This window comes from Acetonema longum DSM 6540, from assembly GCF_000219125.1.
Lineage (GTDB): Bacteria > Bacillota > Negativicutes > Sporomusales > Acetonemataceae > Acetonema > Acetonema longum.
This window is the reverse complement of record NZ_AFGF01000157.1, coordinates 1-57671: the sequence shown is the minus strand read 5'-3', so window position 1 is coordinate 57671 and position 57671 is coordinate 1. Positions and strand designations below refer to the sequence as shown.

General features: G+C 50.9%; 50 protein-coding genes and 4 pseudogenes (1 of these 54 running past the window's edge). 53 read left to right on the top strand and 1 reads right to left on the bottom strand.

All coding sequences use genetic code 11. The features are described from left to right. The 53 genes and pseudogenes from ALO_RS14960 to glf form a co-directional block, all read left to right on the top strand. A protein-coding gene (locus ALO_RS14960; protein ID WP_004097370.1) for a TolC family protein crosses the window boundary here: on the top strand, positions 1-1016 show its 3' portion. The gene continues 283 nt to the left of window position 1, outside the view; 1016 of the gene's 1299 nt are visible here — the last part of the coding sequence; the start codon falls outside the window, past its left edge; the stop codon is at positions 1014-1016. A 122-nt stretch (positions 1017-1138) separates the two neighbouring features. Then, positions 1139-5488: a translocation/assembly module TamB domain-containing protein gene (locus ALO_RS14955; RefSeq protein ID WP_004097368.1), complete on the top strand. Its 4350-nt coding sequence runs from the start codon at positions 1139-1141 to the stop codon at positions 5486-5488. A 99-nt stretch (positions 5489-5587) separates the two neighbouring features. After that, the gene (locus ALO_RS14950; RefSeq protein ID WP_004097366.1) at positions 5588-6235 is read left to right on the top strand and encodes a sigma-70 family RNA polymerase sigma factor; all 648 of its coding nucleotides are present in this window, start codon (positions 5588-5590) and stop codon (positions 6233-6235) included. Between the two features lie 189 nt (positions 6236-6424). Beyond that, positions 6425-6985: a hypothetical protein gene (locus tag ALO_RS14945; protein ID WP_004097364.1), complete on the top strand. Its 561-nt coding sequence runs from the start codon at positions 6425-6427 to the stop codon at positions 6983-6985. Positions 6986-7006: 21 nt separating this feature from the next. Continuing rightward, entirely contained in the window at positions 7007-8806 is a 1800-nt protein-coding gene (locus tag ALO_RS14940; protein ID WP_004097362.1) for a BamA/OMP85 family outer membrane protein, read from the top strand. Between the two features lie 66 nt (positions 8807-8872). Next, on the top strand, positions 8873-10153 hold the full coding sequence (locus tag ALO_RS14935) for a hypothetical protein (protein WP_004097360.1): 1281 nt from the start codon (positions 8873-8875) through the stop codon (positions 10151-10153). Positions 10154-10284: 131 nt separating this feature from the next. Continuing rightward, positions 10285-10758 carry an OmpH/Skp family outer membrane protein gene (locus tag ALO_RS14930; protein ID WP_004097358.1) on the top strand — a complete coding sequence of 158 codons (474 nt, stop codon included), beginning with the start codon at positions 10285-10287 and terminating at the stop codon, positions 10756-10758. A 248-nt stretch (positions 10759-11006) separates the two neighbouring features. Continuing rightward, positions 11007-11966 (top strand): coiled-coil domain-containing protein, encoded by a 960-nt coding sequence (locus tag ALO_RS14925; protein WP_004097356.1) that lies wholly within the window; start codon positions 11007-11009, stop codon positions 11964-11966. 131 nt (positions 11967-12097) lie between these two features. Further along, positions 12098-12520, top strand: a complete 423-nt coding sequence (locus ALO_RS14920) for an OmpH/Skp family outer membrane protein (protein ID WP_004097354.1) — start codon at positions 12098-12100, stop codon at positions 12518-12520. Between the two features lie 18 nt (positions 12521-12538). Beyond that, a complete protein-coding gene (gene lpxD / locus ALO_RS14915) occupies positions 12539-13558 on the top strand; it encodes a UDP-3-O-(3-hydroxymyristoyl)glucosamine N-acyltransferase (RefSeq protein WP_004097353.1) in 1020 nt (339 codons plus the stop codon). 205 nt (positions 13559-13763) lie between these two features. Next, positions 13764-14405 (top strand): YjbH domain-containing protein, encoded by a 642-nt coding sequence (locus ALO_RS14910; RefSeq protein ID WP_004097351.1) that lies wholly within the window; start codon positions 13764-13766, stop codon positions 14403-14405. A 16-nt stretch (positions 14406-14421) separates the two neighbouring features. After that, positions 14422-15297: a lysophospholipid acyltransferase family protein gene (locus tag ALO_RS14905; protein WP_238528282.1), complete on the top strand. Its 876-nt coding sequence runs from the start codon at positions 14422-14424 to the stop codon at positions 15295-15297. Between the two features lie 187 nt (positions 15298-15484). Beyond that, positions 15485-17824 (top strand): ABC transporter permease family protein, encoded by a 2340-nt coding sequence (locus tag ALO_RS14900; protein ID WP_004097346.1) that lies wholly within the window; start codon positions 15485-15487, stop codon positions 17822-17824. A 34-nt stretch (positions 17825-17858) separates the two neighbouring features. Further along, positions 17859-18623 (top strand): amino acid ABC transporter ATP-binding protein, encoded by a 765-nt coding sequence (locus ALO_RS14895; RefSeq protein WP_004097344.1) that lies wholly within the window; start codon positions 17859-17861, stop codon positions 18621-18623. A gap of 99 nt (positions 18624-18722) precedes the next feature. Beyond that, positions 18723-19559, top strand: a complete 837-nt coding sequence (lpxC, locus tag ALO_RS14890) for a UDP-3-O-acyl-N-acetylglucosamine deacetylase (RefSeq protein WP_004097343.1) — start codon at positions 18723-18725, stop codon at positions 19557-19559. Further along, entirely contained in the window at positions 19559-19996 is a 438-nt protein-coding gene (gene fabZ, locus ALO_RS14885; protein WP_004097342.1) for a 3-hydroxyacyl-ACP dehydratase FabZ, read from the top strand. Before lpxC ends, fabZ begins: the two co-directional genes overlap by 1 nt. 165 nt (positions 19997-20161) lie before the next feature. Beyond that, the gene (lpxA, locus tag ALO_RS14880) at positions 20162-20992 is read left to right on the top strand and encodes an acyl-ACP--UDP-N-acetylglucosamine O-acyltransferase (protein ID WP_004097341.1); all 831 of its coding nucleotides are present in this window, start codon (positions 20162-20164) and stop codon (positions 20990-20992) included. Positions 20993-21030: 38 nt separating this feature from the next. After that, complete coding sequence (locus tag ALO_RS14875) at positions 21031-21834, top strand: LpxI family protein (RefSeq protein ID WP_004097340.1); 804 nt, start codon at positions 21031-21033, stop codon at positions 21832-21834. A 171-nt stretch (positions 21835-22005) separates the two neighbouring features. Then, on the top strand, positions 22006-23160 hold the full coding sequence (gene lpxB, locus ALO_RS14870) for a lipid-A-disaccharide synthase (RefSeq protein ID WP_004097339.1): 1155 nt from the start codon (positions 22006-22008) through the stop codon (positions 23158-23160). After that, complete coding sequence (msbA, locus tag ALO_RS14865; RefSeq protein ID WP_004097337.1) at positions 23157-24878, top strand: lipid A export permease/ATP-binding protein MsbA; 1722 nt, start codon at positions 23157-23159, stop codon at positions 24876-24878. Before lpxB ends, msbA begins: the two co-directional genes overlap by 4 nt. Before the next feature lie 25 nt (positions 24879-24903). Beyond that, positions 24904-26220, top strand: coding sequence for a 3-deoxy-D-manno-octulosonic acid transferase (locus ALO_RS23245; protein ID WP_004097336.1), 1317 nt, complete (start codon positions 24904-24906; stop codon positions 26218-26220). Positions 26221-26277: 57 nt separating this feature from the next. Beyond that, on the top strand, positions 26278-27435 hold the full coding sequence (gene lpxK / locus ALO_RS23240) for a tetraacyldisaccharide 4'-kinase (protein WP_004097335.1): 1158 nt from the start codon (positions 26278-26280) through the stop codon (positions 27433-27435). 80 nt (positions 27436-27515) lie between these two features. Further along, positions 27516-28244 (top strand): 3-deoxy-manno-octulosonate cytidylyltransferase, encoded by a 729-nt coding sequence (gene kdsB, locus ALO_RS14850; protein ID WP_004097334.1) that lies wholly within the window; start codon positions 27516-27518, stop codon positions 28242-28244. Positions 28245-28522: 278 nt separating this feature from the next. Further along, on the top strand, positions 28523-29347 hold the full coding sequence (gene kdsA / locus ALO_RS14845; RefSeq protein WP_004097333.1) for a 3-deoxy-8-phosphooctulonate synthase: 825 nt from the start codon (positions 28523-28525) through the stop codon (positions 29345-29347). A 24-nt stretch (positions 29348-29371) separates the two neighbouring features. Beyond that, positions 29372-30343 (top strand): KpsF/GutQ family sugar-phosphate isomerase, encoded by a 972-nt coding sequence (locus ALO_RS14840; RefSeq protein ID WP_004097332.1) that lies wholly within the window; start codon positions 29372-29374, stop codon positions 30341-30343. Next, positions 30343-30888 (top strand): KdsC family phosphatase, encoded by a 546-nt coding sequence (locus ALO_RS14835; RefSeq protein ID WP_004097331.1) that lies wholly within the window; start codon positions 30343-30345, stop codon positions 30886-30888. The genes ALO_RS14840 and ALO_RS14835 overlap by 1 nt, the downstream gene beginning before the upstream one ends. A 24-nt stretch (positions 30889-30912) precedes the next feature. Then, entirely contained in the window at positions 30913-31803 is an 891-nt protein-coding gene (locus tag ALO_RS14830; protein ID WP_004097329.1) for a lysophospholipid acyltransferase family protein, read from the top strand. Beyond that, on the top strand, positions 31800-32348 hold the full coding sequence (lptC, locus tag ALO_RS14825) for an LPS export ABC transporter periplasmic protein LptC (RefSeq protein ID WP_004097327.1): 549 nt from the start codon (positions 31800-31802) through the stop codon (positions 32346-32348). The genes ALO_RS14830 and lptC (ALO_RS14825) overlap by 4 nt, the downstream gene beginning before the upstream one ends. 2 nt (positions 32349-32350) lie before the next feature. Further along, positions 32351-33085: an LptA/OstA family protein gene (locus ALO_RS14820; RefSeq protein WP_004097320.1), complete on the top strand. Its 735-nt coding sequence runs from the start codon at positions 32351-32353 to the stop codon at positions 33083-33085. Between the two features lie 27 nt (positions 33086-33112). After that, positions 33113-33832, top strand: coding sequence for an LPS export ABC transporter ATP-binding protein (gene lptB / locus ALO_RS14815; RefSeq protein ID WP_040293568.1), 720 nt, complete (start codon positions 33113-33115; stop codon positions 33830-33832). A gap of 294 nt (positions 33833-34126) precedes the next feature. After that, positions 34127-35215 (top strand): LPS export ABC transporter permease LptG, encoded by a 1089-nt coding sequence (gene lptG / locus ALO_RS14810; protein ID WP_004097315.1) that lies wholly within the window; start codon positions 34127-34129, stop codon positions 35213-35215. A gap of 164 nt (positions 35216-35379) precedes the next feature. Continuing rightward, the gene (locus ALO_RS14805; RefSeq protein WP_004097313.1) at positions 35380-36648 is read left to right on the top strand and encodes a DUF3084 domain-containing protein; all 1269 of its coding nucleotides are present in this window, start codon (positions 35380-35382) and stop codon (positions 36646-36648) included. A 388-nt stretch (positions 36649-37036) separates the two neighbouring features. Further along, positions 37037-38197 carry an S-layer homology domain-containing protein gene (locus ALO_RS14800; RefSeq protein WP_004097311.1) on the top strand — a complete coding sequence of 387 codons (1161 nt, stop codon included), beginning with the start codon at positions 37037-37039 and terminating at the stop codon, positions 38195-38197. Between the two features lie 219 nt (positions 38198-38416). Beyond that, complete coding sequence (locus ALO_RS14795; protein ID WP_004097309.1) at positions 38417-38836, top strand: RuvC family protein; 420 nt, start codon at positions 38417-38419, stop codon at positions 38834-38836. A gap of 355 nt (positions 38837-39191) precedes the next feature. Further along, positions 39192-39602, top strand: a complete 411-nt coding sequence (locus tag ALO_RS14790; protein WP_004097307.1) for a hypothetical protein — start codon at positions 39192-39194, stop codon at positions 39600-39602. After that, positions 39580-40116, top strand: a complete 537-nt coding sequence (locus tag ALO_RS14785; protein WP_004097305.1) for a hypothetical protein — start codon at positions 39580-39582, stop codon at positions 40114-40116. Before ALO_RS14790 ends, ALO_RS14785 begins: the two co-directional genes overlap by 23 nt. 166 nt (positions 40117-40282) lie before the next feature. After that, a complete protein-coding gene (locus tag ALO_RS21010) occupies positions 40283-41593 on the top strand; it encodes an S-layer homology domain-containing protein (protein ID WP_004097300.1) in 1311 nt (436 codons plus the stop codon). 30 nt (positions 41594-41623) lie between these two features. Further along, positions 41624-42544 carry a hypothetical protein gene (locus tag ALO_RS14775; protein ID WP_004097298.1) on the top strand — a complete coding sequence of 307 codons (921 nt, stop codon included), beginning with the start codon at positions 41624-41626 and terminating at the stop codon, positions 42542-42544. Positions 42545-42741: 197 nt separating this feature from the next. Then, positions 42742-44184 (top strand): LPS export ABC transporter periplasmic protein LptC, encoded by a 1443-nt coding sequence (lptC, locus tag ALO_RS14770; protein WP_004097296.1) that lies wholly within the window; start codon positions 42742-42744, stop codon positions 44182-44184. Between the two features lie 31 nt (positions 44185-44215). Beyond that, the gene (locus ALO_RS14765; RefSeq protein ID WP_004097294.1) at positions 44216-45220 is read left to right on the top strand and encodes a bifunctional heptose 7-phosphate kinase/heptose 1-phosphate adenyltransferase; all 1005 of its coding nucleotides are present in this window, start codon (positions 44216-44218) and stop codon (positions 45218-45220) included. A 54-nt stretch (positions 45221-45274) separates the two neighbouring features. Continuing rightward, entirely contained in the window at positions 45275-46237 is a 963-nt protein-coding gene (locus ALO_RS14760; protein ID WP_004097292.1) for a glycosyltransferase family 2 protein, read from the top strand. A gap of 64 nt (positions 46238-46301) precedes the next feature. Continuing rightward, on the top strand, positions 46302-47288 hold the full coding sequence (gene rfaQ / locus ALO_RS14755) for a putative lipopolysaccharide heptosyltransferase III (RefSeq protein ID WP_004097290.1): 987 nt from the start codon (positions 46302-46304) through the stop codon (positions 47286-47288). Between the two features lie 9 nt (positions 47289-47297). Further along, on the top strand, positions 47298-47789 hold the full coding sequence (rfaE2, locus tag ALO_RS14750; protein WP_004097288.1) for a D-glycero-beta-D-manno-heptose 1-phosphate adenylyltransferase: 492 nt from the start codon (positions 47298-47300) through the stop codon (positions 47787-47789). Between the two features lie 430 nt (positions 47790-48219). After that, positions 48220-48975, top strand: coding sequence for a glycosyltransferase family 2 protein (locus ALO_RS14745; protein ID WP_004097286.1), 756 nt, complete (start codon positions 48220-48222; stop codon positions 48973-48975). 19 nt (positions 48976-48994) lie between these two features. Beyond that, positions 48995-49324: pseudogene (locus tag ALO_RS23830) on the top strand (glycosyltransferase); the annotation flags it as partial. Positions 49325-49821: 497 nt separating this feature from the next. Then, positions 49822-50997, top strand: a complete 1176-nt coding sequence (locus ALO_RS14735; protein ID WP_004097283.1) for an O-antigen ligase family protein — start codon at positions 49822-49824, stop codon at positions 50995-50997. Between the two features lie 253 nt (positions 50998-51250). Next, positions 51251-52732 (top strand): undecaprenyl-phosphate galactose phosphotransferase WbaP, encoded by a 1482-nt coding sequence (gene wbaP / locus ALO_RS14730; protein ID WP_050807028.1) that lies wholly within the window; start codon positions 51251-51253, stop codon positions 52730-52732. A gap of 30 nt (positions 52733-52762) precedes the next feature. Then, positions 52763-52936 (top strand): glycosyltransferase, encoded by a 174-nt coding sequence (locus ALO_RS22150; RefSeq protein ID WP_004097279.1) that lies wholly within the window; start codon positions 52763-52765, stop codon positions 52934-52936. Positions 52937-53124: 188 nt separating this feature from the next. Next, positions 53125-53385, top strand: a pseudogene (locus ALO_RS21005) (glycosyltransferase); the annotation flags it as partial. A gap of 70 nt (positions 53386-53455) precedes the next feature. Continuing rightward, positions 53456-53902, top strand: a complete 447-nt coding sequence (locus ALO_RS21000; RefSeq protein ID WP_139025414.1) for a hypothetical protein — start codon at positions 53456-53458, stop codon at positions 53900-53902. 265 nt (positions 53903-54167) lie between these two features. After that, on the top strand, positions 54168-54386 hold the full coding sequence (locus ALO_RS22145) for a glycosyltransferase family 4 protein (RefSeq protein WP_139025413.1): 219 nt from the start codon (positions 54168-54170) through the stop codon (positions 54384-54386). 470 nt (positions 54387-54856) lie between these two features. Continuing rightward, the gene (locus ALO_RS14720; RefSeq protein WP_004097272.1) at positions 54857-56161 is read left to right on the top strand and encodes a UDP-glucose dehydrogenase family protein; all 1305 of its coding nucleotides are present in this window, start codon (positions 54857-54859) and stop codon (positions 56159-56161) included. Between the two features lie 88 nt (positions 56162-56249). Beyond that, positions 56250-57197: pseudogene (glf, locus tag ALO_RS23955) on the top strand (UDP-galactopyranose mutase); the annotation flags it as partial. Positions 57198-57411: 214 nt separating this feature from the next. On the opposite strand, the pseudogene ALO_RS21500 reads toward glf, so the two are convergent. After that, positions 57412-57671, bottom strand: a pseudogene (locus ALO_RS21500) (transposase); the annotation flags it as partial.

The following is a 57671-nucleotide window of genomic DNA, read 5'->3' as shown; positions in this document are numbered from 1 at the left end:
AGATCGGGGAGAGATTCGAAAATGTAGCCGATCTGACCTGGCCGATTTATACCAGCGGCAAGGTGGAAGGAACCATCGCCCAAGCCAAACTGGGACTGAAAGTTGCGGAGTTGGGCACGGCTGAGGCCCGCCAGCAAATTAAGCTGGAGGCTACTACTGCCTACTTTAACCTGCTGCAGGCCGGACATCTGGTTACTTTGAACCAGGAATCCGTCGACCGGCTGGCGGCCCATCTTAAGAATGTCCAAGCCCAATATGCCGCCGGTACGGTAGCCAAAACCGATGTGCTGCGCTCCGAGGTAGAACTGGCCAATGCCCAGCAGGACCTGATCCAGGTTCAAAACAGCGCTGACCTGGCTGCGGCTGCCTTAAACAATGTGCTGGGCCTGCCCCTGGATACCCAGATTACTATTAAGGACCAGCTGAAACAAGAGGCCGTGGAATGGACCATGGAAGAAAGTATCGGCAAAGCTATGGCCGACAGGCCGGACGCCGCCCAGGCCAAGACCAATGTGCAAATTGCCAAATATGGTGTGACAGTAGCACGGAGCGACCGGTATCCCACCATCGCCCTGTTCGCTTCCCAAGGCTATAATGATGACGAATTTCCCGGCGATGATAACTCCAACTGGGCGGTGGGGGTGTCGGCCACCTGGAACGTATTTGATTCCGGCCTCAGCCGGAGCAAGGTCAGACAATCCCAGGCCGACTTGGAGTATGCCAAATTGCAGCAAAAACAAGCCCTGGATGGAGTGGAACTGGAAGTGCGGCAGGCTTATCTCAATGTGAGGGAAGCCGAAAAACGCATTGCTACCAATCAGGTAGCGGTGAACAAGGCCGAAGAGGATTATAAGATTGCTCAGGTCCGTTATACCAGCGGCGTGGGAACCAATCTGGACGTGATCGATTCGGAAGTTGCCCTGACCCGAGCCAAAACCAACTATATTCAGGCTCTCTATGACTATAATACCAGCAGGGCTCAGCTGGAAAAAGCTGTTGGCGCCCGAACAGAGTAACACACGCTGCCTATAACGCCCGGTTCACCGGCTGTTATATTTCCCAGGAACTCTGACAAAGGAACTCTTCCTGTCTCTGTCGAAAATAAAGCAAAATGAGTCACTTAGGCAGGAGGATGGTCATGGGTCGTCGTAACGCCGTGATCGGGCTGATGCTGTTTTTGGCGATCCTCAGCATTACAGTCGCTATCTGGCCGGAAAAAGACAAACAAATAATGGCGCAGACCGGCACCATGCTCCAGGCTGAAATCAGTAAAGCTCTGGGCTGTCAGGTGACGGTAGGTGATATTGCCGTGAGTTCTTTCCGGGAACTGACGGCGTTAGATATTAAAGTATATGACAAGGAAAATCAACTGGCAGCCTCTATTCCCAAACTGGAGGCGGCCTTTGACCTCCTGGCTCTGATGCGCGGTCGCGAACCGGTGGCGGCCATCTCGCAGGTGACTGTCTATGATCCCCAGGCGTTTTTACGGCAGAGAGAAGACGGAACCTGGAATGTGATGGATTTTTTCCCGGAGAAAAAGGCCGGGGCGTCTGTCAGACCCCAATTTGGCGGATTGATCCGGATTATAGAAGGATCAACCCGGCTCTTTGCTGACAAAGGGCAATATGATTTTAACAAAATTAACGGTACGTTGGATTTTACCTATCAACCCAGCATGCATATATTTTTAAGTCTGATTCATAATGACTCTCCTGTTCGGCTGGAAGGGACAGTGAATGGACGGGAACAGGACGCCCTTGATATCCGGGCGGACCGTCTGACGCTGAGTGCCTATCAGAGGTTGCTGCCGGCGGATTTAGCCGGTTCAGTTTCCAGCCTGGAAGGTGAGATAAAGAATGTCAAACTCAGTCTGAAGCAGGAACAAGGCGGCCTCACTTATGCCGGTGAAGCGGAATTGGACGGTGTATCCTTGGATATTGCCCGGTTCGAGATTCGGGAAGCCAGCGGTTTGATTACCGTCACCGACCGGGAAGTCCGCCTGCTGAACACCCGGGCCAGTCTCTGGGATCAGGCAGTGACAGCCGGCGGCTACGTGACGCTTGATGCCCGGGAGCCGGTCTTCCATCTGACCCTGGTCTCTCACGAATTCGACCCTCAGGCAATCGCGCCGTTTTTGTCAAATAGCCGGATGCCGGTCTATGGTCCGGTGGAAGTTGAACTGCAGCTGACTGGGACTGCCTCTGCGCCTTCAGCCACAGGAACTCTCCGGCTGCCCTACGGGCAGGTGGACCGATACCCGGTCCAAAATGCCCGGGCTTTCTTTTCCTATCAGGATGGCGTAGGGCAAGTCACGGGACTGGAGGCAACGCTCTTCGACGGACAGGTCCGTGGCAGCGGTACGCTGGATTTGAACCAGAAGAAATTCGCCGCCCAACTAAGCGGAAAACAGCTTAACAGCGAGGCTTTGGCTAATGCTCAAGGACTGCAAAAACTTCGGGGAAGCCTGAATTTCGACTTAGTGGCCAGCGGCCCGATGGATGGTCTAAACCAGACAAGCGCTTTCGGCACTCTGTCGATAGACCAGGGCGAACTGGCCGGCATCCCGGTAGAGAATGCTTACGGCGGCTTTTTGCTGAGAGAAGGCCGGCTTACGGTGGAGTATTTAAATCTGAGCCTGGATGGCGGGGTTGTATCGGCCCGGGGAACCATTACCAAAGATGCTATACGTTTATGGATTCTCGGACGGCATGTGCCCTTGGCGCTTCTTTCCCGGAATTTACCGGGACGTGGCATGGACGGCCTGGCTGATTTCAACGGGCGCATCGAAGGGACTCTGGACCAGCCTCAGCTAGAGATGAAATTTAACGCCAAGCATGGGCAGTTCTATGCTCAGCCCTATGAAACACTGTCAGGGCGGATTCTTCTGAATCAAGAGTTTCTGACAGTAGAAACTGCTGAACTGCGGCATGGCCAGACCTGGCATAACCTGGCGGGTACTGTCGGCTTAACCGGACGGCGGGAGACAGTTCTAACCCTTACGACCCGGCAAGCCCGGGCCGAGGAAATGATTCAAGCCGTTCCCACCGATGAAATCGTAACCGGCAGCTTAGACCAGGAAGCCATCATCAGCGGCCCCCTGGACGATTTAACCGTGGAAGGCTGGGTCGCTCTCAGTGGTGGCAGCTATCGGGGGTATTTGCTCAGCAGTGTCAACGGTTCTTATCGCTATCATCGCGGAGAATTGAATCTGGACCAGGTAGTCCTGAATTCTCTGCAAAATCAGGTGATCATTTCCGGCCGGCTGACGGCCGATAAAGAATTGGATTTTGATATTTCAGCCCAGGACGTGGACCTGCTCAAACTGCCGTTTCACTACCCTTATCCGGTGGGCGGCCAACTGGCCTTCCGGGGTAAGCTGTCAGGACCCCTTGAGTCACCTAACATGGAAGGTCAGCTGGAGAGCAGTTCGCTGCAATTAAACGGCCAGAAACTGCAGGCAGTAGAAGCAACCGTTCTTGTGAACAAGCGTCGGATCGACTTTCCGACAGCACATTTTATGCAAGAACAATCAGACTATCTTCTGTCTGCCGGCTATGATTGGGAAAGCCGGGAACTTTACGGCGATGTGACTGTCCGGCAAGGCTCGCTTGCTGCTATGGCGGCTATGGGAAATCTGTCGGACATGGGATGGTCGGGGATGCTGGACGGGACATTTTCTCTGTCCGGCACACTGAAGAATCCTGTGGCCCGGCTCAACGGCACTATTTCAGGCGCCACGCTCCGGGACTATCTGTTGGGAGATCTGACCATCGATGCTTCTTACCGGGACCGGGTTATTTCCCTGGAAAATGTTTCGCTCCAACAGGGAAACGGCTTTTTACTGATGCGCGGCGTTGCGGACCTGGACGGCGAAATCAATGTTGAAGCCGGTGCCAGAGAGATTGACGCCCAATTCTTCTCGGCGGTATTCAACTCCAATCTGGAGACCCAAGGCCAGCTGAATTTTACGGCTCAGATTACCGGCAAAACCGCCAGCCCCCATACTGCCATGTCTTTAGAGATCCTGAACGGCAGTGTGGCCAATGCCAGCTTTGATAAACTCTACGGATTGTTCATGATGGAAAACGGCAGGATTCAGGTCAACCAGCTGTTGCTGTCCAAAGGACCTTACCGGGCCAGCGCCTATGGTACGGTGCCCTTGGCGGCGTTAAACCCGGCAGACCGGCGGCAGGCTACGGCGGCTGATCAGATGGACCTTACTTTCCGGCTGGATCAGGCAGATTTGAGCATCTTGCCGGTGATGACCAAGCAGGTGGAATGGGCCAGCGGCGAAACCACCGGAGAGATTAAGGTCAGCGGCAATCTGTTGCGGCCTCTCTTTAACGGACGGATCACGGTAACCGATGGAAGCCTGAAATTTGCAGACCTTAAGGAGCCTATCCAGAAAGTGGCGGTTGATATTCGTCTTGAAGATGATAAAATACTGGTACGCACCTTTGAGGGTAAAATCGGCGCCGGGTCCTATCTTCTGACCGGCGATATGTCTCTCAGGGACTTGGCGCTCCATGATTACAACATGAAACTGTCCCTCAACAGAATTGTTTTGAGTCACAAATATTTCCAAGGGCCGGTGCAGGGAGAACTGCGTCTGACCGAAGTTGACAATAAGCCTCATTTCAGCGGGAAACTGCTGCTTGAGAAGACCATGATCAATATTCCTCCTATGCTCTCAGACGGTAAAACGCCGCCCATAGATATGAATCTGGATGTGGAAGTGGTGGCAGGTGACAAGGTGCGCCTCTTAAATCCGATGCTGTACGACATTTGGGTCACCGGAAAGGTGCATTTTGGCGGCAGCCTGGAAGAACCGGATGTAACCGGCCGACTTGAGGCCCTGCGGGGCAGTTTGAACTATCTCCGGACCCAGTTTACCATCAGTGAGGCTTCGGCTGCTTTCACCCAATATCATTCCTTTGAGCCGGTCCTGGCTCTTAAAGCCTCCACTCGCCTGGAACAGACCACGGTGAATCTGGATGTAAACGGTCCGGTCAGCGGATTGAATGTGCGGCTGACTTCCAACCCCTCCATGAGCCAGCAGGAAATTCTGTCCCTTCTGACTCTGCGCAGCCGTTACTTTGAGCGGCAGAGAAACGGGGAGGCAGGCAGCGACGGACTGGGTCGTGATGAATTGGTCAGCATGCTGGACGCGGGACTTCAGATGCAATTTATCGCTGAAGTCGAAAGCATGTTCCGGGACGGTCTGGGCTTGGATGAGTTCAAGCTGTTCCGGGATAGCGGCGAAGCTCCTGACGGGGAAGAGGAGGCGGAAGACTCCCGGGAAAGCTATAAAGTAACCTTCGGTAAATATGTATCCGACCGGTTACTGCTCAATTACACTACCGGTGTCGATTCCAGCATTCATCGCTACGGCGCCCGCTATGACCTGACCCGCAACATCAGCCTCACGGCGGACGTTGACGAGTTTAATCAGGAGGAGTATGGAGTGATGATGCGCTTTAGTTTCTAAGAGGGGGCCGTTGAAAAAGACCTCTGCTTCGGAGCCTAAGGTAGGTTTGCGGCGGATTTTGGGATGATAAGATTTGCAGATAGAAAAAGGTGATGAACCATGTTTGGAAAATATCTGGCGGAATTAAAACAAATCAAATTATTGGAGCCGGCGGCGGAGAAAGAGCTGTGGCGCGGATATAAGGAAGAAGGCAATTTGGATTGCCGTCAGGCGTTGATTGAGCATTATCAGCCGCTGGTGTTTAAAACCGCTGCCCGCTGGCGCCACGACGAACGGGCCATCATGGACATCATCCAGGAAGGTACAGTGGGCCTGATTGAGGCGGTGGAAACCTTCGATTATACCAAGGGTGTGGCTTTCAGTCTCTATGCGGTTCACCGGATCAGAGGACGGATGCTCAACTACCTGGAGCGGGAAGGAAAGTATTCCCGGAATGTGGCGGATCCGGCCGCACTGGCTCCTTATGATTCCGAGGATCTGGACAGCTGGGAAAATATGCTGGTGGATTCCGGCAAGGCCATCTCCCAGCAGGCAGAGGAAAATTTCCTGGCAGGCCAGGTGAAGACCGCTCTGGAGCGGCTGCCTCTAAAAGAAAAATACGTCCTTAGCGGCGTCTATTTGAATGAGCAGGAACCGAAGATTCTGGCTGAGGCGCTGGATATCAGCCTCTCCCATATGTACCGGCTGCAAAAACAGGGAGTACGGCGTTTAAGAGGGATGCTGTCGAAACTCATGCAGCACTGGTAACAGAGCTGCATGAGGGAGCAGCAATAGGCGTGTTAGGTTGAAAAACCGTGAAAAGCAGTTTACTGACGGCGATGGATGGCGATTGACTAAGAAATCCGTCGAAATTGAACTAAATCGCTCTGAAAAGGATTGTCGAAAAGACAGTCGTCTGGCGGACTATATATAATGTAGCCGAATAGGGGTGAGAAAATGGCTGACGGTAATAAACCTATGTCCCATCATCTGCGGTCGGCGCGTCAATGGCTGACCAAGGCGGAGGAATCCTTTGACAATGACCGGCAGGTTAGCGGCGAACTTAATTTGTTGCTGGCCCAGGCGGAATTGGAGCACGTCAAAGAGGTTAACCGGGAGCAGCGAATCAAAAAATATTCGCTGTTGCTGCATGGTTTGGCTCTTACTGTGGCGGTTTGCTTCACTGTTGTCGGATTCTATGCGTATGGGCTGCTGGATGAACCTCGCCAACCCACACCTATACCCGCTGGAGAGACTTCGGTGAAATCAGTCTTGCAGGCTGATTTTGCGCCAAACGGGATACAAACGCAGCAGCCGATTGCGTCGGCCCGACAGACGCCGGCGACTGACTTACGGGCAGCCGGCGCTGCTGTAAAGCTGCCGCCTGACAACAGGCAGGTAAATGAGCGGATGTCATTATCCGGTCAGGGGATAGCACCGGCAAAATCACCGGTGCTATCCCGGGAGGAAATGCGCCAGATCATTCAGGCAGCTGACAAATCCCTTCGGGGTGAGTAGTATATTAAAAGGAGGGTGAATATGGAGACAATACGACGCTGCGGACGAGTGTTCGTCGTGACTATTGTCGGGCTGAGCATGCTGTTTGGCGTCGTACCGGCGGAGGCAGCTGCTGACTTTACCGGTAAAACGGTTACTGCCGTCAGTGTTAGCGGCAATGCTAAAGTATCGGCTGATGCGGTTATGGCGGCGGTAAAAATAAAGCCCGGCGATACCTGGCAATTGGAAAACATTAAAAAGGATATACAGTCCATCTACGAATTAGGATTCTTTCTTGATGTAGTGGCGAACTTTACAGACGTTCCGGAAGGCGTCAAAGTTGTGTATAATGTGGTAGAGAACCCAGTATATAAAGAAGTGCATTTCAAAGGCAATAACGCAGTCAAAACGGAGAAACTGCAAGGGTTCATTAAACAGACCCCCGGCAGTCTTATCAACGCTAAAACACTGCAAGAAAACCTGCGAGATATTGAGAAATACTATCATACAGAAGGCTATATTCTGACCCGGATCAGCGATGTGGCAACCACGCCGGACGGGGTTCTGACCATCAGCTTTAACGAAGGCCTGCTGGAAGACATCAGCGTGAAAGGGTATGAAAAAACCAAGCTCCATGTCATTACCCGCGAATTGAAACTGGACAAGGGCCAGGCGTTTAATATCAATAAAGTCAAACGGGCTGTGCAGAGAGTGTACAACCTGGGATACTTTGAAGATGTGAACATGAAGCTCCTGCCGGGGCGCGAGCCTAATGGGGTCGTGCTGGAAATCAGCGTGGTTGAGCAGAGAACCGGCACCTTTTCCATCGGGGCCGGCTACAGCAAGGCAGACGGCATGGTAGGGATCATCGGGCTGGGGGACAATAACTTCCTTGGCACCGGCGATAAAATCAAGATTAACTGGGAATTCGGCGGCAAGTCGGATTCCAACCGGGACTACGAATTTGGCTATGTCCGTCCCTGGCTGGACAGCAAGGAAACTTCATTAGGGTTTAATATCTATGATGTAACCTATCGCTACAATGACTACGAAGACGGCCATCTGGAGTCTACTTTCGACCGCAACCGCAAGGGCTGGGATGTGACTCTGGGCCGGCCTGCGGGTGAATATATCCGTAACTATATCACCTATAAAGACCGTACCGACACCTATGAGGATTGGGTATCCGGTCTAAACCAGAAAGATCCGACTATTCCTGATCCTAGTCCTGCCGACCCTGATAATCCCGGCACAATTTCTAATCCCGACTATAATCCAGACTACCTTAAAGACAACTTCGGCACGACCCGCAGTATCACTCTGAGCCGTGTTTTTGATTCCCGGGATAATGTCTTTAGCCCCACTACGGGACTAAGATACTCCCTGAGCGCCGAATTTGCCGGCGACGGCCTTGGCGGCGATTTCGACTATGATAAATACACGGTGGAAGGTCGCAAATACTACAAAGTCGGACGGGCTCATGTGGTTGCCCTGCGTCTGACCGGAGGCTACGCCGACGGCAATATGCCTGACAGCGGCAAGTTCTCGGTAGGCGGTTCTGACACCTTGCGTGGCTTTAACGACGATCAGTACAAAGGCGACAAAATGCTGGCCGGATCGGTGGAATACCGGTTCCCCATTGTCTCCAAAGTCCAGGGGGTTCTGTTCTCCGATATCGGTAAAGCCTGGGATGGAGAGGGTTATAAGCTGAATGACCTGGAAACCAGCATCGGTATCGGTCTCCGGATTAACACTCCGATTGGCCCGATCCGCCTGGATGTGGCCAAAGGCCACGGCCAGGATTCTACAAGAACGCACTTTAGCTTCGGCGGCCAATTTTAAATGAGGAAAGAGTCAGGTCCAGACCTGACTCTTTCTTATAGTGAATATCAGGTCAGGAGGTGTGCTATGCGGAAGGGGATATGCTGGACCATCGTGCTGCTGTTGCTCTGCCAGGCTGCCGTTGCTCTGGCTGCCGTTCAAACCGTTCAAACTATAACGATCGAAATAAACAGCGAACATCCTCTGCCGGCGCGGGTGTCCGACCGCATAGCCGCCAGCGCTTTGACTGTGGGCACCCAATTGCTGGCCGGACGTCCGGTGACGGAAGTGATGCGGAATGCGGCTGATTTTGAACAGGTGTATATAGAAATTCTGGACCGGGTGCTCTTAGGTTATTCTGTGCAGAAAGTAGTGATTATTCCGGGAACCGCCACCCATGTCAAGGTCTTGGTTCAATCCTGGGGCGACGTGGTGCGGGACGTAACCGTGGAAGTGGATCCGGTGGGAGTATCGGCTGAGGCGGCGGAGCTCTTGCGCAGCCGCCTGGCAACGATAGAGCCCGACCTGATCCGGGTCATTGACGGCTTGCCGGTGGATTCTCTGGGCTGGTCCGGGTCTGTCATCCATAATACCATTCAGGATTTGGTTCAAGAGAAACTGCCGGAGTTCCGCAGCGTGGCGCAAATCCTGCCGGGGAAACAGACCCGGATTCGCGTTATCCTCATTCCCCGGGGAACGTTGGTAGAGGAAGTCAGACTAGCCTTACGTTCCCGTACTATGCCCAATATACTGTTATGGGAGATACGACCGGAAATTGAAGACGTGGTTCAGTCCATGCACGGCCTGCCGGTTGCTTTTGTCGCCCGGGAAAAAGCCTGGTTCCGGCAGCAGATTCAGGAGAAAGCCGGCGCCCATTCCCATACACGCGCGTATGTCTTGAACCATAATGCCAGTATCATGCCGGGAACGATTACGAACGTGATCCTGGAGTCTGAGAGCCGAAAATACCGGATAACCGCCGAAGGCAGACTGAGTTTCGGGCAGTTGGAAAATAATGCTGCCGGCAGTTTGCACGCTGGCAAATATATCTCGGAATACGATGAAGTGTTTGGTGAAATAACATTAACAACCGGGAATATGACCTGGGATTTTATAACCGGCTGGGGACGAAAGTTCGGCCCCCGGACCTCTGCCGGCATCAAGTATGACCTGAAGGTACACCAACCGATTTACTGGCTTGAGCAGGACATGGGCCCCCACTGGACTCTTAAACTGGACCGGGGCCCGGATGAAGACCGCAGGGATCACAATGAATGGACCCTGCGCTATAAGCTCCATGACCTCTTGAGTGTAGAATACGTAACTAACCGCCAAGACAACTTCCTGCGCCTGATCGGTCACTTGTAAGAGTTTCCTGAAATTTACTAAAGCCTCGAATCCGGGGCTGTGCAAAAAGGTTGAATATGGGGTTCCTCCCTGTTATAATGAATATTATGGACAGAATATGATCGCCAGCAGGCGGGAAAGAGGGTAATGCCGTGTTGTTTGCTAATAAAAAACACATAAAAATGGTTGCAGTGGCGGTTACCGCTATATTCTTACTGGGAATCGGCGCTTTAGCCGTAACTTCTACCGGGACCGGCTATGCCGCCAAAGCGGGAACTTCCTCCAATATCGGCAAAGTGAATATGCAGGTTCTGATGACCAGCCATCCTGATTATGCTAAAGCCCAGGAAACAATGAAACAGGAGAGCGAACAAGCCAATAAGGATTTTCAGGAAAAAACCGCAAACATGGCCAATGAAAAGGAAAAACAAAGCTATGGCCAGCAACTGCAGCAGCGTCTGCAGATGAAAGAAAAAGAACTGCTTACCGCCCTGCAGGATAAAATTAACGCAGCGATCAAAGAAGTCGCCGATGTCAAAGGGCTGACCGTGGTACTGCCCGAGCAGGTAGTCATTTTCGGCGGCCAGGACATCACTGACGATGTTCTGAAGAAATTTAAAAAATAGTTTTGTTGTAGCGTTCCGGATTCCTTTCCCTCATGCAGGGTGACTTTTGAAAAAATTTAGGCAAAGATCATCTGCAGCTTCGAATCAGGGCCCGTTCAAAAAGGTTCAGATGCTAGGTCAGAGAGACGCTCTGCGTCTCCGTATAGTGAAGAATTCAAAGGACTTTTCGGCTTAAGAGCGATCATCCGCTGATGCACTCTCCCGGAAAGTCCTGAATTCTAATACGGCGCGACGAGGACGGCTCTTTAATGAAAGAAGGTGCTTGGATGCCGGCGCTATTTAGAAACCATCGCAGATTATTTTATACTATGGCCGGTCTGGCGCTTCTGGCGTTAGCGGCGGGTTGCGGGCAAGGGGATAAGGCGGCGCAAAACGCGCCTGTCATTGGGATTCTGGACACGGCCAAGGCTATCCAGGGACATCCCCAATATCAACAGGTTCAAGTCCTGCAGCGGGAAATTAATACGATTCAGGCTCAGGCTAAACTGGCTGACACCAAAGCCAAGCAAGCTTATGAACAGGAAAAGACCGCCGCTGCCATGGACATGGACAGTCTGGCCAAAGCTATGGAGCAGCAGTATCAGGCCCGGATGAAAGGCAAACAAAATGAACTGACCCAGCGCCTGAAGGACAAAGCGGCTGCCTTAAACAACGATAATAACATCAAACTGGATGCCTATGTCAAAGAATTGGACCAAGAATATCAAAACCAGATTTTTAACCTGCAGGTCAAACTGAGAACCCTGCAGCTGACATCGGAAGAACAGGCATCAATCCAGAAAGAATTGGAAGCCCTCCAGACAGAACGTATGAATAAAATTACCGCCCGTCAGACCGAACTGTCCAATGCCATGAAAAAAGAGATGGAAGCCGAAGAGAAAATCGCCCAGAAAGAATTGGAAGCCTACAGCCAAACCATGCAGCAGGAAACCAACGAAAGACTGGAGCGCAGAAATAAAGAACTGTCGGCCAAAGTACAGTCATCTATCGGCAGCCTTCAGGCGAGTGAAACCGCTCAGGGCGTTCAGTCGGCCGAGGAAAAGAAGAAGGAACTGGCGGCTTTAAAGGAATCCATCCTGCAGGATCTTAGGAATACAGCGGCCCAAATTGCTCAAGACCGCGGCCTGGAGATCATATTAGCAGACGTGAAGATCTATACCAACGCAGTGGATATTACTGACGAATTGCTGCAAGGGATTAAAGATTAAAAAATAGCAGAACAAGGCATATTAATGCCAAAGCAATCAACGCGTGGCAAACACGCAACTAAAATTTGGGGAGGCTGTTCCCGGCCGTGCCATCATAAGCCGGGAAACAGTCTCACACAGGAGGCGTAGGGATGCACAACCATGTAAAACGGCTGTCAGCCATCATAATCGTCATGACCTTTATCCTGGTATTGGCGGCAGGTTGCAGTGGAGCCAGTCAGGTGGGAGTTTTTGATCCGGAGAAAGTAATGGCGGAAAGTCCGAAAGTAAAGCAGCTGCAGGAACAGTTAAATGTCAAAGCCAAAGAGTTGACCGATAAGCTGGAACAAGAAAAAGCTAACCTCAGTGCTGAAGATCAGCAAAAACGCCAGGAAGAAGCATATAATGAGTTTTTGAAAATTAAACAGGACTTAGAATCCCAGGTGGACGCCGCTCTGAAACAAGCCAGTGATCAGGTGGCGCAGGAGAAGAATCTGGGCGTGATCCTTTACAGGAGCAGCGTAGCTCAAGGCGGTCTTGATGTCACTGACGATATCATCAAGAAAATGCAATAAGATAAACAGGTGAATCGAATGCAGATAAAATTAAATGATATTGCAGCTCGTGTTGGCGGCAGGCTGCAGGGAGACGGAGAAATTATCATCAGCGGCGCAACCAATATAGAAGAGGCCGGATCCAGCCAAATCACCTTTGCTGTGCCGCCCCATCTGGAAAAAGCAGCTGAATCGGCTGCCGCCGCCGTAATCATTCCGGAAAATATAGAGCATTTCCCCAAAGCCTGCATCCGGGTGGCCAATCCCCGGGAGGCTTTTAGCATCCTGCTGGGGCTGTTTACGCCGCCGCCGGAAGTAACGCCGGGGATTCATCCTACCGCCGTGATCGGCAAAAATGTGGTAATTGGTCAGGATGCAGCCATTATGGCCCATGTGGTCATCGCCGACAATGCCCGGATTGGCGATCATACTATCCTGTATCCCCATACTTTTATCGGCCAGGATACGGTCGTGGGCGAAGACTGCCTGATCCATCCCAGCGTAACCGTCCGGGAGAGATGCCGCCTGGGAGACCGGGTTATCATCAACAGCGGTGCGGTGATCGGCAGCGACGGCTTTGGTTTTGTCACTGTCCAGGGCATCCACAAAAAAGTGCCCCAGGTTGGCAATGTGGTTTTGGAAGACGATGTGGAAATCGGCGCCAATACCGCTGTTGACCGGGCTACCACCGGCAGTACCATTGTCCGGCGAGGCACCAAGGTTGACAACCTGGTTCACATCGCCCACAATGACGATATCGGCGAAAATTGCCTGCTGGTGGCCCAAACCGGTATATCCGGCAGTGTCAAGGTAGGAAAAAATGTGACTTTTGCCGGTCAAAGCGGTACGGTAGGACACATTACCATTGGCAGCAATTGCGTATTCGCCGCCCGGTCCGGCGTTATTGGCAATGTCCCTGACAATGTCTTTTACGCCGGTTTCCCGGCCCGCCCCCACAAAGAGTGGCTGCGGGGCGAAGCCAGTGCGGGCAAAGTGCCTGACCTGCTCAAGCGAGTGAAAGAACTGGAACAGAAACTGGCAAAATTAGAAGAGAGCTAATAAACTCCGGGCAGCCGCGCTTTTGCCTTTGGCAAAGGCGCGGCTTTTACCTTTCTGCGCCGTTATTCAAATATTACCGTTTGTTGCCATTGAATTGCGGCAGGGGTATATTCGGTTCCTGTGGAATACAAACATATCCCGTTTTAGCGATGTCGGGAGAAGAGACAGGCATTGTGCCTGTCCGCAGAAGACGAGGAGGTTGTCGATGTTAACGAAAAAAATATTTGCCATTATCGTATCTTTCTGTTTTCTCACTATGGCCGCATCTACCGTATTAGCGGCGCCGTCTCTCAACGGTCCTACCGGCATGATCCATACCCCTACGGCAGATGTCCCTCAGGCTTTTTCCGCTGGGATTTATCATTTGGATGAAGCCAAAACCGGAACCTTAAACATGACTTTGCTGCCCCGCCTGGAAGTGGGGGCTACCCGGTGGAATCCGGATCTGGGCGACGACACGACTGCGTTTCACGCTAAATGGGGTTTCATGCCTGAAACCGCGATGACGCCGGGACTGGCTGTCGGCGTTGAGGATATTGGCGATGAATATGAACGGTCTCCCTATATCGTTGCCAGCAAAGCCTTGCCACTGGGCTTCAGGGTCCATGCCGGAACCGGCGGCGGACGCTTTAAAGACAAAGTATTCGCCTCCCTGGAGACGACGATTAATCCTGTCGGCGTTGTCACTGGCGACAGTGTTTTTCCGGCTACTACACTGATCGCCGAATACGACGGAGAAGACACAAACTTTGCCGTCCGCTTGTCCATCCTGCCCGGTCTGAAAGCTGAAGCCGGCTGGCGGGGTCTGGATGACAGCAGCTACTATGGCCTGAGCTTTACTTATTAGCATGCAATATTATATTGTGCGTTTGATCAGCCGGATCATCAGACTCCTGCCGGACAGAGCGGCCATGATCCTGGGCAATGTCCTGGGTGAGTTATGCTGGCATCTTGTGCCGCGGCGGAGAATTACCATGATGCTGGAGAATATTCAGCGCGCCCTGAACCTGGACCGGGGGGCGGCCTATCGCATTGCCAAACAAAGTGCGACCCGTTTTGGCCGGCTGTGCATTGAGGTGCTGTCCGTCCAGAAGTATTCCCGGCAGAACATCAAAGACTATGTCTGCTTTGAGGGACAGGAGCATATGGATGAGGCAGTGGCCTATGGCCGCGGCGTCATAGTGGCCACTTGCCATAGCGGGAATTGGGAATTTATGGGGGCTGCATTGTCCTTGAATGGGTACACCTCGTCAGCGATAGCGGCCAGGCAATCCAATCCCCAGATGGACCGTTTTTTTAATGAGCAGCGGGCCGCCGCCGGCCTACATATCGTCTACAAATCCGGCGTGCGGGAAGTGATCCGCATGTTGGACGCCGGTCACATCATCGGCGTCTTGATGGACCAGGATGCTCACCGGGACGGGGTTTTTGTGGACTTCCTCGGCGCTCCCGCCTCCACTCCCCAGGGTGCGGCTGCTTTTGCCCGCCTGCGCAACGCGCCTATCGTACCCACCTTCATCACCGAGATATCTCCCGGGCGGCATCGGATCATTTGCCACCCCATTGTCTGGGCTGATCAGACCGGTGAGCGGGAGAAGGATATTGCCGCTACCACCCGCCGTTTGTCCGTCATTGTTGAAAATCATATTAAAACCTATCCTCATGAATGGTTTTGGCTCCACAACCGCTGGAAGACCAAACCCCCTGCGGCCTTACCCCCGCCCTGCCTGCCTTGTTAAAGGGAGATAACGCGCAGCGTCGAAGAGATTGGCCCCTTATCGCTGGTGACAGCCCCGCGAAAATACATTAAAAAGGTATCTCAGCTCTTAGAATGGCTGGGATACCTTTTTTTATTTTCGTAAAAGCTAATACTGCCCTTAACGCTTATCAACGGTTTTCTGCGAAGGAATGAAACGGGGTGGTTGGGTGCGGAAGTTTTTGCTGAATGATGTAACAGTACTGCTGGTGGTCAGCGTCATTGCCGGTTCTTTGCTGGCAGGAGCGATATCCTATGGGGCCAATGCCTATTTTGCCAAGACAATATCCGATTTGGTGGGAGATTACGGTGAATTCGATCTTCTAATCCAGGTACGGGAAGAAGCGGTGGAGGACGCAACGGCCCACATTCAGGCAGTCATCCAGGATTACTTTCCCGGCGCCAGGCTGAAGCAAAGTGTGACTATTCCCACCACCGGCAAAACACCGATCTTCATTGCCCTGCCGGAGGAGTTTAAGACCCAGAAGGTGTACGAAAATATCGACGCAACCTTCGCCGGTATTCCCGGCGGCGCCGGCGTCAGCATCATGACCGAGCCCAGACTGGCTATCCGGGGGGTCCCGGAAGGCGCCAAGCCCATGCTGACAGAGTATATCAACCAGCTGGAAGGCGTCCGTTTTTCTTTCCGGGATGGCGCATCCATCGGCGTGATTCTCAAGACCATTGATAAGCTGACACCGGTCACTCAAGCCGTCAATGATTATCTCAAACGTTATCAGATTATGGAAATCAGTTTTCCGGTAGGCAACGAAGCCGCCAATCCGGTGAGAACCGGGGATTTAATCGCCGCCGAACTGATTTCCCGGCAGCAGTTGAAGCTGGTTCAGAACGTATCGGTCAATACCAATCAGGACGACATGGCCGCTTTAGTCAGCACCATGCTGGAATTAAAACGCTTTCTCAGCAACTATGCCTCAGCCATAACCCTGACACCCACTGACGGCGCCAAATTCAGGCGGGGCGACGTAATCCTGTTCCAGGGACAGGATAATGCAGCGCCGGCAGCCGGGGCTGAGCCGGACAGAACCAATGTGCTGATAGAGGTCACCACTCTGAGGGCCGATGGCAAGGCAGAAGGGCGGATCACCCAGGGAGACGCCCAGTTTTTAACCAATTTGACCGGTTACCGGCTTGATCAGGAGAAAAATCTGATCGGACAGGCTGTGGCAGAAGCCGCCTATCGCAACCCACGGCAAGATTTGGCCAAGGCTTTGACCGAACTGGTCAGTTTAGCCGAGAAGATACCGGGGATGGTTCAGGATGCCAAAACCCTCAGCCGGATTGGCCAGAACGCTCTGAATCAATATGGCGGCGCCCTGAACGCCTTGGAGCGGACCCTGGCCGGTGTAGAATCGGCAGGAACTGCTATCCAGGCAGCTACCGGCGGACTGGCCGGCATTGACACTGCCCGCCTGGAAACCCAGCTGGATAACTCGTCCAAAGCCGTTGGCAATCTGATCAACACTCTGCAGGTACTGCAGCTGCTCCAGGGAAACGCGACCAACAGCATTAACGACCTGACGACTGTGCAAAATAATCTGACCACTTTACGGGGGCAAGTCGCCGCTCTCGGCACGATTGCCCGGGATGCCCAAAAGGCCAAGGCTGCTATCGACAGCATCATTCAGGGAGGGCAAAACACCTTGAGCACCTTGCGCAGCTTTAACGCTGCCGAAGCCCGGAGTTCCCTGGCCGATGCCAATCAGAAGCTGGATCAGCTGGCGGCGCTGAATGTTGCCTTGATCAGCAGCCAGCTGCAATATCTGGCTGCCGCGGCGCCTCAGATGAAAGACGAAGAAATTTATCGTTCAATTCGTCTTTTAGATAATTTTATTGCCGGACAGGTCATTCCGGGGGCAAAGATTCAACTCCTGACTACCGGTGATGTGACCGCCGACAGCATTATGCCAGTGGTCCAGGAACAGGTGGGACATTCTGATTTTTCTCTCTACAGCACGGCAATGGGCGTGATCGAACCCAACCCCCGGGGCGAATTGTACGCTATCCTGCTGGAGGTGAAGGCCATACTGGCCGGCATGACCGCCATTATTGTCACGATCTTGCTCCTGGGTCTGGACCACTCCGCTATAATGACCTTTATGCGCCGTCAGAGACTGGCCCGTCAAGCCGATGCCGCCGGCTGGCGGCGGTTTGTCCGCCGGTTCCGGTTAGGTCTGTTCGCCCGGGACAAAGTGTATGGCATGGCGGTGGGGGCTATTCTGTTGACCGGTATCTTTGCTCTGGCTGGCGGCGGTATCCCGTACCTGCCCTGGATTGGCGTACCGGTCGTAGGGGCGGTTCTGGGTTATGTGGTTTCCCGTTACGCCGAACGAATCAGCCCTGTTTCCGGCGATGAAGTCCTGGCCGGGGAAGCTCTGGGCCTATCCGCCGAGCAGATCATCCGGGAGATCGTGATCCCCAGCGGCCGCCCCGGCCTGATGGAAAAACTGAATCATCGAAAAATGAAACTGCGCGGGGGGCATAGATAAATTTTGCAATCAACATTGGAAGGAGTAATGATTCATGCTGTCCATCCATCACATCACTAAGCGCTTTGGCACACTGGTCGCCGTTGACGATCTTTCTCTGGAGGTGAGAGAGGGGGAGACGGTTGTGATGATGGGGCCTTCCGGCTGCGGTAAATCCACCACTGTCCGGGCAGTGAACCGGCTAGTGGAGCCGGATGCCGGTTCTATTTTATTTCAGGGAAGCGATATTCTGAAGATGACAGAACCCCAATTATGGCAAGCCAGGAAAAAGATCGGCTTTGTGTTTCAGCATTTTAATCTGATTCAGCGTCTGACTGCTGCAGAAAATGTCATGCTGGGCCTGGTGATGGATGGTATGCCCCGGGAAACAGCTTATGACAAGGCTCTGGATGCCTTGGACAAGGTGGGGCTGAGGGAATTGAGCGAACGTAAACCCTCTGAATTATCCGGAGGACAGCAGCAGCGGGTGGGGATTGCCAGGGCCATTGCCGCGGAACCGCCTCTCATGCTGTGGGATGAACCGACAGCTTCCTTAGATCCGATGATCGTGCGGGAAGTGTTGGTGGTCATGGAAGAACTGGCCCGCTATCATAAGAGCGCTATGCTGGTAGTTACTCACGAACTGCCCTTTGCCCTCCACGCAGCCGACCGGATTATCCTCATGGATCAAGGCAGGATTGTGGAGACCGGCCCTCCCGATCAGGTCTTTATCTCTCCCCAATCCGACGTGGGAGGGAAATACAAGGAACTGATCGAATACCAGAACACTACTACTGTCGGCAGGTTGAGGCAGGTATAGTCTGAGAAATAACAGGGAATACTTGCGGGAATTCTGATTTTGCGGTAGAATTTGCTGTATAATGTGCATATATGTAGAAATACGCTCAGGAGGATATTCATGCAGCAAACCATCGCAAAAGCCGCATCCTATACCGGCATTGGATTGCATTCCGGCAAGGATGTGACAATTTCTTTACTTCCGGCGCCACCCGATACCGGCATTGTTTTTATCCGGGTGGATTTGCCGGGACAACCGCGGGTGAAGGCCTGGGCCGGCAATGTGACTCAGACTATGCGGGCGACTACTCTGGAGGACGGACTCGCCAAAGTGTTTACTGTCGAACATTTACTGGCTGCCTGCTATGCTGTCGGGCTGGATAATTGTCTGGTGGAGATCAATTCGGTAGAACCGCCGGTAGCGGACGGAAGCTCTCTGCCTTTTATCGAACTGATTCGCTCTGCCGGCTTGGTCAGACAGGACCGGCCGGTACGCATTTATGACCTGAAGCAATCATTCATCGTTCGTTATCCCGATAAATTTATTGCCATACTGCCTTACGACGGATTTCGCATCACCTTTACTTCTCTTCATCCGCAAATTGGCATTCAGTTCGGCGACTATGAAATCACCACGGAAATTTTTTTGCAGGAGATTGCGTCGGCCCGCACCATTGGCTTCATGCATGAAATAGCCGAGATGCAGACAAAGGGGCTGGCCCTGGGAGGCAGCCCGGAAAACGCCGTCCTTTATGACGGAGGAAAGGCGATCAATCCTCTGCGGTTCCCGGATGAACTGGTCCGGCATAAAATTCTGGATGTGGTTGGCGATTTATCTTTAGTCGGACAACGGCTGCGGGGCCATGTGGTGGCCGTTAAATCCGGTCATGAACTGAACACGGCGCTGGCCAGGGAAATTATATTATCTGCCAATACTGATGAGGAGGTTGTTCGGTAATGTTATATATTGAGGATATTAAAAAAATATTGCCCCACCGGTATCCCTTTTTGCTCATTGACCGAATCCTGGAGATTGAGCCGATGAAACGGGCAGTAGGTATCAAAAACGTCACGGACAACGAAGAATTTTTTCAAGGCCATTTTCCTCACCGCCCGATTATGCCGGGGGTGCTGATCCTGGAGGCTATGGCTCAGGTCGGCGGCGTGGCTATGCTGTATCCGGAAGAAAACCGCGGCAAGCTGGCTGTCTTTGCCGGTATGGACAAAGTTAAGTTTCGCCGGCCGGTAGTGCCCGGTGATCAGCTGCGGATGGTAGCTGAAATGATCAAAGTCCGGGGAACTACCGGCAAGATCTGGGCTGAAGCTTTTGTTGACAATGAACTGGCGGCGGAAGCCGAGTTTATGTTCGCTCTGGTTCCGGGACATACTTCATGATATTTTGACATAATTCGTTGTTTAGAAACGATAATTAATTATAATCCGCAATAATGGTTAATTTCGCGGTGATATGGACGAATTAGTCAGGAGAAAATGGAAAGGCAGTACCGGACTATATGATGTAGAAAGAGCAGCGGAAGCAATAGTAAGGAGAGGATCATTATGAAACCGGAATCATCGGTGGTTATACCTATTCGTAAGATTCATGAAACTGCCGTCATTCATCCTAATGCTCGCCTGGGTAAGGATGTGGAAGTGGGACCCTATGCTGTCGTCGGCGAAAACGTGGTAATCGGTGAGGGCACTCAAATTTGCGCCCATGTTGTAATAGATGGCTGGACCAGTATTGGGAAGAATTGCGTGATTTTCCCGGGGGCCTCGATTGGCGCTGAACCCCAGGACCTTAAATTCAAAGGCGAAAAGAGCTATGTCTTTATCGGCGACAATACCAAAATTCGTGAATTTGCCACGGTAAACCGTGCTACCGGCGAAGGCGAGGAGACCCGCATCGGCAGCAACTGCCTGTTGCAGGCTTACACTCATGTGGCTCATAACTGCATCGTGGGCAACCATGTGATTATGTCCAACGCGGCGACTCTCGCCGGCCATGTTATCGTGGAAGACCGGGCGGTGATCAGCGGATTGACCGGTGTTCATCAGTTCGTCAAGATCGGCCGCAACGCCATGATCGGAGGCGCCTCCAAGATTGTCCAGGACGTTCCGCCCTTTGTCATCGTTGACGGACACCCGGCAAAAGTCAGAGGCCTGAATAACGTGGGCATGTCCCGGGCAGGTTTGAGCGAAGTGGCTCGCCGTAACCTGAAGAAAGGCTTCAAGATCCTGTACCGTTCCGGCTACAGCCTGGCTCAGGCCATTGATGTAATGGAACAGGAACTGGAATCCTGTGAAGAAGTTGAACATCTTTTGCGATTCCTGCGCAATGCCGAACGGGGTATCTGCCGCGGCGGCAGGCGGGACATTACCGAAGAATAAATCAGGCTTGGCAAGCATTACTTTTAAGGAGATACCGGATGAAAACGATTGGGCTGCTGGCAGGCGTGGGACGTCTGTCGGTTGAATTTGCCCGTGCCGCTCGCGGTATGGGCTTTACTGTGGTTGCTGTGGCGCTTCTGCCTGGCGTTGACCGGGATTTAGCGTCTGCGGCGGACCGTTATCATGAAATCAGTGTAGGCCAGCTGGCTGCCATCATTGCCGCCTTAAAGGCGGAAGGGGTCAGTGAGGTCACCATGCTGGGCAAGGTGACCAAGGAACTGATGTTTACCGGGCAGGTCCAGCTGGACGACCGGGTGAAACGGCTGTTGGCCGGACTGAAAGACCATAGCGATGATACGATCATGCTGGGGTTTGTCCGGGAATTGGCGGCGGAAGGGATCGGCGTGCTGGATCAAACGGCCCTGATCCGGGCTCTAATGCCGGCGCCGGGAGTCTTGAGCCAGAGAAAGCCTACTGCCGCCGAACAGGCCGATATGGAATTCGGTTTAAAGATGGCCCGAGAAATCGGCCGTCTGGACATTGGACAAACGGTAGTGGTAAAAAACCAGGCTGTCTTGGCAGTAGAAGCCATCGAAGGCACTGACGCCTGCATCCGGCGGGGCGGCGCCCTGGGCCGGGGCGGGGCAGTGGTGGCGAAAGCCGCTAAACCTCAGCAGGACCAGCGGTTTGACGTACCGGGCATCGGCCCGGATACCCTCCGTTCCATGATCGAAGCCGGCGTTGCAGCGCTGGTAATGGAGGCCGGTAAAGTCCTGCTGGTGAACAAAGAGGAAGTGCTGGCCCTGGCCGACCAACATTCTATAACTGTCGTTGCCATGTAAATTTTATCACAGAGGCATAGAGACACCAAGAAGCGAGTTACACTATGACTAGACTGACTGGTGTTATCCATGTCTCTGTGTATTTCTATGTTTTGCGACGAGACTGATGCAAAAGATCCCCTGGCATCATGACGGGCCTTTTGACACAGACTCATTATTGGGAGGTAAGGTATGCTGAACATCATGCTCTCCGCCGGCGAGGCGTCCGGCGACCTTCATGGCGCTGCTGTGGCCCGGGCGCTTAAAACCATAGCCCCGGACTGCCGGCTGTTCGGCATGGGCGGTAAACATATGCGGGAAGCCGGGGTCGAAATTCTCTATGATATTGCCGACCTTGGAGTCATTGGCGTCGTCGAGGTCATCAGAAGCCTGCCCCGGCTGTTTCGGCTGCGGGACCAGCTGGCTGCCGCCATGGATGAGCGCCGGCCCGACGCGCTGGTGGTGATTGACTATCCCGGTTTTAACATGAGACTGGCCAAAGTGGCCAAGGAAAAAGGCATTCCCATCATTTCCTATATCAGTCCTTCAGCCTGGGCCTGGGGTAAAGGCCGGGCCAGGGAAGTAGCCCAAACTGTCAGCAAGGTGGCGGCCATCTTTCCCTTTGAGGCGGATGTGTACCGGGAGGTCGGGGCGGATGTGGAATTTGTCGGTCATCCCCTGTTGGATATTGTACGGCCATCGATGCCGAAGGAAGAAGCCTATCGCTATTTTGACGCCGACTCTGGCAAGCCGGTTGTACTCTTGCTGCCGGGAAGCCGTCGCCAGGAAATCGAAAATTTGCTGCCGCTGATGCTGGAGGCTGCGACTATCGTCAGCCAGACGGTAAGCGGCGTTCAATATTACCTTCCCGTGGCCGCCACCATTCCGGAAGATATGATAAAAAGGATGCTGGCCCAGTATTCCCTGAATGTGAAGACCATCCGGGACAATATCTATGACCTGATGCAAATCAGTCAGGCGGCCATTGCCGCTTCCGGCACTGTTACCCTGGAAGCCGCCCTGATGAACGTCCCGTCGGTGATTATCTATCGGCTGAACTTCCTGACTTACTGGTTGGGCAAATGGCTGGTCAAGATCCCCCACATTGGTCTGCCCAATATCATTGCCGGCCGGCAGGTGATTCCGGAACTCGTTCAGGATGCCGCCCGGCCGGAGGAAATTGCCGCTCAATTGCAGCCGCTTCTGGCGGACGGCGAAAAACGGACTCAGGTTCTGGCTGATTTGGCCCTGGTGCGACAAAAATTAGGGGAGAGAGGCGCTGTGGAGCGGGTGGCTCAGACGGTGCTGACCGTAGCCCGGGTGAACCGGGAGGGGGTAAGAGAGTGAAACTGTACCTGCGTTTGATCAATCATGTGAAGCCATATCTTCCCTGGTTTGCTCTGGCCGTTGTCTGCATTATTATGGCTTCGGCAGCCAACCTGTACGTGCCCTGGATCATTAAAAGCGTAATCGACGAAGTGCTGGCCGACCGGGATATGGACATGTTGAATACCATTGCCATCGGTATTGTGTTTGTGTATTTGCTGCGCGGCATATTCTTCTTCGGACAGCATTACCTGATGTCCCGTATCGGGCAAAGGGTGATTATTGATATCCGCCAGAAAGTCTATCGCCATTTGCAGAAACTGTCCCTTTCCTACTACGAATCCCGCAAAACCGGGACCATCATGAGCTATGTTACTAATGACGTCAGCGCCCTGCAGAACGCCATGGTGGAAAATGTCATTGACATGGTCACTGAATCAGTGATCCTCTTTGGATCGCTGGGGGCCATGCTGTACCTCCACTGGAAACTGACCCTGCTGACTCTGATCACCCTGCCTTTAGTAGCCCACGCGATTAATGTGTTTGGCAAAAAACTGCGCAACGCCGGCCGGATATCCCAGGAACGGGCAGCGGACATCACCGCGGTGCTCCAGGAAACCATTTCCGCTATCCGGGTAGTAAAGTCCTTTTCCCGGGAAGACTATGAAATTGAACGGTTTGGCCAGGAAAATCACAGAAACTTCCGGGCTCAGATGAAAGTAGTCCAGTTAATGTCCACCTTAACGCCGCTGATTGAGTTCCTGGCGGCATTAGGGGTGACGATCATCATCTGGTACGGCGGCCTGGAGGTTATCAACGGCAATCTGACCTCCGGCGCTTTAATCGCCTTTTTGATTTACACCGTGAATCTTTCCAATCCCATCAAGCGCCTGACCCGGGTATATGCCAACATTCAAAAGGCTCTGGCTGCGGCCCAGCGGGTGTTTGAGGTGCTGGATACCGAGCCCGATATCCAGGATGCCCCTGACGCCACCGTGCTGCCTCGCATTGAAGGTCATGTGGCTCTCAGGGATGTGAATTTTTCCTACAAACCTGGTGAACTGGTCCTGAATCAGGTTTCAGTCGCCGTCAAGCCGGGACAGATGGTAGCTATCGTGGGACCCAGCGGCGCCGGAAAATCGACTATCGCCAACCTGATTCCCCGCTTCTACGATCCCACCGATGGTCAGGTGATGATTGACGGTATTGACATTAAGACCGTGACTCTGGCCTCACTGCGCCAGCAGATCGGCATCGTCCCGCAGGAAACAGTCCTGTTTAACGGGACTGTGTATGAAAATATCCTCTATGGCGACCTGGAGGCCGGGGAAGAACAGGTCATCGCGGCCGCCAAGGCGGCTAACGCCCATCAATTTATCAGCGAGATGCCGGAAGGCTATGACACCCAGATCGGCGACCGGGGCTCGAAACTATCCGGCGGACAGCGGCAGCGGATTGCTATTGCCCGGGCTATCCTGAAAAACCCCCGCATTTTGATCCTGGATGAGGCTACTTCGGCCTTGGATGCCGAAAGCGAAAAACTGGTCCAGGAAGCTCTGGATCAACTAATGGTGGGACGGACCTCTCTGGTGATTGCCCATCGTCTGTCCACCATTCAGCGGGCGAATATTATTATTGTCATGGAAAAAGGCCGGATCGTAGAGACGGGTACCCATGAGGAACTCATTCGCGCCGGCGGTTTATACGATAAGCTGTACAAAGTGCAGTTCGCCGAGTAGCAGACAGGGAAACGGGGTATCTGGCATGTGGTTAATCTATAATATAGTGTTGATCGTGTTGATCCTGCTGGCAACGCCGCTCCTTCTGCTCCGGCTGGTCAGACGGGAAAAAGGCTTTGGACACCGGGTCCGGCAGTCCTTAGGCATTTTCTCCGTACAGGAACTGGAAGAATTGAAGAACCGGCGCTGTATCTGGGTCCACGCGGCTTCTGTCGGCGAGATGGTAGCCGCCAGCCCGATTGTCAAAGAGATCAAACGTCTGATGCCGGATTATCCGGTGCTGGTGTCGGTACTGACCGCCAGCGGTTATAAGATGGCGAACAATATTATTGGTGGGGAAGCTGATGTGATCATTCATTTTCCGGCGGATTTGCCCTGGATTGTCAATAAGGTCGTAAGCCGGATTCAACCCCGGGCCTTTGTCATGGTTGAAACCGAACTGTGGCCTAATTTCCTGGCCGCTTTGCGCCAACACGACATACCGGTCATGATGGTCAACGGACGGATCAGCGATAAAAGCGTGAGGCGCTACCACTATTTGGGAAAGGTTCTATCCGACATGCTGTCCGGCATCCGCTTATTTTCTATGCAATCAAATATTGATGCCAAGCATATCATCCAATTAGGGGCCGATCCCCGGCGAGTGGTGGTGGGCGGCAACACCAAGTTTGATCAGACCTACACGGAAATTACAACCGCACAAAAGCAGGAAATCTGCCGTATGCTCAGGCTGCGCCCGGATCAGCCGGTGATCGTGGCCGGCAGCACCCATAAAAGGGAGGAAGAAATGCTGCTGGCAGCCTTTTTGCAGGCCCGGCAGGATTGTCCCGGACTGCAGATGGTCCTGGCGCCCCGGGAGATCTCCCGGGCGGAAGAGATTCGCCTGCTGGTTCAGCAGCAAAACTGGGTCGTCGCCAAGCGCACGGCTTTGACAGAAGAGCCTGACGACCGGCCGGACCCGGATATCATTATTTTGGATACCATCGGAGAACTGGGGAAGGTTTACTCTATCGGTGAGATCATTTTTGTCGGGGGCAGTCTTATATCCCATGGCGGGCACAATATCCTGGAGCCGGCGGCTCATGGCAAACCGGTCCTGGTAGGGCCCCACATGTTCAATTTCAAAGAGATTTATGCCTTGTTGACCGGCCGGGACTGCTGCCTGACGGTTCATAACCAGCAGGAGCTGACGGACACGATCGGACGGCTATTAGCTGACCGGGAGCTGCGGCGCCGGATGGGAGAAAATTCTCTGACGGTGGTTAATGAAAACCGCGGCGCTGCCCGGCGCAATGCCAGGCACTTGCAAGAAATGCTGGCGGGGAAGACTCAATCGGACTAAGAATTTTTATGATCATGGGCGTATGACGCGATACTTTCTAATACAGAGGGCTGACAGATGCACCAGAGAAAAGATGCGGTACAGGAATATTTATACCGGTTGGTACACGGAGAACAGGGCGGCTTGGCCAATAAGCTGCTTCTGGGGTGTCTTCGCGTCTTGTCCTGGTTTTACGGCGGCATAGTCTGGATCACCCTGGCTATGTACCGCCTGGGGATCTTGCAACAGCATAAATTGTCCTGCCTCGTCTTCTGTCTGGGAAACATTACGGTAGGCGGCACCGGCAAAACTCCCACCGCCCAGCGGCTGGCCGCTGTCATCCGGGACATGGGTTACCGGGTGGTAATCCTGAACCGGGGCTATCGTTCTTCCTGGCGGGATGAGGTCGGTCTGGTATCTGACGGCAGGAATATCTGCATGACCGTTCAGGAAGCCGGTGATGAAGCCTATCTGTTGGCGAAAAGCCTGCCTGGCGTGCCGGTGGTGATCGGCAAAAACCGGTCGGTTACCGGCGCTTACGCTGTGAAAGAGCTCAAGGCCCAGGTCATCATTTTAGATGACGGGTATCAGCACTGGCAGTTGGCCAGAGACCTGGACATCGTACTGATTGACACCGTGAATATGTTTGGCAACAATTGTCTGCTGCCCCGGGGAACCTTACGGGAGCCCTTGCCCAATCTGGACCGGGGCCATGTTTTTCTCCTGACCAAGGTGGACCAGGCTAAGCCCGGCGCCCGGGATAAAGTGAAAGAAACTCTGGCCCGATACAATGATCACGCCCTGGTGCTGGAAAGTGTGCATCAACCTCAGTATTTTATCGAAATCGCCGACTGGTATAAAGATGCCAGCGCCAGCCATATCCCCCTGGATCAACTGACAAACCACAAAGTTTTTGCCTTTTCCGCTATCGGCAATCCCTCTTCCTTTGAACAGACCATCCGGAGCGTCGGCCTTGACCTGGTGGCCGCCAAACGGTTTCAGGATCATCACGGCTACTCCATGCTGGATATGCAGGAATTGATGGAAAAAGCCGGGGAATGCGGCGCTCAGGCGCTGATTACCACCGAGAAAGATGCGGTCAAGGTTCCCCCCGAATTCGTTCATTCCCATCGATCCCTGCCGATGTATATCCTGGGGATTGAAGTCCAAATCCTGGGGGATGAAACTGAACTGCCCAAGTTGATTCGAAAGGTTCTAAACGAAGAGGGTTGTTGAACAGAGCCCATCTGCGTTGTAGTTCGAGGCTGCAGATGAGTCTTGCAATATATCTCATCTCCTTTAGGAGGCTATGATCCATGAAGATTCTTTGCGTTATCCCGGCCCGTTACGCGTCGACCCGGCTGCCGGGCAAGCCGCTGGCTGATATTGCCGGCAAACCGATGATCCGGCATGTCTATGAACGGGTCAGTTTAGCCAAACGCCCTGACCGGGTGCTGGTGGCTACCGATCATTCCCTGGTGCTGCAGGCCGTAGAACAGTTCGGCGGACAGGTCATGCTGACCTCGCCAGCTCATCCTACCGGTACTGACCGTTTGGCTGAAGTTGCCGTCAGTTTTCCCGATTTCGATGTCGTCATCAATGTCCAGGGGGATGAGCCGCTGATTGAACCCTCTGTTATTGATAATCTGGCTGCTGCTTTTGACCGGGACCCTGACCTGTTGATGGCAACACTGAAAACCCGCCTGGCGGAATCCGAATACCAGGTTCCCAGCGTGGTAAAAGTAGTGACAGATCTCAATGGTTATGCCCTGTACTTTTCCCGCTCCCTGGTCCCTTATCCCCGGGCGGCATCCGGCAATACCACGTGGTACAAACATATCGGCATTTACGCCTACCGGCGGGATTTCCTGCTCCGTTACGCCTCTTTCAGCGCCACCCCTCTGGAACAGGCCGAGTCCCTGGAACAGCTGCGGGCCTTGGAGCATGGTTACCGGATCAAAGTGCTGGAGACGGATTTTCAGTCGGTTGGAGTGGATACGCCGGAGGACCTGGCTAAAGTGAATGCTTTATTAAGAGCCCGTTGAAAAAGGCTCATCTGCGTTGTTGCTCCTGCGGGCGCGCGCTCACCGTACCCTCCCGAACGTACAGCTTTCGCGCGCGTCCTCGTAGCGCTGTATCAGAATTCATGACTTTTCAGAAAGTAATATATAGCAGATGATCCCTCATGTGTGAAAAGTCATCTGAATTCTTCACTGTACGGAGACGTAGAGCGTCTCTCTCACCTAGCATCTGAACCTTTCGAACGGGCTAGGGATGGTAGAAGAAAAAGTAGTTTGTTAATTTAATGAGGGGGTATAATTTTATGAATACAGTCCATGTCGGCAAAATAGAAATCGGCGGCAAAAATCCTATCGCTTTGATCGCCGGACCCTGCGTCATTGAAGACCGGGAACGGACCCTGAAAATCGGCAGGGGCATTAAAGCCATTGCTGACCGTCTTGGCATCCCCTACATCTTTAAGGCGTCCTATGATAAGGCCAACCGTTCTTCTTATCAGTCCTTCCGGGGACCGGGCCTGAAAGACGGTCTGGAGACCCTGGATTTCATTAAAAAAGAACTGGGCGTGCCGGTCCTGAGCGATATCCATGATATCACCCAGGTGGAACCGGCGGCGGCAGTACTGGATGTTCTTCAAATTCCGGCCTTCTTGTGCCGGCAGACCGATCTGGTCTACAGCGCCGGCAGGACCGGCAGGGTTGTAAATGTGAAAAAAGGCCAGTTCCTGGCCCCCCTGGATATGAAAAACGTCATTGCCAAGATCCGCGAAGCCGGCAATGAGAAGATTTTATTGACCGAACGGGGCTTTAGCTTCGGTTATAATAATTTGGTGGTGGACATGCGTTCTTTACCCATCATGCGTTCTCTCGGCTATCCGGTAGTGTTTGACGCCACTCACAGCGTACAGCTTCCCGGCGGCGCCGGAACCACCTCCAGCGGCCAGCGGGAGTTTGTCTCTTACTTAACCCGCGCCGCCGTCGGCATCGGCATTGACGCTCTGTTCATGGAAGTCCATGACAACCCGGCCGAAGCCCTGTCGGACGGACCGAATATGCTCTATCTGGATCAACTGGAAGATCTTTTGCAAGATGTGTTGGCACTGGATGCAGTCGTACGCCGCCATAAGTAACCCCTTGCAATGAGGAGGAACAGTATGGATATTATAGAACAAGCCCGCCAGACTCTGAAAATTGAGGCTGAGGTGATTGAATCTCTGATTCCGCGGCTTGATGACCGGTTTATCTCACTGGTGGAGATGATCCTGGCCTGCAATGGCAGGGTAGTGGTCACCGGCATGGGTAAATCCGGTCATATCGGCAAAAAGATTGCCGCCACCTTAGCCAGCACTGGTACGCCGTCCTTTTTTCTGCATCCGGCGGAAGGTATCCATGGTGATTTAGGCATGGTGACATCCCACGATATTGTCATTGCCATCTCCAACAGCGGTGAAACCCATGAGCTGCTCAGCATTCTGCCGGCTTTAAAGCGAATCGGCGCCCGGATCATCGCCATGTGCGGCCGGGAGGAGTCCACTCTGACCCGGAATGCCGATATCCTCCTGGATGTGTCGGTGACTCACGAGGCCTGTCCCCTGGGGTTAGCCCCCACGTCCAGCACGACCGCCGCCCTGGCCATGGGAGACGCCTTGGCCATGGCCCTGCTGTCGGTCAGAAACTTCCGGCCGGAAGATTTTGCTTTGTTCCATCCCGGCGGTGCTTTGGGCCGCAAGCTCCTCTTGACCGTGGAGAATGTCATGCATCAGGGCGAAGACAATCCTACTGTCACCCTGGACAAAACCGTGGAAGAGGCGCTGTTCATTATTACAGCCAAAGGATTGGGAGCCACTACTGTCGTGGATAGCCAGGGCCGCCTGGTCGGCCTGATTACTGACGGCGATATCCGGCGTGGCCTGGAGAAAGGCCATGACTTCCTGGATAAACCGGTGGATACTCTCATGACCCGTACCCCCCGCACCATTACCAAGGATAAATTGGCAGCCGAAGCCCTGAGGATGATGGAGACCAATAAACCCAGGCCTATCACGGTTTTGCCGGTTGTAAACAAAGAATGCCAGGCGATTGGCATGATTCACCTTACTGACTTATTGCGTCAGGGAGTGGTATAATGGAATCATGGGAAAAAGCCCGTCAGATCAAACTTCTGATTTTTGACGTAGATGGCGTATTGACCAATAACCAGCTGATCTTCAGCCAGGACGGCGAGATCCTGAAAGTATTTCATTCCCAGGACGGCTTAGGCATCAACGCCGCCCACAAAGCCGGACTCAGGACGGCGATCATTACCGGCCGCGACAGCCGTATGGTGCGCCGCCGGGGAGAAGAACTCCGAATCACTGATATCTATATGGGCGCTATGGACAAAGTGACGGCCTATGAGGAACTGTTGCAAAAGCACAGCCTGATCCCGGACGAAACCGCCTATGTGGGCGATGACCTAAACGACCTGGCGGTCATGGCCAGGGTCGGCCTGGCCTGCGCCGTCGGCAACGCTGTGGAGGAAGTCAAAGCCGCCGCCCACTATGTGGCCATCAAACAAGGCGGCCGGGGCGGCGTGAGGGAAATTATCGAGTTCATCCTGAAAAACCAGGGAAAATGGGATCAGGTAGTACAGGAATATCGCGGTACCGGTCCAGTATTGACCCGTCAGTAGCCCCCCTTTTGGAGGTGATGCCATGTGTCTTACTATATATTGAAACTATGCAGCCGCCTTCTGTGCTTGCTGCCCTACCGGGTTGTACTGACCCTCGGGCGAATTCTCGGACGGATATATTATGCTGCCGCCGCCCGCCAGCGCCTACGGGCGATAGACCAGATCAGGGAGCGCCTGAACCTATCGCCGGACCAAGCCGACAGGACGATCCGGCAGCTTTTTATTCACCTGGCGCAAACCGCGCTGGAGATACTCTATCTGCCGGCATTAAATAAAGACAATATCCACCGGTATATCCAGATCGAAAACCGCCATTACCTGGATCAGGCTCTGGCTCAGGGGAAAGGTGTTGCCGTCCTGGCCGCCCATTTGGGAAACTGGGAATGGCTCGGCGCCGGTTTAGCCTTGTATGGTTACCCGGTTGCCAGTATTGTCAAGCCCCAGCCCAGCAGCAGACAGGTGACTTCTCTTATCAACGAATACCGCCGTCAGGCCGGCATCCAACTCTTTGGCAAGGGCACCAGCGACGTGGTCGGCGTGGCCCGGGCTTTAAAGCAAGGAAAAGTCATCGGCTTTTTCTCCGATCAGGATGCAGGGAGACATGGTTTGTTTATAGAAGTCCTCGGCAAGATGGCCTCGGTTCATACCGGCATTGCCATCTTTGCCCGTAAACTGAACTGCCCGGTGATCCCGGCGTTTATTGTCCGCAATGCGGACGGCGGACACCGGATTCTGGTGCAGCCGCCCCAGTCTTTTGAATGCACCGGCGATGCAACCGGTGATGTAGAGCGGTTTTCCCGCCGCATGTCAGGCATCATCGAAAGCGTCATCCGCGAGTACCCTGGTGAGTGGCTGTGGTTTCAAAAACGTTGGCGGACTCAGCCGCCCGGCGAGAAAGCAGGTGCGGCCTCGTGAAAAAATCCATGATCGCCGTTGCCACTGTTTTCGTCGTTTTAATCGGCGGGATTATCTACTATTTTGCCAGAGAGGAAAAACCCGAGATCATCCAGCATGAGACCGTCGTGAAAGAGCAGCCGGACCTGAAGTTCGGCGGCGCCTCCATCGTTGAGGAGCAAGACGGCAGGAAGCTGTGGGAGCTGAAATCCGACGATATTCAGATCAGCGCCAAAGACAAAAAAGTCTACTTTGGCAATCTGACCGCCGTTTTTCACCGGGAAGACGGCACAATAGTGACTCTGGAAGCGCGAAAAGGAATTTTGGATTCGACAACGAAAAATATACAGTTGGAGGGAGACATTAAAGCCGTGTCTCCCGACGGCGCCACATTCATGGCGCCTCTGGCTGAGTTTAAAAATGACATCCGCTGTCTTTTCGCCACCGGCGGCGTTCGGCTGATCCGGGGCGATACGGTCATCACCGGCGATAAGCTGGAAAGCGACCTGAATACAGAACTCACCCGGGTCCTCGGCAATGCCAAAGCCATGAAAGGAGGCAGCTGACAATGAAAAGGACCAGACAACTCGCCCTCTATCTGCTGCCCTTTCTTTTAGCGGCAAGCCTGTTCTCAGCTGCTTATGCCCAGCAGTCCCCCTTTTCATTAGAAGCCGATGTGATTGAATATAACGCCAAGACCGGCATGATGAGTGCATCCGGCAGCCGGGGAGTCAAAGTGATGCAAGCTAACTTGGTGATGACCGGCCAGACGGCTGTATACAATACCCAGACCGGACAGGGAGTTATAAACGGCGGCGTAGAAGCCGTCCAGGGCAGCTCCCGGCTTACGGCCAGTCAAATTCAGTCTTTTGACAATAATCAGCGCCTGCTTGCTTCCGGTAATGTGGTCATGACCAAAGAAGCCGACAAACTCTACGCGCCGCAGCTCGAATATTTTCCTGACCGGCAATACGCTATTGCCACTGGCGGTGCCAAAATGCTCACTGCCGACAGCGTTATTACCGCTGACCGGATTGAGAACTTTGCCGGTGATGGCCGCTCAGTGGCCAAAGGCGATGTGCATATTCTCAGCGATGCCAGGGAGTTGGAAGCCCGCGCCGATGAAGCGGCTTATTACGCCCCCAGGCCCCAGGAGCAGGGGAAAGTGGTCCTGACCGGCAATGCCAGAGCTGTTCAGCAAGGCAACACCGTAATCGGCCAGGCTATTACCCTCTATTTGGATGACAAGGCTATGGACGCCGCCGGGCGTACCAGGCTGACTCTGATCCCAGGCAGCATGTAAAGGATGAAGACGGATATGAATACGGATATGTATATAGAAACGAAAAATCTGGAGAAATCCTTCAAAGGCCGTAAGGTCGTGAACGGAGTCAGCGTGCGGGTGGACCGGGGCCAGATTGTCGGGCTCTTAGGCCCTAACGGCGCCGGCAAAACTACCACTTTCTATATGATTGTGGGCCTGGAGCAACCCGACAGCGGTTCGGTCATGGTAAATGACCAGGATGTTACGGCTCTGCCCATGTACCGCCGCTCCCAATACGGGATCGGCTATCTGCCCCAGGAAGCCTCGGTGTTCCGCAAACTCACGGTGGCGGACAACCTGCTGGCCATCCTGGAAACCACCAAACTGACAGGCCCGGAGCAGAAAGAAAAGATGGAGAGTCTCCTGGAGGAGTTTCATATCACTCATATCCGCGGCCAAAAAGGCTCCCAGCTATCCGGCGGCGAGCGGCGGCGAGTAGAAATCGCCCGTTGTCTCTGCAATGATCCTTATTTTATTTTGCTGGACGAGCCTTTCGCCGGGGTCGATCCCCTGGCAGTGGCCGATATCCAGGATATCGTCAGCTACCTGCGGCAGCGGGGCATCGGCATCCTGATCACCGATCACAATGTGCGAGAAACTCTGAGTATTGTGGACAAGGCGTATATCCTCAACCAAGGTCAGATTTTGATCTCGGGCGACAGCGATACCATTGCCCATAGTGATATAGCCCGCAAGTTCTATCTAGGAGAGAATTTTACATTGTAGGGGATCGTTGAAAAAGGCCCATCTGCATCACTTCAGCCTCCTGTGGGCGGGCTCATTCAGAAAGCGTCCCTTTTCGGGTTCATAGGCAACAGGTAGTTTTGTTGTGATTACGCCGAAAAGCGACATGCTTTCCTCCTGATCTCACGATGCCTCGCATCTTTCTAGTTCGACGTACCCTGCGAACGTACACAGTCTCATGCCCGTCCTTCGTCGCGCCTGGCATCTGGACCTTTTTGAACGATCCGAGGCTGTAGATGGGTTTGGGAATAGAAAATTTCTGGGGGAGAGGTTCCCATGCGCATATTAGACAAATATATTTTAAAAGAATTATTCGGGCCGTTTATTTTTGGCGTGGCCAGCTTCTCCAGCATATTCATCGGTTCGGGCACTCTGTTCCGGATCGCTCAGTATGTGACCAAATACGGCGCCTCGGCCAGCACAGTAGCCCAGCTGTTTGTCTACAGCCTGCCGGAAATCATTGTGCTGACCTTTCCCATGTCCATGCTGCTGGCTTCTCTGATGAGCTTTGGCCGGTTGTCAGGTTCCAGTGAAATCACGGCCATGAAGTCAGGAGGATTGAGTTTTTACCGCCTGACCGCGCCGGTGTTCATTGCCGCCCTGTTTGTCAGCCTGCTTTCCACGGCTTTCAGTGAACTGGTTGTGCCTCGCTCCAGTGAGGCCTATAATAATCTGGTGAAATATGAAATTGAAAAAAACGCCAAACCCCGCTCCCAGGACCATATCGTCATTCCCGATGTGTCCGGGGAACGGATCGAGCGGCTGACCTACGCCCGCAAGTTTGAAGGCGAAACCAGCACCATGTATGATATTACCATTCAGGAATTTGAAGACAACCAGCTGGTCCGGGTGGAAAGCGCGGAACGGGCTGTTTGGCAGGGCAACCAGTGGACCATGTATAACGGCGTTATTTATGAACTGGCCCCGGATGGCAAAGTCCAGCGTTCCCTGCAGTTTAACGAGCAGATCATGCCGGTGAATAAAAATCCCCAGGCCATCAGCCGCGGCCAAAAGAAGGCCGAGGAAATGTCCATCAAGGAACTCAAGCAGCACATCAAGGCTCTGAAACGCGAGTATGTCAGCGCCAGCCGCTATGAAGTAGCCCTGCACCAGCGCCTGACCGTACCCATGGCCAGCTTTGTCTTCGCCATGATCGGCGCCCCCCTGGGTTTGCAGCCCCATCGCTCCAGTTCCTCTATCGGACTGGGGATCAGCATTATCATCATCTTCATGTATTATACCGTCATGACTGTGACCACCGCCCTGGGCCAGGGCGGCGCCATTCCGGCGATGCTGGCGGCCTGGATTCCGAACCTGGCTTGTATTGCAGCGGGGGTATGGCTCATTTATAAAGCATCAAGATAGGGTCGTTGAAAAAGGCCCATCTGCGTTGTCAGGTTTCCGGGCGCGCATTCGACGTACCCTCCCGAACGTACAGTCTCATGCGCGTCCTCGACCTTCCTAGCATCTGAACCTTTTTGAACGGCCCCGGATTCGAAACGATAGAGATATGGAAGGAGGTTATGCTTATGATTTACGGCATTGGCCTGGTAGTTACCCTGGTGATTATGGGTGGGATGATCGCTTACATCGGCGATCATATCGGCAGCAAGGTCGGCAAACGCAAACTGACGGTCTTTGGTCTGCGTCCTAAGCATACCTCCATTCTGGTCACTATTGTCACCGGCATCCTCATTGCGGCCTGCACCCTGGGCGTTCTGACCCTGACCTCCAATTACGTGCGTACAGCCCTGTTCGGCATGGAAGCCCTGCGCACCGAACTTACTGCTTTATCTCATGAGGTCGAAACCCAGAACGTGGAACTGGCTGCCAGTCATAAGGCCCTGGCGGAGAAAAACGCTGAATACTCTACCCTTTCGACTAAAGTCCGGGAAACCACCGAACGCCTGCAAACCATTGTCCGGGAGCTAAAAACCGTAGCCGCCGAGCGGGACAGAGCCGCTCAGGCGCTGGAAAAACTCAATGCCGAATATATTGCCAGCCGCCGGGACTTGGAAAAGTCCCGGCAGGAAGTGAAGACACTGCAGGAAACCAAGCAGCAGCTGGATAAACGGGTCGCCGCCCTCAACCGGGAAAAAGCCGGTCTGGAACAAGAAGTCAGCCGGCTGAACGAAGTGGCTAACACCCTGAAGCAAGGGATACAGACCGTCAGGGAAGGATCTATTCTGTTCAGAGCCGGCGAAGCCATATCGGCTGCCGCCATCAAAGGCGGTCAGAAACAGCCGGATGTGGAAGAGGCCCTGAAAAAAGCCCTGGCGCAGACCAACCTGTATGTACTGGCAAAAATGGACATCCGGGACAAAAACATCGATGCCATCTGGGTTTCTCAGAATGAATTCAACAAAGTCGTACGCCAGTTGACTGATTCGTCCCAGGATTATGTGGTGCGGGTATCGGCAGCCGGCAATACTGTTTACGGCGAACCGGTAGTGGCTCAGTTAGACCTTTTCCCCAATTACCTTGTCTATGCCAAAGGCGCCAAAGTATACTCCGAAGAAATTTCTCTGGACCGGGACCCACAGAAGGCCGAAGAACTGGTGCTGAACTTCCTGCAGCAGGTGAATGCCCAGGCCATTAAACAGGGCATCCTGCCTGATCCCATTCAGGGAACCGTGGGAGTGGTCAGTGGCTCCCATCTCTTCGACACCGTCAATAAAGTCAAACGGTCCAGAGACACGCTGGAGCTGTCGGCAATAGCCACCAAAGACATCTATACCATCGGACCCCTGCAGATAGAAATTAAGGTAAGAACGCTGTCGTCCCCCTCTAACGATTAAAAACTGCATTGTGTTTTTCCAGTCAGCCCAGAATTTGCCTGGGTAGAATCCTGCCGATCGGCAGGATTCTTTTTTATATTGGCGAAATAGATAATAATAGAGAATATATTATGTAAATAAAATAATTAATATTCTCTAGATGAATTCGGCGAAACATCTGATAAATTCCAAATATTTCAGGTCGATGTAAAGAAGGAATGTAAACATGTTCGTCGAATTATGTAAATATAAAACCTGTGAAACGCGACAGGTTTTGCAGAAATCAGAGCAGGTTGGATGAAAGGCATGAGGCAACACGGCCACTCTTGCCGGAGTCATCCCCGGGCAACGTTTTCTGTATCGGTGGCAACACCCGCTGAACACAACATTGCTTTAGGAGGCATATTCGATGAAAAAGAGACTCTTGAAATCAGCTGTTACCACTGCTCTCGCAGTCGCTTTCGCCGTTCCTGCCTTCGCCAATCCTTTCTCCGATGTTCCCCAGGGCCACTGGGCTTATAACGCCGTAAACGATCTGGCTCAGGCCGGTGTCGTGGAAGGTTATGACGGCAAATTCAACGGCAACCAGACCATGACCCGTTACGAAATGGCTCAGGTCGTTGCCAACGCCATGACCAAATCCATGAACGACGAACAAAAAGAAACCGTTGATTCTCTGTCGAAAGAGTTTGCCACTGAGCTCATCAACCTGGGCGTAAAAGTGGACGGCCTGGAAAACAAAGTGGACGACATGGTCAAAATCTCCGGTACCGCCCGCGTTCGCTATCACAACATCGAAAAAGCAAACGATGTAACCGATTACCGTGCCCGTCTGACCTTCGACGGCAAAATCAATGACAACATGAAATTCAACGCCCGTATTGCCAGCGGCAATGCTGACGCCGACAGCGTCGGTAAGGGAATCTCCCTGGAAACCGCGAATATAAACTTTAACACCTTTGGTCTCTCGAACACCGTGGGCCGTCAGGACATTAAACTGGGATCCGGCTTCCTCATGGATGCTCAGGCCAACGCCATTGCCAGCAAGATTGGCAACCTGACAGTCTTCGGCGGCAACGTCACTAAGAATGCCGCCAACGACACCGCAATCGATGAACGGACCTGGGATCGGGTATACGGCGCTGAATACGGCATGAACCTGATGGGTGTCAAGCTGACCGCCGATTACCTGAACAATAGCAGCACCGACGAAGAAATCTACGGCGGCCAGGCTACTGCCCAACTGCTCAAAGGCGTCACTGCTTCCGCTGAATACTTCAAAAACAATGATGCAGACGCTGCGGCTCAGGCCTATGGCGTCAAACTCAACAAACTGGGTCTGTCGGCTACCTACCGTGATGTAGAAGAAGGCGCCCTGACAGCCTTCTCTACCTTGAACACCAACGGTTCCTATGATGCTCAGTACACTGGCTTCAAAGGCATGGAATACCAATTTGACAAAGGCATCGCCAAGAACACCAACCTGAGCCTGAAATACCAAGATTTCGAAGACCAAGACGGCGATAAATTGGCCGGTCGCGGCATCGCTACCGTTGAAGTCAAATTCTAAGAAACGATTCATCCGAATGATTCAGAATCATCTCCGGAACGCCCTCGCGGGCGTTCCTTTTTTTATGCAAAAACCGGCAGGAATACTCTAAACAATAACGAAATAATAGCTGGGACATCTCTCACCCGCCTTCATGTCCCCCTTACTAAAGGGGATCTCGCCGCGGCGACAGGGGATTGGGGGATTCAACCCCTGCTAAAAACCATGGGAGTGAAGTGCATGCTACAGTGTGTCATCGGCATAGACCCCGGCCGGGATAAATGCGGCCTGGCGGTAGTGGACAAAGAGCAGGGAACTGTGCTTCTGCAGGTCGTGCCATCCGTCGAACTGGGACCGGCTGCCCTTGCCGCCGCCCATACATATCATACCCGCCATATCGTTTTAGGCAACGGTACATCCCACCGTCAGGCCCGGGAAAGGCTGGAAACTCATCAGCCCCCCAAACCCTGGATCATCACCATCATCGATGAAGCCCATACCACCGAACAAGCCCGCCGCCGCTACTGGCGGGAAAATCCTCCCGCCGGCCTGCGCCGTCTCATCCCCCTTGGCCTGCAGATGCCGCCCGAACCGGTGGACGGATACGTAGCAGTGATTTTAGCCGAACGCTATTTGACGCGGATCGCCAAAACTGACTGATTCTTAGGCTGCAAAGTCAGGCAGTAGCAGTATTTCCCGGCAATAGCGCAAATTTTAAGAAAAAAATTAGAAAGATTTGAAAGATCTCAGCAGGAATAACCTGTCTCGTATAGAATATCATGTCTATGAGATCGTGAAGGTTCACCCTGAACGTCTCGTTACTTATGATCTATAACCGAAGAGTCCGGAAGGGAAGGAAGGAGGTGCAACCTTAGGTATCCGACCGGTTTTCGCAGTAGGTTTATAGATATGAGTTCTTTGACAGGAACATATAGAGGAAACATGGATACTCTATGAAGTTTCCTTTCTTAGGCTCATGACTCAAACATAAACAAAAACCTAAGGAGGCAAACACATGAAAAAGACTCTTGTATTAGCTCTGGCGTTCGTATTCGTGTTCGGCCTGGCCGCAACCGCTTTCGCCGCTCCTGGCGATGGCGTTGATTTTGGTGGTAATGTCCGTCTGCGCTATGACAACTCCAAGGACGAGAATGATACCTCAACTGATGCTCAAACATTCCGTATCCGCTTAGATGCCAAAGCAGCTCTTGGCGAGGACTGGAAGCTGTTCGCTCGTTTGGAAACTGCGGAAGATTTCAAAGCTTCGTCTGAGGATACGAAAGGTACGGTCAAATTTGACCAATTATATGTGCAAAACAAAAACTTTACCGTTGGTCGCTACGCCTATATTCCGGTATTCGGTCTGGTAGCGGATAGCTATTTAGAAGGAGTTAAATTGTCCTGTGAGAGACGCTTTCAAAGCTAATGTCTACTATGGCCGTGAGAAAGAAACTAATGATGTCTTTGTGAATCCGACTTATACCGGCGTAGAGCTTTCTTACGACGCAACTGAGGATCTGTCTGTTAAAGGCGCATACCATATCTGGGGAGACAACGTTGCTGGTTCTGAAGATTTCAAAGTTGCTGAATTCGGGATTGGCTATCAGCTGACCTCTGATTTCAACCTGACAGGCAGCTATGCGATTGCTGACATTGACGTTGACGACGATTCCTCTTATGGTGTTGAACTGAAATATAAAGGTGCTGAGACCGCAACCACCGGCACTTGGGGCGCATGGGTGCAGTACAATGATACAGCGGCTACCTATGCAACTACTTTTAACCAAGATAACGGTTACAAAGGTTTTGAAGTAGGTTTTGAGTACGTACCGGTTACAAATTCCAAGTGGACCACTCTGTATGTTGATGCTGAGTCGTCTTACACTGGAAATACAGATGAAGTAAAATTATTCCGCACCCAGCTCGAACTGTTCTTCTAGTCTTGGAAGAATCACGGAAACCGCTAACGTTTGTTAGCGGTTTCTTTTTGTGTTGTGCAGCGATGAGCAGGAATAATTCGCCCCATTATAGAATCAAAGCACGTAAGATTATGGCGATTCATTCCTGATACTTACATATCATTTGACCTAAAAGGGAGGCAAATCCATGAAAAAAGGTTTCATCGCTGCCTTGGTGGCAGTGACTTTATTAGGTCTGGCCGGCACTGTTTTCGCCAATCCCTATTCCGACGTTCCGCCCGGCCACTGGGCATACGATGCTGTGAATGAACTGGCCAAAGCCGGCATTATGGGGGACTCATCCGGTAAATTCAACGGCAATCAAACCCTGACCCGCTACGAAATGGCTACCATCGTCGCCAGGGTGATGGCCCGGTCCGGCAAAGCCGATAACTCCTCCAAAGCTCTCGTCGATAAACTGGCAGTGGAATTTTCCGCTGAACTGGACAGCCTGGGCCTTCGCGTAACCAAGCTGGAGCAAGCTGGTTTTGGCAGCAGCGCCGCCAGTGTCAGTCTGAGCGGTGACTATCGCATGCGCTGGTCGGACGAAGATGTCGGTGGCGATACTGCCATGTCCCATCGGGTACGTTTGGCCGTCAATGCGGAAGTAAACGAAAACACCGACGCCTATATCCGCATTATGGGCTTTAACCATACCAATCTGGGACAGTGGCAAACCGAGCAGGGCTCCGACATGGATATCACGGATGCCAATGTGACAGTGAAAGGTTTTATCGGCACGGACTTCACCTTCGGCCGCTTCAGCCATAAACTGGGCATTATTGGCGCCTATCTGGATTCCACCGGCGGCTTCGACGGCGTGAAAACCGTCATCGGCGGCGGCAATGCCAAGCTGACGGCCGCTTTTGCCGATGCCAACCTGTTTACATATGACAGTACTACAACCCCCGGAAACTATCGCGGCGGCTCCAGCGCCGAAGTCGCCACCGTACAGGCGGATTTAGTCCTTACGAAACAACTGAGCATGGCTGTCTACTATCTCGACTGGGCTTCGGCTGGCGTCGGCATTGTGGATCCGCTTGTTGGCAACCCGGCTGAAACCGTAACCGGTTATGCTGCCCAATATGCCTTTAACCCTAATTGGAATATTGCCGCAGAATATCAAACTCAGAAAAAGGGCTCCCTGATCACTGCCGGGCGGGATGCTGACGACCTGAGCGTCAAACTGTCCTACAAAGGCGCTAAAGCCAACAGACCCGGGTCCTGGGGTTTCTATGCGGAGTACTTCGACTGGGAAGGCGCCGCCCTCGACAGTTATAGCGTTCTCAATCCCAGCGGCAGGGAAGCCTTGGGCCTTGGCGCTGAAGTGGCTCTGGCCAGGAATATCACCCTGGAAGCGTCCTACTATGACATCAAAAAGGACAAGGGCGTGTCCACACCTACACCTGCCGGTGACCCCAACACTTTCGCCATGGCGCAGGTTAATGTTTTCTTCTAAGCCGGAAATTTTATAAGGAGGATCAAAGGGATGCTGCGATATGCAATACATATGATCTTATTGGTCGTGCTGTTCTTAGCGCCGGCGGGGACTGGCCTGGCCGCCGGCGAGGATTCGACTGCTCTGGGCAAGATTGCGACGGTCGAGAAAGTATTCTATGGTTCCGAGCAAGCCGGCGCCATTCTGGAGCGGCTTAACAACCTGGAGAAGGACGCCTTTGGCTCTTCTAAGGAAAGAGTTCTCATAAACCGCATTAACGCGCTGTATTCTTTTACCCTGGAAAATAGCGCCGCATCCACTTCATTGATAACCAGACTGAACGCTGTGGAGTGGAGCTTCTCTCATACCATTACTCAAGAGCCGGTGAAGGTCAGGCTTGAACAGCTGGAGCAAAACCTGCTGGGGAGCGTTCCCGCCGGCCCTATTGGCGATCGCCTGCACGCTCTGACCAAACTGACCTACGGCGAAGCTTCCATTGAGGCAAGCGCCGTGAATATTCCCGAAGCTACCCTGGTGAAAATCAGGCTTTTGAGCAACCTGGACAGCAACAAAAGCAAGTCGGGGGACAATGTTTTATTCCGGGTTGCCGACGATGTATATGTGGATGATGTCCTGGTCATCCCGACAGGATCCTACGGCTACGGCAAGGTAAAAACCGTTCAGCCCAAGAAAAGCTTCGGGCGTGATGCCAAGCTGGAGGTGGAGTTCAACAGTGTGGAAGCTATGGACGGCTCCAGTGTTGTTACCTTGCTGGGGGATGAGGCCAAGGAGAAAACCCGCTCCATGGCCTATGCGGCAGGCGCTTCCGTTGCCGGTCTGGCCCTTCTGGGGCCGGTGGGCCTGGTCGGCGGCTTGTTCGTCCACGGCAATGATATCGTCATCCCGCCGGGAACTGAAATGTATATCCAAGTCGCGGTGGGAACACCGGTCTATGGCGTGAAATTAAAATAAAGAACACAATAGGTTTTAAAGAGCCGGAACAGTATCTGCTGTCTCTGGTTTTTTTTCTTTATAGAATTTCCTGATATTGGAACGAAGAAAAAAGCAGGAATTTCGCATCTTTTGTAGAAAATAATATAGATTTCCTTCCTCTGATCACAAGGTTCTGTTTTCAGAATAAACCTTAAATAAATAGATAGGAGTACACAATGTGCAGGAAAAGAAAGGTTGCCCTTGGCATATTGGCGCTCATGATCGTTTTCGGACAAAATGTCTCTGAACCGGTTTCGGCCCAGGCGACAAAACAAGATGAAAAAAAGGTAGCGCCGGGATCCGGCGCAGCACAAAATGCTCCGATCGAAATTGAAGCGGATCAGGTCTATTTCAGCGAAGAATCCGGCGAAATGTACGCTCGGGGCAATGTAAAAATAAAGCAGAATCAAGATACCATTCTAACCGATTATATCCAGGGCAACACCCAGGAGACCCGCATCTGGGTGGACGGCAGCGCCACGATTACCCAGCCGGCGCTGAACCTGACAGGCAACGGCATTGACTACAATTACGGCGCCCGGACCGGCACGATCCGCAATGCCGCCGGCACTGTCTACAAGGACGTTTCGCCTGCCGGCGACGGCCAGGGGCGCAAACAGTATATCTCCGGCCAGAATATCCAACTGGCGCCGGGCTACATTGTGGCCAATGACGGCACTTTGACCGGCTGTCCGGCCAAGATTCCGGACTACCATATCAGCGCCAAAAAAATAGAAATCTGGCCCAACGAGAGAATCGTGGCCCACGATGTGACCTTCTGGATTAAACAAACCAAGGTATTTAAAATGAGACGCTATGAGAAAGATCTGAATGAGCCCGAAAGCAGCTTTCCACGGATCGGCTATCAAAGCGATAACGGCCTGTATATCAAACAACATCTGGAATATGGCCTTACCGATAACCTGTCGGCATTTACCAATTTAGCCTACTATACCAAAGCCTATTTCAAACCGGATGTGGGATTGAAATGGCGTCAGCCCGGCTATACTACCACATTGAGGGCCGGTGAGTATTATGACGGCGACTACTGGATTAAGAAGGAACCGGAGTTGAAAATCGCTCTTGACCGGCGTCGCATCGGCGAATCACCGGTAAGCTATACCATAAGCGCATTGTATGGCAAATGGAGTGAAGACACGAAAGAAAGCTGGCATCAGGATTACGGCATCTATTTTTCCCATGATGCCATTCCTTTGAGTTCAGACCAATCGTTGAATCTGTATTTGGGAACTGGGTTTAACCATGTGCGTGAGAGTTATGACGACTCGACCAATAATATCTACCGCTACGATGCTACCCTTAGAAAATCCTGGAGCCCTCGTTTCAGTACCTGGGTAGCCTATCATCATGTGGAAAATAACCATTCTTTGTTTAAATATGGCAGTAGCTCCCTGTTAAAGGCATTCGATTCCGGCTTTTCCTATCAGATTGACCGCTTGAACAAGTTTTCCTACAGTCAAAGATATGATCTGGATAGCCAAAGCCTTTACGACCAGGACTATACCCTTAGCAGAAACCTGCATTGCTGGACAATGGACGTGACCTATCGGGCGAAACGGGAACAATGGAAACTGGATGTGCATACGCTGCATTTTTAGCGATAAATCAGGATGAGAGGAGTTCGTTTCAGTGGATAACAGCTTGCTGCCCTTTGTGCAAGCCATGCAAAATCAACCGATTATGCTGATCGGCGATATGGTTGCCGATGTATACTTAGAAGGGAGAATCTCGCGCATTTCCCGGGAGGCGCCGGTTCTGATTCTGGAACATGCCGGCGAGACGGTGGTGCCGGGAGGCGCCGCCAACGCGGTTCATAACGTCGCCGCCTTAGGAGGAGACGTTTTCGCCGTAGGCGTGATCGGCGACGACGGAGCGGGACAGTCCCTAACGCAAGTGTTGACGGCTAAAGCCGCTCACACCCAGGGACTTATCGCCGACAGCACCCGACCCACCATCACCAAGACCCGGATCATGGCCGGCGGACAGGCCACGGTTCGGCAACAGGTGGTGCGCATTGACCGGGAAGAGAAAAAGCCTCTGTCGGAACCAGTCGAGGCAGCTGTTTTAAACTATATCCGCAGCCACGTGGAGTCTATGGCGGTAGTGGTGATGAGCGACTATGGCGGTCAAAGCGTCTCGCCGGCCGTCAGAAAGCTGGTGCTGGATACATGCCGCCCAAAAGGCATTCCCACCATTGTCGACTCCCGGTATGATATTCTGTCCTATACCGGCGTGACCGTGGTCAAGCAAAATGAATCCGAGGCAGCTGCAGCGGTTGGCTCTTCGGGTTTTGTAAGCGAAACTGCGCTGCTGTCCGCCGGTAAGACATTGTTGTCCAAGCTGAAAGCAAGGGCAGTGCTGATCACCCGTGGTCCGGACGGCATGACCCTGTTTGAACCGGGGGATAAAGTGACCCAAGTTCCAGTGGTGAACCGCAGCGAAGTATATGATGTGACCGGCGCCGGCGATACGGTCGTTGCAGCCATGGCATTAGCCATGGCTGCCGGTGCTTCCTATCCACAAGCCGCCCAAATCGCTACTTTTGCCGCCGGTATTGTGGTGAGAAAGCTGGGGACGGCTACGGCCACCCCGGCAGAACTGGCGGCGGCGATAGAAGAATATATTAAAAAATAGTGCAGGACTTTATCAAATTGGATCGAATTTGGTAAATTTGAGGACGGTGAGATTATGAAAGATTTGGTCTCAGTCATTGTGCCGGCATATAATGTCAGTCTATATATTGGGGAATGCATCTATTCTGTGAAGCAGCAAACTTATAAAAATTGGGAATTAATTGTAATCGATGACGGATCAACGGATCACACTTTCGAAATTGCGCAGCGATGCGCTAAAGGCGACGAAAAGATCCGAGTTCACCGCCAGGAAAATCAAGGTGTTTCCGTGGCGCGCAACAAAGGCATGGAACTTGCCCAAGGTCAGTGGGTCGTTTTTCTGGATGGAGATGATTACTGGACGCCGGAATTATTGGCCAAGCTGGTGGCGGAAAAACAAACAAGCGGTGCGGATGTGGCTTATTGCGGCTACAACCACGCCTATAGCAACGGTTTTGTACGGCGCTATCGATATAAATATCCCAACGGAGATCTATTGCTGCCTTTTTTTCGCGGGAAAGTGCGGTTGCAGATCGGGGCCATGTTGATCACTAAGGCATTGTTAATAGAGCGAAATATTGCGTTTACGCCAGGATGCCTTACTGGTCAGGACTGGGAAGTTATTGCCAAACTTACGGCTGTGGCGAATTTTTCCGTCGTTCCCGAAAATCTGCACATGTATCGCGTGCGGCCTAATTCTGCAATTACCTCTAAATGGAACTGGAAAAAACGGATCCACACTCTTTTTGCATATAGACGGGCTGCTGAGTTTGTCCTCCAGGAACGCCGAGAGGCACCGGATCTTCCGAAAATCAGGACTGTATTAGACAAAAGCGTGGCATTTAAGTTTTATAAATTTTTGTGGCGCACTATTAAAGCTAAGGCATATGATGACGCACTTGCCCTGATGGATAATGCGGAGTATAAACAGCTATTAGATCACATTGATGAAAATAACTTGGCGCTGATTGACAGGCTTAAATTTTATACGGTACTATCAAGAAATAAATGGTGTTGGCGGTGCGCTCGGTTGTTTTAAGTGCTATATTCGCTGCAAGGGGCAATATAAATGGCCGCCTTGAGTCGTTACAGGAGGTCTTTCTTTGGCAATTCATAAAGCGGATATAAACAAAGTCTTGGTCATCAACCTGGCGTATATTGGTGATATGATTATCGGCTTTCCAGTATTGCGGGCGTTAAGGAATGAGTTCTCTCAGGCAACTATTGATATGTTGGTTACGCCTGGCGTAGCTGTTGTTGCTGGAGCCAATCCTTTTATTCAAGAAGTCATACAATATGATAAAACCGGAGTTCATAAGAATATATTTGCTTTGTGGACACTGATCAAAAATCTGAGATCCCGGCAGTACGATATGGTCATATGTACAAATTTGGCCGTTCGCGGGGCTATTCTAGCCTGGCTGCTCGGAAGCAAATATCGTGTTGGGTATGATCTCCATGGGGGGCGGTTCTTTTTAACCCATGCCGCTTCAAATCGATACAGGCATTTGCATGAAGCGAGAAGACGCTTGGAGCAATTGGAAGTCATCGGGATTCATACTGACGATATTCGTTTGGCCTATACGCTTGATGCCGATTTTGCCGGTGCTGTAGAGCGATTTTTGGCCCAATGGGGGCTGAAGGAAAAGACGTATACGGTTATTTGCCCCGCCGGACGCCATGCGAGAAAAAGCTGGAGTAATGAGAATATGGCTTTATTGATTGATTGGCTGTATGCCTGTTATGGTCAGCGAACTATATTAATCGGCGGAAGTAAAGACGAGGCGAGCATCCGTGAAATCGCCGAGCGATGCGCCAGCCATCCCGTTCAGGCGGCTGGAGTGTTTAATTTGCGACAATTGCCGCATTTAATCACAAAAGCCAGATGTATGATTTCTGTAGATACAGGGCCAATGCATATGGCCGCTGCCTTGGATATACCGGTCGTGGCTCTGTTCGGCCCTACTAAGGCGGCTTTGTGGAGGCCTCTGAGCGAAAATAGCATTGTGGTTCAGGCGCCGGGAAAAAATATGATCAATCTAAAACTTGAAGACGTGCAAAATGCCTGTCAGGAATGTCTGAGGTGGTGAGAAGACGACATGAAGATTGTAACACCAGTGAAAATAAGAAAGCGGGAATCACTGCAAGAACTGACTGAACGTTATAAAGCCGAGGGAAAAACCACTGTTTTTACCAATGGCTGCTTTGACATTCTCCATGCCGGTCACGTTCGATATTTAGGCGAAGCCAGGCATTTAGGTGATTGTTTGATCGTCGGCCTGAACAGTGACGCGTCGGTGCGTCGGTTAAAAGGGCCGAAGCGGCCGGTGAACTGCCAGGAGGACCGGGCGGAGGTCATCGCCGCCTTGGCGGCGGTGGATTATGTTGTTATCTTTGACGAAATGACAGCAGAGTCAATTGTTGCGGACATTCGGCCGGATATCTATGTGAAAGGCGGTGACTATTTGCTGGACCATCTGCCGGAAGCGAAAATCGTTGCTCAATATGGCGGGCGGACAGTCTTGATTCCTGAAGTACCGGGCCGATCGTCGACGAATATTATTCGCAAAATTGAAGAAGTGGGAAATTGATACGGTTTGTGGAAAACGTTCTCAAGATGCGGTGATACTGACTTTAGTCGAACGAAAAACCGGCAGATCATCACGATTCCCTTAGCTGACAAAACGAGTCAATCTGTTTGTAGTGGCCTAAAGGCCATAAAATAGCGGTTCGGTCGGCACTTTCCAGCGATTGTTAAAAGCATTACGGCCGATAATGGTTCAGAGTTTTCCGAGCTTGCCGTTCAGTTAGAAAAAGGGAACAGCCACGCGTATTTCTCCCATCCCTTTCATCCTGGGAGCGTGGAACCAATGAAAGGCACAATGGGCTAATTCGCCGGTTTATCCCTAAAAGAGCTTGCCTTTCTACCATAGCGCCAGAGACGATTCAACGGGTATTTTTTGAGAGAAGATAGGCAAAGACATTACCAGACAATATTAGCAGTAAAGGATGAGTGCAACGATGAGCAATCGTTTAGCAGTTTTAATTCTGACGTATAATGAAGCAGAAAATATCGCCGATTGTATTGCCACTGCGGCCTTTGCGGATGAAATAATTGTTATCGACTCCGGCAGCACTGATAGAACAGTCGAGATTGCGCGACAATCAAGAGCAAAGTGCGTTTTGCAGCCGATGACCGAAGGATTTGCTGCTCAACGAAATTTTGCCTTAACCCAGACCGAAGCGGAATGGGTGCTTTATTTAGACGCTGACGAACGGCTTTCGGAGGAGGCGTCCCGAGAAATCCGCAACATGGTAGAGTGTGGAATTTCATCAGCATACACAATTCCGCGAATTAACGTATTATTTGGTCAGCCCGTCCGATATGGTGCTTATGCGCCGGATTTTTCACTGCGTCTTTACCCGCGCGATCACATTTGCTGGGAAGGTTTGGTTCATGAGAAGGCGATTACTGATTTGGCGGTTAAAAAGCTGCGAGGCCATATGTTCCATTATACATACAGATCCTGGGACAGGTATTTTTTTAAATTTAATCAATACACTTCGTTATTGGCCGAACAAAAGCATCAACAGGGGAATAAAGCATATATTACTGATATACTTTTTCGCCCTCTTTTTGCGTTTCTGCGTTCTTATATTTTAAAATCTGGTTGGCGAGACGGCATGGCCGGTTTCATTTTTGCCATGCTTCGGTTCTTTAGCACTATGATCAAATATGCTAAATTGTATTTTTTGCAGAAAAAAGGTTTTAGATAGTGAAGGTGAGGTGTGATATGTGTATCTTTCTTGTTTAATACTTGTAAAGAATAATGCACGCACGATTCGTTACGCATTGGAAAGCGTGAAAAAATATGTTGATGAGGTTGTCATCATTGAGTCCGGCAGTACAGACACGACCCTGGATATAGCGCGTGAATATACAGACCAGATCTTCTTTCGCGAGTGGGACAATCATTATGGAAATCAAAGAAATTTTGGCCTTTCAAAATGTCACGGACAATGGGTTTTTCTTTTAGATTCCGATGAATTCGTTGGTGAAAATTTTGGTAAAGTGGTTTCTTTACTTAATAATCGCTACAGGACTATTGCTATCCCGCGTTATCAAATTATTAATCTTGCTAAAATGCTACAAATAACTACCAGACCGCATTGGTTTGACTGGCAAACTCGGCTTATTAAAAATGATGGCACTATTAGATATGAAGACAAACCGGTTCATGAAGCATTAGCAAACTATCGTCCCCGTTTGAGATGCAATCTGGCAAACATATTTCACCTGGACTTTGTTGTTAACGACTACTCCAGCAGACAGCAAAAAGTGAATTATTATGAGCGCCAGTATCCGGGTGCAGGTTATCCCCGAATGTACTTGTTTGAGGATTTTCCATACAAAACAGCCTGCGTACTGGAAATGCCGGAACCTCATGTCCTTGAATTATTACGGCAGAATAAAGAGTTCCTTTCTTATCCGGACCATAGTAGCATCATGACTGAACTGCAGCAAAAATTTCAATATCATACACGGTCACTCCTGACAAAAGCGCGTTCCGCGTGGGGGATATAATATGTCAGCATCAACAAAGTGTTCTATGGAGGAATTTTATGGTTAAGCCGGAATTATTACAAAAGGGCATATACTATTCATTAATAGTATATGCCCTTTCCTCCGCGATATCAATTGCAGCCGGGAATATTGCGACTTCCTTGGCCTTTATTTTCGCAGTTCTGATGTGGTGTTTTCATAAAGATGAAGTTCCCGGGCATATGCCGCGAAGGTTTTGGCTGGCTCTGGGGTTCTTTTTGACAACCTTTTTCTTGTCGTCGCTATTTGCTTATGATCCTCTAGTGGCGTTACGCAGGATTCTGACGAATCTCTATCGCATGTCGCCGCTTTTTTTTGCGGCATATTTCATTAAGGACCGGTGCCAAGTCTTCACCCTCGCGGTATTGATCGCTATTTCGGCCGTGATTGCAGATACATATGCTCTTTGGCAAGGCGTCCATGGAAATTATCGGGCGGCTGCATTTAGTTCGCACCCTATGATCCTGGCAGGTTGTTTGATCCAGGTTATACCAATGTGTATGATTATGGGATTACATGAAATAAACCTATCAGCAAAATTTCGCGCTATTTTTTACGGCGCCATGCTACTTTCGTTGATCACGCTGTTCTTTAACGGCACGCGGGGAGCATGGATTGCGGTAGCTTTTATCCTGGGACTTTATTTTTTTTACTCATTGAGGCGGTTAAAAAAAGCGGCGGTGGTTATTGGCCTGTTAGTTATTATGTTTAGCGTAATGTTCTGCATATCGCCTGCCGGACAGGAACGATTCATGTCCATCTTTGATATGAATAATCAATCGAATCATGAAAGGCTCCTGATGTGGACAAGCGCCTGGCAAATGTTTCGGGACCATCCGCTGACAGGCGTGGGAGTTGGAAACTATACTGAGCAATATCAAACTCGGTATATATTGCCTGAGGCAAAAGAGAGAGACCAGAGACACGCGCATAATAACCTTTTCCACGTACTGGCCGAAACTGGAATTATAGGCACTATAGGGTTCTTGGGGTTATTTGGATACATTACCGCGCATGCCGTGCAAAAATATACTACGACACTTGATGCATGGGGATTGGTGATAATACTGGTAACAATTACTCTTTTTACACAAGGATTGACTGAATATAATTACGGGAACTCAGCAGTCATGCGGCTATATTGGATGATTACCGGGCTGGCTTTTGTCAGCTTTCGACATGGAAGAATGACCTGAGAGATAAACCGGAAGTCGCGCAGCGCTGGTGACATTTCGCGATTAAGCCTATAATACCTTAAAAGTGGATAATTCTCTCGCTTCATTACTATTTGTGCCGCTATTTCGCGGCGGAATAGCGCTTTTTGTGATTAGATCAAATCTGTTGCATCTTTTGGCAGGAAATTGTTAAATGGCGACGAATTGTGTAAAAAGGTGTAACTTCCGCCTACAGTTTAGCGGACACATTTCAGATCAGGGTAGGTGAATTTTGATGAATTCCTCGCGGACAATAATCTTAAATCCACCGGATTCTATTAGCGTTGTCCCTATCTCTAACCGCATAGGTCAATGGTTGTCGCCAATGATTCTTTGCGGCACCGATTACCTGACCTTAGTTGCAGCCATGTGGTCAGCTTTTTATATGCGCGAACTCATTATTCTTTCGCTCTTTCCTCGGTTGCTATCCTACCCGCTTCCTAATTACTTCTATTATGTTACACCTCTAATATTTATGGGCTTTCTTTTTTATGAAAGAATCTACGCCAGGCGATTGCCATTTTGGAAAAACATTGAACTTGTTTTCAAAGTGTGCAGTTACTCCGTCGCCCTTATTATCGGGGTGTTTTTTGTAACCGGAATTATGAAAGATATGTCTCGCATACTGATTGCCTTGATTTGGGTAACATCATTTGCGTATCTGGTAGTGACGCAATATGCATTAAAACGTTTGCTTTTATATTGCGGTCTATGGCAAAAGCCTGTTGTAATTGTAGGCGCCGGGAAAACGGCGGAATTACTGGTCAAGGCGTTTGAAGCTGACCCTGGCATGGGATACAAAGTCGCGGGAGTTATTGAGGACCATTATCAGGAACGGCCTTTAGCTCATCAGTATCCGCTTTGGGGAAATTTTTCCAATATAGAAGAGGCTGTGATGCGCAGCGGTGTACGGGATGTCATGGTTGCGGCTCCGGGTCTGGAGAGGGAACAACTCCTGGATCTTGTCTACAGAATACAGCCACATGTAAGTAACCTCATTTTAGTCCCCAACCTTTTCGGCATACCGATGGCAAATCTAGAAGCCGAAACCATGGCGAATCAGCAGGCCTTACTATTGAGAATAAAGAACAACTTGGCCAGGACATATAACCGGTTGTTTAAATATACATTTGATATTATAGCTACTATACTGGGTGGGCTGGCTGTTTTACCCGTTATGGGAGTTACAGCTATCTTGATTTATATTGATTCACCGGGGCCGGTTTTTTTTGCGCATCGTCGGGTGGGTGCGAAAGGGGAAAGGTTTCTCTGTTATAAGTTTCGTACTATGGTAGTGGATGCCGGGGAAAAACTGGAACAATACTTGGAGCAAAATCCGGATGCTGCGGCAGAATGGCGGAAGGACTTTAAGCTAAAAGATGATCCCCGGATCACTCGTATGGGCAAATGGTTGCGCCAAACCAGCCTGGATGAACTGCCGCAGATAATTAACGTATTAAAAGGAGAAATGAGCCTAGTCGGTCCTAGGCCCATCGTAGAGAAAGAAATTGAGAAATACGGAGAAACCATTCATGATTATTATTTGGTCCGTCCGGGAATTACCGGCTACTGGCAGGTAAACGGACGTAATGATGTGGATTATGAGACCAGAGTGCAGATGGATTCATGGTATGTGCGCAACTGGTCGTTATGGCTGGACATGGTAATACTAATGAAAACTTTTAATGTTGTTTTTCGCAAAGAAGGAGCCTATTAGGGTAGCCAATCAAAGGGGTATAATAGATTCATGAAGAAAATTGTAACAGTTATTGTCACATTTAACCGGAAAAATAAACTAATGGCAGCTATAGACGCATACTTAAAGTCAAATATTTTTAAAATTGTCGTTGTTAATAATGCTTCTACTGATGGGACTGACTCCTATTTAGGGTTTGCTAACCAAACCCTATCTTTCTCCTAAATCCTCTCGGCAACTATGTATTCGCCAGAAAATAGCCTGCCAAGAAAATGAGCAAAACAAACCCGGAGCTTGTGCTCCAAGTTCATCACCAAAAGCTGCATGGCAATCATGCATTCCGCCGTTTCTTTGAGACGGGCGGGGCTTTAATTTGGTTACGTTAATTTTGAAGACACGACCTAGCGGAATATGCAATCAAGGATTCTCGAATTAGACTCCTGCACCAGAAAAATGCTGGAGCAGGTGCAGCTCGAAATCGGGGCCTTGAGATGGCAAGAGGTGAATATCTGTCTTTTTTGGACTCAGACGATTTTTTTGAAGAGAATATGCTGGAGCTGGCTTATACAAAAGCAAAGGAAGATGACGCGGATATTGTTGTATTTAAGGCAGATCTTTATTGGAATGACTCCGATTATTTTGAGTCGGCTCCATGGTACTGCAAAAAAAGCTAATTCCGGCCATATGTCCCTTTGCAGGAACCGATATCATAGGAAATCCTTTTCGAGCATTTGTAGGATGGGCGTGGGACAGCTGTTTCGTACAGACTTTGTGCGTGAAAAAGGATATCTGTTTCAAGAGCAACGCACCAGCAACGATTTGTTGTTTGTCTTTTCTGCTATCACAGATGCCAAACGTATAACAATCTTGGATGAAATATTGGTGCACCAACGGCGGGACGTTTCCTCTTCACTTTCGGTCACACGGGAAAAGTCTTGGGATTGCTTTTACTATGCGTTAATTGTTTTGCGGGAGCATCTGCAACGAATGGGTTCTTTTGAGAGATTTGAACGGGACTATATCGATTATGCGTTGCATTTTTCGCTGTGGAATATTAATTCGATAAAAGGTTTTGCTTATGAAAAACTTTATAATAAACTAAAGAGTGAATGGTTCAAAGATTGGGCATTGAGCGGCTTGATGCCCAATGCTTTGAACTTAAAAGTGAGTATCAGCAATACCGCCATATAAAAAGAACATTATAATGAAAATCATAATAAGGAAAATGATATAAAAATAAAATAAATTTTATTTTTGTTGGAACAATTAATGACCGCAAGGCATTTGATGTTTATCTTGATGCCTTTGAAGCATTGCCAAAAGAATATCAAGAACGAGTTCACTTGTATTTTGCTGGTAGATTAAATGATAATATTAAAGACTACTAGAAATAATAATATTACTTTTTGGGGACAAATTACAGATACAGATAAAAAAATAGAGTTATCTTAGAAAGATGGATGCATTTGTTATTGTTTCAAGAGATGAATCATGCTCGCTGGTAGCATTAGAATGGGCAATGATGGGAACCCCATTAATTGTAAGTGGAAATGTTGGTGCTGACAATGGTTGGGTTGTTGAGACGGGTACCCATAAATCTCTCTTGAAGCAGTTTTTAGACAGATTATTGATGAACCTGAAAAATTACGCAATATGGGTAAAAATTCCAGAATAAAATATTTAAAGACTTCAACCGTATCCATTTATGAAAGAAACATTATCAATATGGCAAATGAAGTTCTTTCAAATTCAACTATAGAAAGAGAGAGTATTGCTTTCCAACAAGCACAAATTGAGATTAATCAGTTGAATAAAGAAATATCAAATATCCGTGCTTCGTGGGCATATCGCATTGGGCCGTTTTGTAACGTTTTTACCCCGTAAAGTTCGTGGACTAATACGCTGTTATAAAGATAACGGCTTGTGGTACACTCTGCAACGTGTAAAAGTGAAACTGACAGGTCTATAGAAGAGGAAAGTATATGAAAATTATTTCAGAGCGTATTCTAGGTGACCAGATTCAAATTTTAGACGACTGTTATTCACCGTTCAGAAAGCACTAACTAACCTTAAATAACCTGCTTGTGGTCATCTTTTTGACTGACACTACTTATCCCTAATTAACGAAAAGGAGCGTACTAAAACTTGAAAATAGCAATTGCCGGCACAGGCTATGTTGGTCTTGTTTCAGCCGTTGTACTAGCTCATGTTGGTCACCATGTCGTCTGTGTGGACGTAGACGAGACCAAGATTGAGCAATTGAAAAAAGGCATTTGTCCCATCCATGAACCAGATCTGCCCGAGTTGATGACAGAAAACTTCTGTCGTCTTGCCTTCACCACCGATTATGCCGCCGCTTATTCAGATAAGGATATCATATTTATCGCCGTGGGTACGCCGGAAAAGGTGGACGGCTCAGCCAATATGTCATATGTTTATGCCGTTGCCGAGCAGATTGCCGCCTCCGTTACCCGCGACTGCGTAGTGGTGGTGAAGTCCACCGTACCCATCGGCACCAATGAAAAAGTAGAACAGCATCTGAAAAAGCATTTGAAACGCGATGTTGCCATCGAGGTGGTTTCCAATCCGGAGTTTTTGTCTCAGGGCACTGCAATAAAGGACATGCTTCACGGCAGCCGTATCGTGGTGGGTACGGACTCGGAATCCGCCCGCCGGGTGATAGCCAGCATCTATGAAAATCTGGATCAGCCCGTTATATTCACTGACCGCCGCAGTGCGGAGATGATTAAATATGCCTCCAATGACTTTTTAGCCTTGAAAATCTCCTACATAAACGAAATTGCTAACATCTGTGAGGTACTGGGAGCAAATGTGGTGGATGTGGCCCGGGGCATGGGCATGGACCCCCGTATTGGGGACAAGTTCCTGCGGGCTGGTATCGGTTACGGCGGATCCTGCTTCCCGAAGGATACAAAAGCGCTACACTGGCTGGGCAACTTCCATGATCAAGAATTAAAGACGGTAAAAGCAGCCATTGAGGTTAACGAAAACCAAAAGCTGCGCCTTATCAAAAAAGCGCGTAAGTATTATAGCAGTTTTGAGGGCATTACCGTCGCGGTGCTGGGACTGACTTTCAAGCCTGGCACGGATGATCTGCGCGAAGCGCCGTCTTTGGCCAATATCCCTATCCTGCTGGATGATGGCGCGAAGGTCAAAGCCTATGACCCCTGCGGCGTGGAGAATTTTAAAAGAAAAGTCAGCGGGGATATTGTATATTGCGCCACCCCTGAAGAAACCTTGAGAGACGCTGATATTTGCTTTATCCTTACTGAATGGCCGGAAGTGATGGAACTGCAGCCTAATCATTTTCTCACCATGAGGCGTCCCATCATTTTAGATGGACGGAACTGTTATGATCCGGGGCTTATGGGAGACTATCCCCTGATTTACGATTCTATCGGAAGAACGATAATATCCAATCTAGACTAAAAAGAGATAAACCTTTCCATAAAATTATGTATCCTGCTATAGACTCATGTGGTCTATGTTTCTGAGAAATGAAAGGAATTAATAGATAATGAAATACGATTATCTTATTGTTAGTGCGGGTTTGTTTGGTTCCGTCTTTGCCTATGAGGCCAAAAAGCGGGGCAAATCTTGCCTTGTGATTGATAAACGCGGCCACATTGGCGGTAATATATATATTGTGAATCCATAGATGGAATTAATGTGCACAAATACGGAGCCCACATCTTCCATACCGGCAATCAGGCAATCTGGCAGTATATCAATCAGTTTGCGGAATTCAACAATTACGTTAATTCACCTATTGCTGTTTATAAAGATGATTTATATGATTTGCCTTTCAATATGAATACCTTCAGTAAAATGTGGGGAATCAAGACTCCGGCTCAGGCAAGGCAAAAATTGAAGAACAAATTCCGCCGGATAAATATTGCCGAACCTTCAAATTTAGAGGAACAGGCTTTATCATTAGCCGGCAGAGATGTTTATGAAAAGTTGATCAAGGGATATACTGAAAAGCAATGGGGACGTTCCTGTACAGAGCTTCCTGCTTTTATTATTAAAAGGCTGCCTTTGCGTTTTACCTATGACAATAATTATTTTAACGATCGTTATCAAGGCATTCCCCTCGGGGGTTATACCCCTATTATTGAGAAAATGCTTTCCGAAATCGAGGTGCGGCTTAATACGGATTATTTTGACTTTATCAAGTCTGAAAAAAAACCGTATTTACCGGCGCGATTGATGCCTTTTTCAGGTATAAGTTAGGCCATCTCGAATACCGTTCTTTGCGTTTTGAGCATGAACGTCTGGACTGCGACAATTATCAGGGCAATGCCGTTGTCAATTATACTGAGCGTGAAATTCCGTATACCAGGATTATCGAGCATAAGCATTTTGAATTTGGAAAACAAACCACAACTGTAATTTCAAAAGAGTATCCCTCTGAATGGAAACCCGGTGATGAACCGTATTACCCGTCAATGATCAAAAAAATAATGGAAGTTCATTGTAAAATAAAAAGCAAACAGCCAAAGAGAGAAACCGAGTATGATAAAAGTGACCAAACCCAACCATACGGAGGTTTCAAACTATGGCTGCTGCTACCCATGATACCACATCCGCACGATCTTTTGAACATCTAAGCGCCTATGAACGAGGGGTAGTGTCAAGAAAGTTTCGCAAAAAGGTTTGCAGTCCGTCAGTAAAATTAATTAGCCAATAGAAAGCTCCGACTCAGGGCCGCCAGCTTCCAAATGCTTCATGTTCATATATTTTTTGCAGCCCCATTGAGTGCCGGCAACGTGGCGAAGGCGGGTACAGACTAGCATCAAAGCCGACTGCCCGCCAGGGAACGCGCCAACGACTCTGGTCGACGTCTGATTTCCCGGTTGAGGCATTCTGTCACATTGTTGGTCGGGATTCTCGTCCAGTGCTCAGAGGGAAAGTCGGTATAGGCGAGTGTTTCCTGAAA

Excerpts from the sequence above, each read along its gene's own strand:
- kdsB (WP_004097334.1), top strand. The coding sequence starts at position 27,516 with ATGAAGATTCTTTGCGTTATCCCGGCCCGTTACGCGTCGACCCGGCTG.
- ALO_RS14945 (WP_004097364.1), top strand. The coding sequence starts at position 6,425 with ATGGCTGACGGTAATAAACCTATGTCCCATCATCTGCGGTCGGCGCGT.
- ALO_RS14940 (WP_004097362.1), top strand. The coding sequence starts at position 7,007 with ATGGAGACAATACGACGCTGCGGACGAGTGTTCGTCGTGACTATTGTC.
- fabZ (WP_004097342.1), top strand. The coding sequence starts at position 19,559 with ATGTTATATATTGAGGATATTAAAAAAATATTGCCCCACCGGTATCCC.
- ALO_RS14895 (WP_004097344.1), top strand. The coding sequence starts at position 17,859 with ATGCTGTCCATCCATCACATCACTAAGCGCTTTGGCACACTGGTCGCC.
- kdsA (WP_004097333.1), top strand. The coding sequence starts at position 28,523 with ATGAATACAGTCCATGTCGGCAAAATAGAAATCGGCGGCAAAAATCCT.
- lpxA (WP_004097341.1), top strand. The coding sequence starts at position 20,162 with ATGAAACCGGAATCATCGGTGGTTATACCTATTCGTAAGATTCATGAA.
- ALO_RS22145 (WP_139025413.1), top strand. The coding sequence starts at position 54,168 with ATGGATGCATTTGTTATTGTTTCAAGAGATGAATCATGCTCGCTGGTA.
- lpxK (WP_004097335.1), top strand. The coding sequence starts at position 26,278 with ATGCACCAGAGAAAAGATGCGGTACAGGAATATTTATACCGGTTGGTA.
- ALO_RS14920 (WP_004097354.1), top strand. The coding sequence starts at position 12,098 with ATGCACAACCATGTAAAACGGCTGTCAGCCATCATAATCGTCATGACC.
- ALO_RS14760 (WP_004097292.1), top strand. The coding sequence starts at position 45,275 with ATGAAAGATTTGGTCTCAGTCATTGTGCCGGCATATAATGTCAGTCTA.
- ALO_RS14835 (WP_004097331.1), top strand. The coding sequence starts at position 30,343 with ATGGAATCATGGGAAAAAGCCCGTCAGATCAAACTTCTGATTTTTGAC.
- ALO_RS23245 (WP_004097336.1), top strand. The coding sequence starts at position 24,904 with ATGTGGTTAATCTATAATATAGTGTTGATCGTGTTGATCCTGCTGGCA.
- wbaP (WP_050807028.1), top strand. The coding sequence starts at position 51,251 with ATGAATTCCTCGCGGACAATAATCTTAAATCCACCGGATTCTATTAGC.
- ALO_RS14745 (WP_004097286.1), top strand. The coding sequence starts at position 48,220 with ATGAGCAATCGTTTAGCAGTTTTAATTCTGACGTATAATGAAGCAGAA.
- ALO_RS14795 (WP_004097309.1), top strand. The coding sequence starts at position 38,417 with ATGCTACAGTGTGTCATCGGCATAGACCCCGGCCGGGATAAATGCGGC.
- lptC (WP_004097296.1), top strand. The coding sequence starts at position 42,742 with ATGTGCAGGAAAAGAAAGGTTGCCCTTGGCATATTGGCGCTCATGATC.
- ALO_RS14910 (WP_004097351.1), top strand. The coding sequence starts at position 13,764 with ATGTTAACGAAAAAAATATTTGCCATTATCGTATCTTTCTGTTTTCTC.
- ALO_RS14950 (WP_004097366.1), top strand. The coding sequence starts at position 5,588 with ATGTTTGGAAAATATCTGGCGGAATTAAAACAAATCAAATTATTGGAG.
- ALO_RS14805 (WP_004097313.1), top strand. The coding sequence starts at position 35,380 with ATGATTTACGGCATTGGCCTGGTAGTTACCCTGGTGATTATGGGTGGG.
- ALO_RS22150 (WP_004097279.1), top strand. The coding sequence starts at position 52,763 with ATGAAGAAAATTGTAACAGTTATTGTCACATTTAACCGGAAAAATAAA.
- ALO_RS14800 (WP_004097311.1), top strand. The coding sequence starts at position 37,037 with ATGAAAAAGAGACTCTTGAAATCAGCTGTTACCACTGCTCTCGCAGTC.
- lptB (WP_040293568.1), top strand. The coding sequence starts at position 33,113 with ATGTATATAGAAACGAAAAATCTGGAGAAATCCTTCAAAGGCCGTAAG.
- ALO_RS14935 (WP_004097360.1), top strand. The coding sequence starts at position 8,873 with ATGCGGAAGGGGATATGCTGGACCATCGTGCTGCTGTTGCTCTGCCAG.
- ALO_RS14820 (WP_004097320.1), top strand. The coding sequence starts at position 32,351 with ATGAAAAGGACCAGACAACTCGCCCTCTATCTGCTGCCCTTTCTTTTA.
- ALO_RS14875 (WP_004097340.1), top strand. The coding sequence starts at position 21,031 with ATGAAAACGATTGGGCTGCTGGCAGGCGTGGGACGTCTGTCGGTTGAA.
- ALO_RS14775 (WP_004097298.1), top strand. The coding sequence starts at position 41,624 with ATGCTGCGATATGCAATACATATGATCTTATTGGTCGTGCTGTTCTTA.
- lptG (WP_004097315.1), top strand. The coding sequence starts at position 34,127 with ATGCGCATATTAGACAAATATATTTTAAAAGAATTATTCGGGCCGTTT.
- ALO_RS14790 (WP_004097307.1), top strand. The coding sequence starts at position 39,192 with ATGAAAAAGACTCTTGTATTAGCTCTGGCGTTCGTATTCGTGTTCGGC.
- ALO_RS14955 (WP_004097368.1), top strand. The coding sequence starts at position 1,139 with ATGGGTCGTCGTAACGCCGTGATCGGGCTGATGCTGTTTTTGGCGATC.
- lpxB (WP_004097339.1), top strand. The coding sequence starts at position 22,006 with ATGCTGAACATCATGCTCTCCGCCGGCGAGGCGTCCGGCGACCTTCAT.
- lpxC (WP_004097343.1), top strand. The coding sequence starts at position 18,723 with ATGCAGCAAACCATCGCAAAAGCCGCATCCTATACCGGCATTGGATTG.
- rfaE2 (WP_004097288.1), top strand. The coding sequence starts at position 47,298 with ATGAAGATTGTAACACCAGTGAAAATAAGAAAGCGGGAATCACTGCAA.
- ALO_RS14925 (WP_004097356.1), top strand. The coding sequence starts at position 11,007 with ATGAAAGAAGGTGCTTGGATGCCGGCGCTATTTAGAAACCATCGCAGA.
- ALO_RS14735 (WP_004097283.1), top strand. The coding sequence starts at position 49,822 with ATGGTTAAGCCGGAATTATTACAAAAGGGCATATACTATTCATTAATA.
- ALO_RS21010 (WP_004097300.1), top strand. The coding sequence starts at position 40,283 with ATGAAAAAAGGTTTCATCGCTGCCTTGGTGGCAGTGACTTTATTAGGT.
- lpxD (WP_004097353.1), top strand. The coding sequence starts at position 12,539 with ATGCAGATAAAATTAAATGATATTGCAGCTCGTGTTGGCGGCAGGCTG.
- ALO_RS14840 (WP_004097332.1), top strand. The coding sequence starts at position 29,372 with ATGGATATTATAGAACAAGCCCGCCAGACTCTGAAAATTGAGGCTGAG.